We start from the raw sequence: 55,933 nt of genomic DNA, 5'->3' as shown, positions 1-55,933 counted from the left end.
AGAAGCTGGACCGGCCCGGGTCGCCCTGACGGCCGGAGCGGCCGCGGAGCTGGTTGTCGATGCGCCGGCTCTCGTGACGCTCGGTGGCCAGAACGAACAGCCCGCCGGCGGCCTTCACGGCCTCCTCGTCGCCCTTGTGCTGAGCCTCGATCTCGGTCCGGATCTCCTCCGGGTCGCGGTCCGGGTTCGCCGCGATGGCTTCCATGACCTTGAACTCGACGTTGCCGCCCAGCTTGATGTCGGTACCGCGACCGGCCATGTTCGTCGCGATGGTGATCGCGCCCAGCTTGCCGGCGTCGGCGACGATCTGTGCTTCCTGCTCGTGCTGGCGGGCGTTCAGCACGTTGTGCTTGAGCCCGGCCTGGGTGAGCATCTGGCTCAGCATCTCGGATTTCTCGATCGACGTGGTGCCGACGAGCACGGGCTGGCCGGCCTCGTGCGCCTTCTTGATCGCCTCGATCACGGCATCGTATTTCTCGCGGCCCGTGCGATAGACCTGGTCGTGGTCGTCCTGGCGGGCGACCGGCAGGTTGGTCGGCACCTCGATCACGCCGAGGCTGTAGATCTCCATGAACTCGTCGGCCTCGGTCAGCGCCGTGCCGGTCATGCCGGAGAGCTTGTCGTAGAGGCGGAAGTAGTTCTGGAAGGTGACGGAAGCCAGCGTCACGTTCTCGGGCTGGATGTTGCAGCCTTCCTTGGCCTCGATCGCCTGGTGCAGGCCATCGCTCAGCCGGCGGCCGTGCATCATGCGGCCGGTGAACTCGTCGATCAGCACCACGTCGCCGTCACGGACGATGTAATCCTTGTCACGCTGGAACAGCTTGTGCGCCTTCAGGCCCTGGTTGATGTGGTGCACGATGGTCGTGCTTTCCGGATCGTAGAGGTTCTGCCCCTCGGGCAGGATGTCGTAAACGCGCAGACGCTCCTCGAGGAACTCGTTGCCCTCGTCGGTATAGGTGACGTTCTTCGTCTTCTCGTCGAGCGTGTAGTGCTCGTCCTGCAGCTCGGGGATGATCTTGTCGATGATCCGGTAAAGCTCGGAACGGTCCTGGCTCGGGCCGGAGATGATCAGCGGCGTCCGCGCCTCGTCGATCAGGATCGAGTCCACCTCATCGACGATCGCGAAGTTGTGGTAGAGCTGGTTGATGTCCTTGAGGTTGGACTTCATGTTGTCGCGCAGGTAGTCGAAGCCCAGCTCGTTGTTCGTCGCGTAAGTCACGTCGGCCCGGTAGGCGACGCGCTTCTCTTCGTCGGGCTGCTGCGGGTAGACGACGCCGGTCGTCATGCCGAGTTGAGCAAAGACCTTGCCCATCCATTCCGCATCGCGGCGGGCGAGGTAGTCGTTCACGGTGACGACATGCACGCCCTTGCCGGTCAGCGCGTTGAGATAGGCCGGGAAGGTGGCGACCAGCGTCTTGCCCTCGCCCGTCTTCATCTCCGAGATGTTGCCCTGGTGCAGGAAGATCCCGCCCATCAGCTGCACGTCGAAGGCACGCAGGCCGAGCGCGCGCTTGGCGGCCTCGCGGCAGTTGGCGAAAGCTTCCGGCAGGAGCTTGTCGAGATCCTCGCCAGCGCGTGCGCGCTCCTGGAATTCTTGGGTCTTCTCGATCAGCTGCTCGTCGGTCAGCTTCTCGAACTCCGGCTCCAGTGCGTTGATCTGTTCGACGAGCGGTCGGGTTGCCTTGATCTTGCGGTCGTTCGGCGTTCCGAAGACCTTCTTCGCGATCGTTCCAATACCCAGCATATCTGCTCCGCTTTGACGCTTTCGTGTGAGAGCACGCCTTGCCGGCCCTTCCGCACGGCGTTACCAAGCATTCAAAGAAGAGCCGCCCGGCACTCTCGGACCATCCGGGATGTAAGGGTGCGTTCTGGGAGTGTCAACGCCGCCGTCCCGCGCGGCCGAACAGGAGCCTTTCACGATGCGCATGACCAACAAAACCTGGGCCGCCGGGCTGATTTCCCTCGCATTGTCGACGGTGCCCGCCATGGCGCAGGACGTGACGGCGGATACCGTGGTCGCGACGGTCGGTGGCAAGGACATCACGCTCGGTCACATGATCGTCGCCCGCAACGCGCTGCCGGCACAATATCAGCAGCTCGAGGCCGAAGTGCTCTTCCAGGGCGTGCTCGACCAGCTGGTGCAGCAGACCGCCCTCGCCCAGTCGCTCGGCGACGATGTCACCACCGCCACGAAGCTCTCGATCGACAACCAGACCTCGGGCCTGCTGGCCGGCGAGGCGCTCGGAAAGGCGATCCAGTCCGCCGTGACCGAGGAAGCCCTTCAGGCCGCCTATGACGCCCGCTTTGCCGATGCCGAGCCGGAGACGGAGTTCCGCGCCGCGCACATTCTCGTCGAGACCGAGGATGAGGCCAAGGCGCTCAAGGAAGAACTCGACGGCGGGGCCGACTTCGCCGCGCTGGCCCGCGACAAGTCCACCGGCCCCTCCGGCCCCAACGGCGGCGACCTTGGCTGGTTCGGCAAGGGCATGATGGTGCCCGAGTTCGAAGCCGCCGTGATCGCCCTCGAGCCGGGTCAGGTCTCCGAGCCGGTGCAGACCCAGTTCGGCTGGCACGTCGTGAAGCTCGAGGAAACCCGCCTCGCCGAAGCGCCCGCGCTGGATGAGGTGCGCCAGGAACTCGCCGCCGAGATCGAGGGCGCGACCATCGATGCGGTGGTGACCGAGGTCATGGAAGCCACCGAGGTCGTGCGTCCCGAGGTCGAGATCGACCCCTCGGCGATCAACAACCTCGACCTGGTCGCCGAGTAACCCTTCCACATCCATCAGGATCGGAATCCATCATGGCTGGTTCGCTTCCCGTCTCTCCGCTGGCGCCCGCGCGCTTTCCGGACCTTCCGGTCATTGCCGGGGTCGAGTTTTCAGCCGTTGCGGCCGGGGTGCGCTATCCCGGCCGAACCGACGTGATGCTCGCACGTCTGGCGCCAGGCAGCACGGTGGCCGGGGTCTTCACCCGTTCGGCGACGCGCTCCGCCCCGGTGCTCGACTGCCAGGCCAAACTGGCGGTCGAGAGTGCCGGCACAACCGGCGCTGCGATCCTGGTGAACTCCGGCAATTCGAACGCCTTCACCGGCTCGGCCGGCGAGGGTTCCGTGCAGGCGATCTGCGAGGCGGTCTCCGCCGCCGCGGGAGTGCCGCAGGAGCGGGTCTTCACCTCCTCCACCGGCGTGATCGGCGAGCGGCTTCCGCATGACCGGATCACCGCCAAGGTCGGAGAGCTGGTGTCCGCCCTCGCCGCCGACGGGATCGAGAAGGCCGCCCGCGCCATCATGACCACGGACACCTTCCCCAAGGGGGCGGAAGCGACGGTCGAGACCTCTGCCGGTCCGGTTCGGATCGCGGGCATCGCCAAGGGCTCGGGCATGATCGCCCCCGACATGGCGACGATGCTGGTCTACATTTTCACCGACGCGGCAGTGCCCCAGCCGGTGCTGCAATCCATGCTTTCCAGCCTGACCGACGTGACCTTCAACGCGATCACCGTGGACAGCGACACATCGACCTCGGACACCCTGCTACTGGCCGCCACCGGCCAGAGCGGCGCCGCGATCACCGAGGCCGACAGCGCCGATGGCCGCGCCTTCTCCGAGGCGCTGCATGGCGTGATGCTGGACCTCGCGAAACAGGTGGTTCGCGACGGTGAGGGAGCGTCGAAGTTCGTGGAGGTTCAGGTGACCGGCGCGGTCAACGATGGCGACGCGAAGAAGGTCGCCATGGCAATCGCCAACTCCCCGCTGATCAAGACCGCCATCGCCGGCGAGGACCCGAACTGGGGCCGCGTCGTCATGGCGGTGGGCAAGTCGGGCGCCGAGGCCGACCGGGATCGGCTTAGCATCCGTTTCGGCGATATCCTCGTGGCGGAGAACGGCTGGGTCGCCGGTTCCTACAACGAGGCAGCTGGTGCTACCTACATGAAGCAGTCCGAACTGGTGATCGGCGTGGACCTCGGGCTGGGCTCGGGCAGCTTCACCGCCTGGACCTGCGACCTGACCCACGGCTACATTTCGATCAACGCGGACTACCGGTCGTGAAGACGATCCTGGTCTCGGCCGTCGCGCTGGTCGACAGGGACGGCCGGGTTCTGCTGGCGCAACGGCCCGAGGGCAAGTCGATGGCTGGTCTCTGGGAGTTTCCCGGCGGCAAGGTCGAGCCCGGGGAGACCCCGGAAGCCGCACTGATTCGCGAACTGGAGGAGGAACTGGGGATCGACACCTGGGCCTCCTGCCTCGCACCGCTGACGTTCGCCAGCCACAGCTACGACAGCTTCCACCTGCTTATGCCATTGTTTGTATGCCGAAAATGGAATGGGACTCCGGTGTCGCGGGAGAATCAGGCCCTCAAATGGGTCCGCCCTGCACAGCTCCGTGACTACCCGATGCCGGCGGCCGACCTCCCGTTGATCCCCCATCTCCGGGATTGGCTATAGCAACCTCGGCAAATTTCCACGAGTTGCACAAAAAATCACCTAATGTTTCCATTATGTGACAAAATTAATAGTGATTTGTGAACAGCGAATGCATATCTTCAACGTGTCGCGAGTCAGGAAGGAGATTATTTCGATGCTGCGAACAATCACAGTTGGCACCCACGTTTCCGTCCAGGGCATCTATGTCCGTGATACCCAGGACGGTCGCATTGTCGTTCGGGTTGGAGAAGAAAACTTCAAAGGCACCCCCATCCGCGAGGCCAAGGCTGCCTGACGAAGGAAGATGACATATCCGTCAAAGACCACCCCGGGGGCGACGGAACAGTAAGGGCGGCCAGATCCCGGGCCGCCCTTTTTCGTGTCTGAACTCTGGGTGTAAGTGGATCAGTCCAGGGACCGTTCCACCTCCTCGCGCTCGAAGATCTCGATGACATCGCCCTGGCGAATGTCGTCGTAGTTCTCGAAGGCCATGCCGCATTCCTGGCCCGACTGGACCTCGGCCACTTCGTCCTTGAAGCGCTTGAGCGTCTTCAACGTGCCTTCGTGGATCACCACGTCGTCGCGAAGCAGGCGAACACCGGCAGAGCGGCGAGCCACACCTTCGGTGACGAGACAGCCAGCGACCTTGCCGACGTGGGAGACCTTGAAGACCTCCTTGATCGTGGCATAGCCGATAAAGGTCTCGCGCACCTCGGCCGAGAGCAGGCCGGAGGCGGCCGCCTTCACGTCGTCCACGAGGTCGTAGATCACCGAGTAGTAGCGGATCTCCACGCCCTTCTGGTTCGCCGCGGCGCGGGCCGGGGCGTTGGCACGAACGTTGAAGCCGATGACCGGAGCGCCGGAGGCTTCGGCCAGGCCGATGTCGCTTTCCGTGATGGCGCCCACGGCGGAGTGCAGAAGGCGCACCCGCACTTCCTCGTTGCCGATCTTCTCCATCGCCTGGGCGATGGCTTCGGCGGAACCCTGCACGTCCGCCTTGACCAGGATCGGCAGCTCCTTGACGTTCTCGTCTTCCTTGGCCTTGGCCAGAAGCTGCTCCAGAGAGGTCGCGGCGCCGGCGGCGGCGCGCTTCTCCTTGGCGGCCTGCTCGCGGTATTCCGCGATCTCACGGGCCTGCGCCTCGGTTTCGACGACGTTGAGCACGTCACCGGCTTCCGGCGTACCGTTCAGGCCGAGCACCTCGACCGGAACCGACGGACCGGCTTCCTTGACGCGTTCGCCCTTGTCGTTGACCAGCGCACGGACCTTGCCCCACTGCTCGCCGACGACGAAGATGTCGCCCTGTTTCAGCGTGCCGTTCTGCACGAGCACGGTGGCGACCGGACCGCGGCCCACGTCGAGCTGGGCCTCGATCACCGCACCAGCGGCGGCGCGTTCGGGGTTGGCCTTGAGCTCGAGGATCTCTGCCTGCAACGCGATGGCTTCGAGCAGCGAGTCGAGACCGAGGCCGGTCTTGGCCGAAACCTCGACGTCCTGTACCTCACCTGACATCTGCTCCACGATCACCTCGTGCTGCAGAAGCGCGGTGCGAACCTTCTGCGGATCGGCGTCCGGCTTGTCGACCTTGTTGATCGCCACGATCATCGGCACCCCGGCGGCCTTGGCGTGATTGATCGCCTCGACCGTCTGCGGCATCACGGCGTCGTCCGCCGCGACCACGAGGATCACGATATCCGTCACCTGCGCACCGCGGGCGCGCATCGAGGTGAAGGCGGCGTGGCCCGGCGTATCGAGGAAGGTCAGGAGCTGGCCGCTGTCGGCCCGCACCTGGTAGGCACCGATATGCTGGGTGATCCCGCCGGCCTCGCCGGAGACAACCTTGGCATTGCGGATCGCGTCGAGCAGCGAGGTCTTGCCGTGGTCGACGTGGCCCATGACGGTCACGACCGGCGGACGCGGCTGCAGGTCCTCGTCCTTGTCCTCGACGGTGTCGATCACCTGTTCGACGTCCGAATCCGAGACGCGCACGATCTTGTGGCCGAACTCCTCGACGATCAGTTCCGCCGTATCGGCGTCGATCGACTGGTTCTGGGTGACCATCATGCCGTTCTGCATGAGCGCCTTGACCACGTCGGCCACGCGCTCGGCCATACGGTTGGCGAGTTCGCTGACCACGATGGTCTCGGGCACCTGAACGTCGCGCACGACCTTCTCGCGCACGTCGCCGCCGCCCATCGCCTTCTGGCGGGCGCGCTCCTGCTTGCGCTTCATCGCCGCCATCGACCGCTGCCGGCCGCCTTCGCCGCCGGACAGGGCCTGGTTCAGCGTCAGCTTGCCGGACCGGCGGTTGTCATCACGGCCCTTGCCGCGGTTCTCGCGCTGGCGATCCTCGCGCTCGGTCTTGCGGGGCGTCGCGTCGGGCTTGGTGAAGCTCCGCTGGGTGGCAGAGCTGTCCTCTTCCTTGGCGGCAGTGCGCGCGGCGGCCGGCTTGTCGGCCTCGGCCTTGCGGGTCTCGCTCTCGCGCTTGGCGGCTTCCTCGGCCTCGCGCTTCTTGCGCTCGTCCTCTTCCGCCTTCGCCTTGAGGGCTTCTTCGCGCTCGCGCTCTTCGCGTTCCTTGGCCTCGGCCTCGGCACGGCGGCGCTCGCGCTCTTCCTCGCGACGCTTCTCTTCTTCTTCGCGCTCCCGGGCCTCGTCGGCCTCGCGTGCCTTGGCGGCCTGAAGCGCCTTCAGGCGGCGCTCCATCTCGGCATCGGAAATGCCGGCAGGGCGACGCGACGGATCACCGCCGGCCGCGGCGCCACCGGCGCCCTTGGCTGCACCAGGTTTCGGCACGACCACGCGCTTGCGCTTCGTCTCGACCACGACGTTCTTCGTCCGGCCGTGGCTGAAACTCTGCTTTACGGAGCCAGAGCGCGATCCGCCCTTCAGGCCCAGGGTCTTTTTGCCGTCATTGTCGCTCATGCGATACCATCGTCCTTTCCGGGGCCGGTTGCCCCGATCTTGCCGCGCAGGCCGGATAGCCGTGTGGTTTCCTCGACGAAACGAGTCGTCAACCCCCCGTTACACAGCGCCGCGTGTATTACATGGTCTCGACCAAAGGACAAACCGATTTCATCGGCCGTCAGACAGTCGAAAGTGGTGCCTTCCTCCGGTGGAAGGCGCAGTTTGCTCTTTCCGCGGGCGGAACCGTCGGATGCCTGTACCAGCACCACGGCTTCTCCCGCCTGGATCATGCCGCGGACCTTCTCGTAGCCCGCGATGGCCAGCCCGGCCTTGCGCGCCAACGACAGGATGTCGGTCACGCGCCGGGCAAGGCCCGTTTCCACCAGGTCGACCAGCCCCTCGGGCACCTGGACCTGCCGCTTCGCGCTCCGGCTGAACAGCCGTTTCTTCACGGCCAGTTCCAGAGCGGCGCGGTCGGCCGAAACCCAGATCCCGCGCCCGGGCAGCTTGCCGGCCAGGTCAGGGACGATCTCGTCCCCGGGACCGACCACGAAGCGGATCAACCCCGCTTTCGGGCCGACCTCGCCGGTGGCGATGCAGCGTCGCTCCGCCACCTCCCGAGTTGATGTCTGCCCGCCGCGCCCCAAGGCCCGCACCCAAACCGGCGCCTGAGATCAGGCGCCAGCCTCCTCGGTGTCGACGGCGTCTTCGTCTTCGGCTTCCTCGTCGGATTCCAGTTCTGCCGGATCGACCCAGCCAAGCTGGATGCGCGCCGTCATCACCATGTCCTGGGCCTCGCCCAGCGACACGTCGAACTTTTCCAGAACCCCGTCGTCCTTCACGCGCTCGCCGTTGACCGTGGTCCAGCCGCCCGCAAGTTCCCAGTCGGCGCAGGTGGCGAAATCTTCCAGCGTCTTCACGCCGTCTTCGGCCAGTGCTTCGATCATTTGGGGTGTCAGGCCCTCGAAATCAATGAGGCTCTGCTCCACACCCAGTTCTTTTGCCCGCTCGAGCGCCTTGCGGTTCATCTCGTCGATGTGATCGCGCGCCCGCGCCTGGAGCTCGGCCGCGGTATCCTCGTCGACGCCGTCGATCACCAGAAGCTCGTCCACCTCGACATAGGCGACTTCCTCGAGGTTGGTGAAGCCCTCAGCCACGAGGAGCTGGGCGAAGAACTCGTCCAGGTCCAGCGTGTCCATGAAGAGCTGCGTGCGCTCCTCGAACTCCTTCTGGCGGCGCGCCGATTCCTCTTCCTCGGTCATGATGTCGATGTCGAGGCCGGTGAGCTGGCTGGCCAGACGCACGTTCTGACCACGGCGGCCGATGGCGAGCGACAGCTGCTCGTCCGGCACCACGACCTCGATACGCTCGGCTTCCTCGTCGAGCACGACCTTGGAAACTTCGGCCGGCTGGAGCGCGTTCACGAGGAAAGTCGGGACATCCTCGTTCCACGGGATGATGTCGATCTTCTCGCCCTGGAGTTCGTTCACCACCGCCTGAACCCGGCTGCCGCGCATACCGACGCAGGCGCCGACCGGGTCGATCGAGCCGTCATAGGAGACAACGGCGATCTTGGCACGGCTGCCCGGGTCGCGGGCCACGGCCTTGATCTCGATGATGCCGTCGTAGATCTCCGGCACTTCCATCTTGAATAGCTCGGCCATGAATTCCGGCGCGGTCCGGCTGAGGAAGATCTGCGGGCCGCGGGCCTCGCGGCGCACGTCCTTGATGTAGCAGCGGATGCGATCGCCGTTGCGATAGCTCTCGCGGCCGATCTTCTCGTTGCGGCGCAGGATGCCCTCGCCACGGCCGATGTCGACGATGACGTTGCCGTATTCCTCGCGCTTGACGACACCGTTGATGATGGTGCCCGCGCGGTCCTTGAATTCCTCGTACTGGCGATCGCGTTCGGCTTCGCGGACCTTCTGCAGGATCACCTGCTTGGCCGACTGGGCGGCGATCCGGCCCATTTCCACCGGCGGAACCTCGTCACGGATCTCGTCGCCGATCTTGGGATCGGAGAGGTACTGCTTGGCCTGCTCGACCGTCAGCTCCGCCTGGTAGTTCTCCAGCTCCTCGTCCGCGACAACGGTGCGGATGCGGGTGAAGGTCGCGCGGCCGGTCTTGCGGTCGATCGACACGCGGATATCCATCTCGGTCCCGTAGCGGGACTTGGCAGCCCGGGCGAGGCTTTCTTCCATCGCCTCGATCACCAGCTCCGGGTCGATCATCTTCTCGCGCGCCACCGCCTCGGCGGTCTGCAGCAGTTCCAGCTGGTTGGCGGATGTGATGGCCATCTCTTGTGGTTCCTCTTTTACGAGTTCTCGGCGGCGTCGTCCTCGGACGCCATGAATGTCTCGACTTCGTCGTACTGGGCTTCGTCGATCTCGCCCGAATGCTTGCGCTGGTTGAGCATTTCCCGGATCAGTTCGTCGGTCAGAACGAGCTTCGCATCCGAGAGCCAGTCGAATTGCAGCCCGATCACCACCGCGCCGCCCTCCTGGTCGATCTCGATCAGCACCTCACCGTCCTCGACGCCCTGCAGCACGCCCTTGAAGCGGCGGCGGCCGTCGATCATTTCGTGGGTCTCGATCTTGGCCTCGTAGCCTTCCCAGGTCTCGAAATCCTTGAGCCGGGTCAGCGGACGGTCGATGCCGGGGCTCGATACCTCCAGCGTGTAGTTGTCCTCGATCGGATCCTCGACATCCATCACCGCGCTGACCGCGGTGGAGATATCGGCGCAATCGTCGACCTCGATGCCGCCCTCCGGCTTCTCGGCCATGATCTGCAGCGTCTTGGTCTTGCCCGACATCAACCGGATACGCACCAGCTCGTACCCCATCCCCTCGATCACGGGGGTCAGGATCTCGGCCAGCCGGCGGTCCATGTTGGTCTTTGCAATCAGGTCGGTCACGTTCGTCGGTTCCAAACACAAAAAAACGGGCGCGCGGCCCGTCGATCTTTCCCGGTGGAGCTTTCGGGTGACCCCGGCAGCGCCGCTGTTGAGAGGCCATATACGGACTCAGCGCGGATTGCGCAAGGGTTCACTTGCCACCTGCGCCGCCAACCGGTAGCTGCGCCAGCCCCGCCAAAGCCACCAGCCCGAGCCGATGGCCACCGCCGCGGCGAGAATCAGCCCCGCCCCATCCACGATCACCGTGGCGATATCGGCGATCTGGTCGGCGAAGAGAAAGCCGAGCATAGCATAGGCCGTGGCCCAGAGCGCCGCGCCCGGAATCGCCGCCAGCGTGAAGGTCCGCCAGCCGAGACCGGCGGCTCCGCTGACATAGCTCGTCCAGGGGCCGAGCGGGCTGACGATGGTGCGGCTTGCCAGGACCGCGGCCGCGCCCCATCGCGCCACCAGCGCCTCGGCCCGCTCCAGGAGCTTCGCGCGGGCGGGCCGGGTCTTCATCCGGCCGAGCAGCGGCGCCCCGCCCCAACGGGCCATGTGAAACGCCACCTGGTCGCCGATCACGTAGCCCGCGAAGGCCACCGTGATCACCTGCCACAGCACCAGGTCCCCGGCCGCTGCGAAGCCGCCCGAGGCCATCACCAGCATCGACGAGGGCAGCGGGACCGCAAGGCAGGAGACCGCAACCACGCCCCCGACAAGGAAAAGCCCGTAGAACGGAACGAGGGCGAGCAAAGTGTCGATCATTTGCCGCGCTCCTCGTGGAAGGCCGCGGCACCGGCGCGGACGCGCTCGGTCAGGGTCGGCAGGTCGACACCCTGCTGCTCGGCGATATCGGCCATGGTCAGCGGCTCGCGTTCCCGCTCCCGCGGCGGCGGGCCGATCCCGAGGATGTCGGACAGCACGCGCGGCGGCAGCCGGTAGGACATCGCCACGTAGCGCGGCCGCATCCATTCCTCGAGCGCCTGATTCTCCGGAACGTCGTCGCGCACATGCCCCAGGTGCAGCAGGAACTGCACCGCAAAGAACAGCATCACCAGAAGGGAAGCGGCGAAGATGCCGAAGGCGATGGGTTGTCGAGCCAGGAAGTATTGCAGGGCGGAGCGCATCGTCAGGGTCGGTTTCGGTCAGATCATCGACTGAAACGCAACCTGCGGCGGTTTCCGTCGCCTGTTTGTACCCCTCAACCGGAACGCCGCGCTACCCCTGACGGGCTGGCCGGCGACCTGCCGCCTAAAATCCGAGCCGTCCGGCGGTCCGGAGCACCGAATCCGTCACCCGCACGAGCTCCGAGGTGATGCCCGGCTCGGTCAACGCATGCCCGGCCATGCTCACCATGCGCAATTCCCCACGCGACCAGCGCTCGGTCAGTTTCCAGGCGGAAGCCGGCGGGCAGATCATGTCGTAGCGGCCCTGAACGACGGTGCCGGGGATGTGCGAGATCAACGGCATGTCCTCCAGGATCCGCCCGTCCCGTTCCAGCCAGCCGAGATGCCGGAAGTAGTGGTTCTCCAGCCGGGAAAAGGCGCGCGCGTAATCCGGCGGGCTGTCATGCCCGGGCCCGTCATGGCTCATCGCCGCCAGCGCGTTCTCCCAGGACGCCCAGGCGCGGGCGAACCGGGTCTGCACCGCGCGGTCCGGCCCGAACAGCCGCCGCCCGTAGGCCTCGATCACATCGTCGCGCTCGTCCTCGGGCAGGAGCCCGGTGAAACGGCGCCAGTTCTCGGGAAAGAACTTTCCCGCGCCGCCGCCGTAGAACCAGTCGAGCTCCTCCTGCATCATCAGGAAGACCCCGCGCAGCACGAGATAGGCCACCCGGTCCGGATGCGCCTGCGCATAGACCAGCCCGAGCGTCGCGCCCCAGCTTCCGCCAAAGACCACCCAGCGCTCGATCCCGAGCGCCTCGCGAATCCGTTCGATATCGGCGACGAGATGCCATGTCGTGTTGGCCTCGATGCTGGCGTGGGGCCGCGACCGGCCGCAGCCGCGCTGGTCGAACAGGATGATCCGGTATCCTTCCGGGTCGAAGAAGCGCCGCATCGCCGGGCTGCATCCGCCGCCGGGCCCGCCATGCAGCACCACCACCGGAACGCCCTCTGGATCGCCGCATTGTTCGACATAGATCTTGTGACCGTCACCAACGTCCATCATCCGCTGGTCAAACGGAGCCAGCGAAGGGTAGAGGAAGTCCTGTGCGCTTTTGTGATCTGCGACCCTGTCCATGTCAGAGCTATATAGCGGACCGAATGCCGATGCCACGCCATATGAACCGCACCCGACCAAGGAGCCGCCCATGACCCAGACCACTGTCGATCCAGGCGAAGTCGCCAAGTTCGAGGCGATGGCGGCGGAATGGTGGGATCCGACCGGCAAGTTCAAGCCGCTGCACATGCTCAACCCGACGCGGCTCGACTACATCACGAGCCAGATTGCGGCGGAGTTCGACCGCGACCTGACCGCCGAAAGGCCCTTCGCCGGCCTGCGCCTGCTGGATATCGGCTGCGGGGGCGGGCTGCTGAGCGAGCCGATGGCGCGGCTGGGTGCAACCGTGGTGGGCGCCGACGCGGCCGCGCGCAACATTCCCGTGGCGCAGATCCATGCCGAGCAATCCGGGCTCGACATCGACTACCGCTGCATCACCGCCGAGGAGATGGCCGCGGACGGCGAGCAGTTCGACGTCGTGCTGAACATGGAGGTGGTGGAACACGTGGCGGATCCGCTGGCCTACCTGACCGCCTGCCAGCAATTGCTGAAGCCGGGCGGGCTTATGATCTGCTCCACCATCAACCGCAACACCAAGAGCTTCGCCATGGCGATTGTCGGGGCGGAATGGGTGATGCGCTGGCTGCCCAAGGGCACCCACGAATGGAACAAGTTCATCACCCCCGATGAGCTCAAGGAGCTGCTCCGCAACGCCGGGCTGACGCCGGAGGACGCGACGGGCTTTGTCTTCAACCCGATCGCCTGGTCGTGGTCGCTCTCCAAGTCCGACCTGTCGGTCAACTACGTCACCGCCTCCACCAAGCCCGCATGACCGGTCAGCGGAGCGGATAGACGGCGAGTTCCGTGTGGAGCGCCGGCCCGTTCCCGAGATCGGATCGGAAAAGCGCGAAGCTCTCCGCGTCGAATCCCGGCACCGGCGCAAGGGCGCTCGCCTCAAGGTAGCGTCCCAGCCGCGCCGCCTCGTCTCTTCCGGGCGCGCGGTTGAAACGGGCGAGCGTCACATGCGGGCGATACCGTTCCCGCGGCAGCACCAGCCCCACGCCGGCAAGCCCCGTACGAACGCTGACATGGAGCGCCATGAGCGCCTCGTCGCGCCGGACGGCGGCAAACAGGATCTTGGGCTGGCGGCCGCCAAACAGGTCCATCCCCTCGAACGTAGCGGTGAATCGCGCCCCGCGCACCGCTGACAGCGCCTCGTGCACGGCAAGAAGCTCCGTCTCCGGAACCTCCCCCAGAAAGGCCAACGTCAGGTGCAGGTTGTCGTAGGGCGTCGCGCGACCGACGGGCAGGCCTTCCTGCAGCACGGCCAACGCGTCGCGCACCGTCTCTGGCAGGGGAATGGCGACGAAGCATCTCATGGGCGCAGGCTTTGCCGTCTGCCCGCCGATTGCAAGCCCGTCAGATCGCGCCGAGCCGTTCGCGCAGCTCCCTCAGCACCGGCAGCGCCTGGCGCACCCGCTCCGGGCCGATCTCGCGGATCACCTCGCCGATGATCGGCGCCAGCGCGGCGATGGCCGCATCCCGCGCCGCCCGCCCCGACGGGCTGATCGAGACGAACTTGCGCCGCGCATCGTCCCAGTCCGGGCGGATATGCACATGCCCCGCCCATTCCAGCTTGTTGAGCGTGTTGGTCATCGCGCCGCGGGTCAGGTGGAAGGATTGCGCCAGCTGCGCCGGCGTGCGCTCCTCGTTGAGCCGGGCGAGGTGATTGAGCACCGAGAACTGGCTCAGCTCCATCCCCTTCGGCAGCGCCTTGGTCAGGCGGTTGCGGGCCAGCTGGTCGATCGTGAAGATCTCGCTGAATAGCGCAACGGCGAGGCTGTCCGTCTGCTGGCTCATCTCGGACCCTCGAATTCCCGGTCGTGGCGGAGCGAAGGTATGCGACGGCGGGCGTCCTCGACCGCGGCCATGTCCAGATCCACGCAGGTGATGCCCGGCGCCTCTCCGCCATCGGCCAGAACCTCGCCCCACGGGCTCACCACCAGGCTGTGTCCATAGGTGCGGCGCTCCTTGCCGCGCTGCGCCCGGTGCACGCCGCACTGCGCCGGAGCCAGAACCCAGGCCCCGCATTCGATGGCCCGCGTACGCAAAAGCGGCTCCCAATGCGCCGCGCCGGTGACCGGAGAGAAAGCCGAAGGCACGGTCAGGATCTGTGCCCCGCCCTGGGCCAGCCGACGATAGAGATGCGGGAACCGCAGGTCATAGCAGACCGTCATGCCGATCACGGCGAAGGGCGGATGCGCGAGCACCGCCGTCTCTCCGGGGCGATAGCCGGCCGATTCGCGGTATGTCTCGGTCTCGGAGACATCCACGTCGAACATGTGGATCTTGTCGTAGCGCGCCACGATGCCGCCGGACGGCCCGATCAGGAAGGAGCGGTTGGAAAAGCGGCCCTCCGGCCCCTCCTCCGCCAGCGCCAGCGATCCGATCAGCAGCCAGACCGAATGCCGCGCGGCCGCCTCGCGCAGGCCCTCAAGCGTGATATCCTCGGCCTCGGGTTGCAACACCTCGCGCTGCCGGGTCCGGCTCGCCGAGAGGCAGTTGGTCACCTCCGGGGTCAGCACGAATTCCGCACCCTGCGCCTTCGCCTCCGTCACCATCTCAAGCGTCCGGGGCAGGTTCTGCTCCGGATCGTCGGTCACGTTGAGCTGCAACAGGGCCGTGCGCATCGTGGTGTTCCCTCAGCCTCCCTGCAGGAGCCGGTCGAGCTTGCCGGCGCGCTCCAGGGCGTAGAGCTCGTTGCAGCCGCCGACGTGGGTCGGGCCGACGAAGATCTGCGGGACGGTGTAGCCGCCCTGCGCGCGGGTCATCATCTCCTCGCGCCGCCGCGGTTCGCGCGCGACGTCGATCTCGGAATAGCTGACGCCCTTGGACTGGAGCAACCGTTTGGCCGCGTGACAGAATCCGCAGGTTGGCGTGGTGTAGATCTCGACAGGTTGCATTACTCTCTCCGGAAGCACGCCGGCGAGACTACCGATCCTTGCTGACCCGCGCCAGTGCCAGAACCCGCACTTCGCATGCACCGGCCGCAAGGGCGACTTCCGCACAGGCGGCGAGCGTCGCCCCCGATGTCAGCACATCGTCCACCAGCAGGACCCGGCGTCCGGCGATCCTGTCCACTCGGCGGGGATGGGCCGCGATCGCGCCCGACACGTTGCGAAACCGCTGGTGCCGGTCGCGCCCCTCCTGCGTCGGGGTGGCGCGGGTTCGGACCAGGAGGTCCGGGCAGCACTCCAGCCCGGTGAGCCTGCCAAGCGCGACGGAGAGCAGCGCGGATTGGTTGTAGCGGCGCCGGAACAGGCGCCACCAGTGCAACGGCACCGGCGCAACCAGGAGGTCCGGTTCCAGGATGTCCCGCCCCGCATACGCCATCCAGCCGGCCGCGACCTTCGCAAGCTCGGTCCGGTCGCCGTGTTTCAGGCCGAGAACCAGGCGCCGCCCCGTCCCGGCATAGACCAGCGCCGCCCGGCCGGCTGTCCACGGCCGGGCGATGGCGAGGCAATCGTCGCAACAGGCCGGACCGCCGCCCTCCTCGCCCGGCAGCGGAACGCCGCAGAGCTCGCAAACCAGCCCCTTGATGAAGGCCGCCCCGGCCCAGCAGGCGCCGCACAGGCCGCGCTCGGTGCCCACGACCTCGTTGCAGGACAGGCAGTGCGGAGGGTAGATGGTGCGCAGCGTTGTGCGCAACGCGCCCCGCATCGCCGACCCGACCGACCGACCGCTGACGATATCGCCCATGAAACCACCTCGCCTGACAGACCGCACGGCGCTCGACCGCGCCCGCATCCGCGCCAGCAAGGCGCCCGGCGGCATGGCGGATTTCCTGCACCGAACCCTTGCGGACGAGGTGCAGGAGAGACTGGAAGTGGTTAACAGGAGCTTTACCGACGCGGTGGTGATCTCCGGTTTCCCCGAACTCTGGGCGCGCCTGATGCCGCAGGCCCGGCAGGTTGCCGATACCGAGGTACTGGATCTCGAGGCCGGCTCCTGCGATCTGATCCTCCACGCGCTCGCGCTGCATTGGGCCGACGATCCGGTGGGGCAGCTTGCACAGGCCCGCTACGCGCTGCGCCCCGACGGGCTGTTCCTCGGCTGCCTCTTCGGCGGCGAGACCCTCTCCGAACTGCGCGCCGCCCTCGCCGAGGCCGAGGCCGCGGAGATGGGCGGGCTGTCGCCAAGGATCGCGCCGATGGGTGAGATCCGCGACGTCGGCGCGCTGATGCAGCGGGCCGGGTTCGCCCTTCCGGTGGCCGACAGCATCCCGCTCACCGTGACCTACGAGAGCGCGCTGCACCTGATGCGCGACCTCCGCGCGATGGGAGAGACCAACGCCCTGGCCGATCGCCACCGCGCCCCGGTGCCGCGCCGGCTGTTCCTGCGTGCGGCCGAGACCTATGCGGCGCGGTTCCCGGCAGACGACGGGCGGGTCAGCGCCACCTTCGAGCTGATCTTCCTCACCGGATGGGCGCCCGACGCGTCCCAGCCGCAGCCGCTGCGCCCCGGCTCCGCCTCGGCCCGGCTCGCCGACGCCCTGGGAACCAGCGAACAGAAGCTGGGCGACCGGGCCTCCCCGGAATCAGACGACCCAGATTGACCGCACCCGCATCGCCCCTATCTCGCACACGACACGACGACCCAAGCCAGGACCCGACATGACCCAGCACCTTCCCGCAGACCATCCCCCGGTGAAACCCGAGAAGATCGGCGTCCTCCTGGCAAACCTCGGCACGCCCGACGGCACCGATTACTGGTCGATGCGCCGCTACCTGAACGAGTTCCTCTCCGACCAGCGCGTAATCGACTATCCCAAGTGGAAGTGGCAGCCGCTGCTGCAGCTCATCATCCTCAGCAAGCGCCCGTTCAGCTCCGGCGCCGCCTATCGTTCGATCTGGAACGAGGAGAAGAACGAAAGCCCGCTGATGACGATTACCAAGGACCAGACCGCCGCGATCGCCGCGGCGATGGAGACCCGCTACGGCGACAAGGTGGTGGTCGATTACTGCATGCGCTACGGCAACCCCTCGACCAAGTCCAAGGTCCAGGCGCTGATCGAGCAAGGTTGCCGGAAGATCCTGTTCTTCCCGCTCTACCCGCACTACGCCGGGGCGACCTCGGCCACGGCCAATGACCAGTTCTTCCGCGCGCTGATGGAAGAGAAATGGCAGCCGGTCGCCCGGATCGTGCCGCCCTATTTCGAGGAGCCGACCTATATCGACGCCCTCGCCCAGTCGGTGGAACGGGCCTATGCGGCGATGGAGCAGAAACCCGACATCCTCGTCTGCTCCTACCACGGTGTGCCCAAACGCTACCTGATGGAGGGCGACCCCTATCACTGCCAGTGCCAGAAGACGACGCGGCTGCTGAAGGAGCGGCTCGGCTTTGCCGACGAGGCGATCACCACCACCTTCCAGAGCCAGTTCGGCCCGGAGGATTGGCTCCGCCCCTACACGGTCGATCACGTCGCCGACCTTGCCCGGGAGGGCAAGAAACGAATCGCTGTCATCGCACCGGCCTTCTCGGCCGACTGCATCGAGACGCTGGAGGAGATTAACGAGGAGATCCGGGAGAGCTTCGAGGAAGCGGGCGGCGAGAGCTTTAGCTACATCCCCTGCCTCAACGACGACGCGGCGCATATCGCGGCGCTCAGCGGCGTGATCGAGACCAACCTCAAGGGCTGGATCGACTGACCCGGCGCGCCGGCGCAGCACTCGTCAGGGGGTTGCGCCCGATGCACCTCGGAAATTCGGCGGGGCCTTCCGACACAAACGAAAAAAGGCGAATCGAAAGATTCGCCTTTTCCCATGTGTCGTGCTGCGCGCGCTATTAGCTGGCGCTGGCAGCAGCGGCGCCGATCACGATGAAGACCAGCAGCGGGAGCCACAGGCCACCGCCGGACGTGCCGGTGTCTTCTTCGATGATGACCGGCTCGATGACCGGCTCTTCATAGCCGCCAGCAAAGGTGGCGGTCGCAGCCAGCGAGAGAGCAGCAGCGAGAGCAAGCTTCTTCATGTTAACCTCCAGTTATCGCACGGACGCAATTAGTGAGGACGCCCGCGCCCCAAGTAGTACCTCGTAATCAATTCCTTACAGACAGTTCTGCATTTGGCAATTGCTGGCTGTTGCATAGCTGCCTCGCTCAGGGCGTTGTCGTCAAATAAGCAACACCTGCGCACCGGGTCGAACGAGCGAGAAAAGTTCGGCGATGTGTTCGTTGTAGAGCCCTATGCAACCGTTGGAAGAGGGTCGCCCGATCTTTCGCGTATCATGCGTGCCGTGGATCCGGTAATATTTCCAAGACAGATACAATGCATGCGTTCCAAGCGGATTATCCGGCCCTGGCGGTACAAAGTCCGGCCATTCCGGGTTGCGCTTCTTCATCGAGGGGGTCGGCGCCCAGGACGGCCCCTCCACCTTGCGGATCACGCTGGTGCGACCTCGGCGGGTCAACTCTTCGGACGCCGGAACGCTGGTGGGATAGACTAGGTAGGTCGACTGGTCTGCGGACCAGAAGTGCAACGCCCGAGAGTCGATATCCACGAGGATCGCGCCACCCGCAGTGGAGGAGAAATGGGACTGCCACTTGCGGGCGCGGAAGCTGTTGATATTGCGGCGCACCGTCGGGTCGAGGTCGCGTGACGTCTGGGCGGAGGCCGGCAAGCTGGATGCGGCGATCCCTCCGAGAGTCGCGGCCACGCTGCCGCGCAGGAAGTGGCGGCGGTTCAGTCGGTCTGCTGTCGTTCTTGTCATCTGTTCCTCGTCGGTCAGGGCGAGAGATGTCAAACCGTACGGCGCAGGCTCCTTCCGCGCAACGCTTTGCACGGCGAGGGAGAGAAACGGATGCGAACTGTTTGAACTGGACAAACGTTACCGTTAGAGGGGAGAAAATCCAAGCTTGGTACACCGATCCATGACCCGTCCCCTTGCTCTGCTCGCGCTCGTCGGTTTCGCACTTGCTGCCTGCGGTCCGTCGCCATCGTCGGTCGACGGCCCCCGGGTCTACAAGATCTCCGATCGGGACGCGGCCGACATCCAGTACCGGACGCTCGACTCGATCAACAGCCTGCGCACCGCCGCCGGCCTGACGACGGTTCAGCTCAACCCGCAGCTCAACGCGGCCGCCGCGACGCATTCGCGCGACATGTCGCTCCAGAACCGGCCATGGGATTTCGGCTCGGACGGCTCCTCGCCGATGACCCGCGTCGCCCGCACCGGCTATCCCGGCACGTTCCTGGGCGAGGTGATCGCGGAAACCTACGAGAGCGAGATCGAGACGCTTGGCGCCTGGATGGACGATCCCCGCTCCCGTCCGGTGATCATGGATCCCGAGGCACGCGACCTGGGCTTTTCCTGGTACCAGGAGAACAACGGCAAGATCTGGTGGACGCTGGTCACAGGCGGCTGATCCGGGCTTGATACGGGCGCCGGCACTCGCCGCCGCCCGTCGCCTCAAATCTCAGGCAAAGATGTCGATCGGGGTGCCGTTGCGGACCATCGCGTAGATGTTCTCCATCTCCCGGTCCTTCACCGCGATGCAACCCGCCGTCCAGTCCTTGCCGCGCGGATCGGTCTTGCGGCGGTCGCCGTGGATGAAGATGTCGCCTCCCGGATCCCGCCCGAACGAGCGCGCGTAGGCGACGTCCTGTTCGTTCGGATAGGAAATGCCCAGCGACAGGTGGAAGGAGCTGTTCGGGTTGCGCCTGTCGATCAGGTAGGTCCCCTCCGGCGTCTTGCCGTCACCGCGGAACCGCTTGGGCCCGACCGCCGTGTTGCCCAGATGGACATCGTAGTCCTCGAGCAGGGTGCGGTGATGGAAGACGTAGAGCTTGCGCCGCTCCTTCACCACCTGGAGTCGGGTCACTTCCGGACCTTCGTATCTTTTGAATTTGCTTCCGCAAGCCGACAGCGCCAGTGCCGCGCCCCCGACCAGCATCGTTCTTCTTGGAACGTTCATACCTGCATGCCTCGTTTTCGTTTTGCGCGAAATATAGCCGATCTCCGCGCCCTACGGAAGCGAGTGCAACGACACCGGAGGCTCAGGATGCGTCGAATTTCGACGTTGTCGGCGGTGCCTTCGCGGCCGGAGGCGCGCCGAGCCCGTCGAGCCGCCGGTCGATCGCCTCGAGACGGGTCAGGACCTCGTCCCTGTAGGCCCCGGTCTGGGCATTGTCCTCCTCGTGGTGGGCGTCCTGCATCGAGTTCACGATCAGGCCGACCAGCAGGTTCACCACCGCGAAGGTCGTCATCAGGATGAACGGGACGAAGAACATCCAGGCATGGGGATGCACCTCCATCACAGGGCGCACGATGCCCATGGACCAGGATTCCAGCGTCATGATCTGGAACAGCGAATAGGCCGACCGGCCGAGCGAGCCGAACCACTCCGGGAAATCGGCGCCGTAGAGCTTCGTCGCCATCACCGAGCCGATGTAGAACACCAGCGCCATCAGCAGGAAGACCGAGCCCATGCCCGGCAGCGCGGAGATGAAGCCCTCCACCACCCGGCGCAGACGCGGCATGACCGAGATCACCCGCAGAACCCGCAGAACCCGCAGCGCCCGCAGCACCGAAAGCGAATGCCCGCCGGGCACCAGCGCCACGCCGACCACGAGGAAGTCGAAAATGTTCCAGCCGCTGCGGAAGAAATTCATCCGGTAGGCGATGATCTTGGCCCCGATCTCGGCCACGAAGATCGACAGGCACAGGTAATCGAGAAACAGGATGAGCCCGCCGGCGCGGTCCATCACCGCCGGATAGGTCTCCAGCCCGAGCAGGATCGCGTTGAACACGATCACGCCGATCACGAAGTTCCGGATGCCGGGCCGTTCGAGCCAGGCCGATAGGGTAGCGCGCATGGTGGGTCCTCGGGGTCTCTCGCTGCGTCAGACGCCGATATGGCTGCGAGACAGCCGTGCTGCAACCTCGACATGCGGCGACCAGCGGAACTGGTCCACGACCTGCACCCAGTCGAGGCGGAATCCGGCCTTCACCAGCAGCGCGGCGTCGCGGGCGAAGGTGACGGAGTTGCAGGACACCGATGCGACGACCGGCACCCGCGAGGCCGCGATCTGGGTCGTCTGCGCTTCGGCGCCGGCGCGGGGCGGGTCGATCACGACGGCGTCGTACCGGTCCAGCTCGTCGGGCAGCAGCGGTCGGCGGAACAGGTCCCGCACCTCTGCCGTGACCTCGCGCAGCCCCTGCGCGTGGCGCGCGCCGGTGGTCAGCGCACCCGTGAGCGCGCCGAGCCCTTCGACCGCATGCACCTCGGCCCCCCGCGCCAGCGGCAGGGAAAAGGTGCCGCAGCCGGCAAAGAGATCCACGATGCGGCCGGCCTCGCCCACCGCCTCGGTCACGGCGCGCCGCAGCGCGGCCTCCCCGGCCTCGGTGGCCTGCAGGAAGGCGCCGGGCGGCGGCGTGACGGCGATGCCGTCAAAACGGACGGTCGGCGGCGAGTGCAGCGCGACGGTTTCATCCTCCCACGTCAGGCGCGACAGGCCGTGCTCGCCCACCAGCGCACCCAGCTCCACCCGCAGGGCCATGTCGAGCGGCTTGCCCCCGGTCACGGACACGTCCGGGCCCTCGGGGGCGACGGTCACGGTCAGGCTCAACTCGCCCTTGCGAGAGGCCCCGGCCCGAGTGATCGCCTCGAGCGCAGGGCGCGCCCGGAGCAGCGCCGGATCTACCAGCAGGCAGTCGGGCACGTCGATCACGGTGTCGGAGGCGCGGGCATGGAAGCCGACCAGAACGCCCTTCTTGGTGCGGCGCCCCGAGAACACCGCCCGCCTCCGCGAGCGCGCGGGCGACGTCTGGATCGGGCGAAACGGCGCTTCCAGCCCCTGCGCGGCAAGCGCGGCGCGGACGATTCCCTGTTTCCACTCGGCCACGAAGGCGTCGTCGGCATGTTGCACGGCGCAACCGCCGCAGCCCTTGTAATGGCGGCATGGCGGCGAGACCCGGTGCGGCGAAGGTGTGACGATCCGAGTCTCCGCAAGCCGGTCGCCCTCGGGCGTGCCGGACACAAGCTCCCCGGGAAGGCAACGCGCGGCATAGAGCGGGCCCGGCGCGATCCCGTCCCCGCGGTGCCCGAGCCGCTCGATGGTCACCTCAATCACTCTGCCGCCTCCGTGATGTTCAGGAACCCGCCCGATTGCCGCTCCCAGTAGCGGGCATAGAGCCCCTCTCTCGCCAACAGGTCCGCATGGGTGCCCTCCTCGGCGATCTTTCCGCGATCCAGCACGACGATCCGGTCCATCCGCGCGATGGTTGACAGGCGGTGAGCGATGGCGATCACCGTCTTGCCCTCCATCACCTGTTCCAGCGCCGCCTGGATCTCGGCCTCGACCTCGGAATCGAGCGCCGAGGTCGCCTCGTCCAGCACCAGCACCGGCGCATCCTTGAGGATCGCACGAGCCAGCGCGATCCGCTGCCGCTGGCCGCCGGAGAGCTTCACGCCCCGCTCGCCGAGATAGGCGGCATAGCCGGTGCGGCCGCGATGGTCGCGCAACGTGAGGATGAACTCGTGCGCCGAGGCCCTGCGGGCGGCGTCGAACACCTCCTCGTCGGTGGCGTCGGGGCGGCCGTAACGGATGTTGTCCAGCGCCGAGCGGTTGAACATCGCCGTCTCCTGCCGGACCATGGCGATCTGCTGGCGCAGCGCGGTCTGTGTCAGGTCGCGGATATCCGTGCCGTCGAGCAGGACCCGCCCCGCCTCCACGTCGTAGAGCCGCAGCAGCAGCGCGGTGACGGTCGACTTGCCTGCCCCGGAGGCGCCGACCAGCGCCACCTTCTCGCCCGCGGCGACATCGAGGTCGAACCCGTCGAGCGCCGCCACCGGTCCGCCATAGGCGAAACGCACGTCGTCGAAACGGATCGCGCCCCGGCCTTGGGTTTCGGCCGTCGCACGCGGGCGGTCGGTGATCTCGTGATCCGCCGTAAGGGTGCCGACGCCGTCCTCGACCTCGCCGATATTGGTAAAGATCGAGACCGCCGCCATGCCGAGCCGGTTGGTGATCTGGCTCAGCCGCACAGCGATCATCGCGGTCATCGCGATGTCGCCCGGCGTCGCCTCGCCGATCGTGTAAAGATAGAGCGAACCGAGGATCGCCGAGAGCGGCAAGAGCCCGCCGTTGGTGGTCAGCACCAGCCGGAACATCGCCGTCATCGAGCCGAACTCCAGCGAGCGAATCCGGAATTTTTCCAGCGCGTCCAGCGTCGCGCGATCTTCGTGGTCGTGATGGCCGAAGAGCTTCACCGTCGCGATGTTGGTCAGCGTGTCCACGACCTGTCCGGTGACCACGGTCCGCGCCCCGGCCCGCGCCGCGGCACGCTCGCGAATGCGCGGGATGAACCAGCGCAGCGTCAGCGCGTAGATGACCGACCAGACCACGAAGACCAGCAGCAGCCGCGCGTCCACCCCGGCCATCAGGAACAGCGCCGAGATGAACATCGCCAGCCCGAAGATCACGACATCGGTGATCTCTACCACCACATCCGTCAGCGCCCGTGCGGTCTGCATCGCCTTCTGGCTGATCCGACCGGCGAAGTCGTTTTCGAAATAGCGCATCGAATGGCCGAGCACGTGGCGATTGAGCCGGCTGAGCACGAGCGGAAAGAGATGCGGGCCGAGCAGGATAGAGGTCACCCCGGCATCGGCCAGCAGGATCAGCGGCCGCACCACGAGAAAGAACAGCAGCCCGCCCACGATGACGACCGAATACGGCCCCCAGAACGCCCCCGGGCCGTGGGTGGCGGCGGCATCGATTACCACGCCGGTGAACCAGGCCGCGACCATCTCCGAGATGCCCGTGAGCACGGTGATCACCAGCGCCAGCCCGATCGCCCGTTCCGCGCCCTCGAGTGCCCAGCGGGTGAAGGGCACCAGCTGGCTGGGCGGCGGCCCGTCGGCGGGCCGGTAGGCATCGATCAGGCCGGCGACGCGGGTGACGATGGGGTTCATTCTGCTGCCTGCCCTTCCGGCGAAAGCCCGATGAAGCCGCCCGATTGCCGTTTCCAGAAACTGGCGTAGAGCCCGCCCTTGGCGAGCAGATCGGAATGGCTGCCCTGCTCGACGATATGGCCTTCGTCCAGAACGAGGATCCGGTCCATCCGGGCGATGGTGGAGAGCCGGTGCGCGATGGCGATCACCGTCTTGCCTTCCATCACGCCGTAGAGCGTATCCTGAATCGCCGCCTCGACCTCGGAATCGAGCGCCGAGGTGGCCTCGTCGAGCACCAGGATCGGCGCGTCCTTCAGGATCACCCGGGCAAGCGCGATCCGCTGCCGTTGCCCGCCGGAGAGCTTCACGCCCCGTTCGCCGACCCGGGCTTCATAACCGCTGTTGCCCTCCTGGTCGGTCAGATCGGCGATGAACCCATCCGCAGCCGCCCGCTCCGCCGCGGCGATCATCTCGGCCTCGCTCGCCTCGGGGCGGCCGTAGAGGATGTTTTCCGCAATCGAGCGGTGCAGCAGCGCGGTGTCCTGCTGGACCATGCCGATCTGCCGGCGCAGGCTCTCCTGGCTGACCCTGGTCACGTCCTGCCCGTCGATCAGGATGCACCCGCTTTCCGGGTCGTAGAACCGGAGGAGCAGCTTCACCAGCGTCGACTTGCCCGCGCCCGACCGCCCGATCAGGCCGACCTTCTCGCCGGGTTCGATGGAGAGCGACAGCCTGTCGAGCCCGCCTGCCCCGCGCCCGTAATGATGGCTGACCTCCTCGAAGGCGATCCGCCCCTCCGTCAGATTCAGATCCGGCGCGCCGGGGACGTCGGTCAGGCCGATGGGCTGGGCGATGGTCTCCATCCCTTCGGCCACCACCCCGAGGTTGCGGAAGAAGGAGGAGACGGCCCACATGATCCAGCCGGTCATCGCGTTGAGGCGCAGGGTCAGCGCCGTCGCCGCCGCCACCACCCCGACCGAGGCCGTTCCCTGAACCCAGAGCGCCACACACCAGCCCACCACGCCGACGATCAGCCAGCCGTTCAGCACGTTGAGCGAGATGTCCATCACCGTGTAGATCCGCATCTCCTTGCGAAAGGTGATCCGCGTGTTCTCGATGGCCTCGCGGGCATAGTCGAGCTCCCGGTCGTGATGGGCGAACATCTTGACCGAATGGATGTTGGAATAGCTGTCCACCACCCGCCCGGTCACTTCGCTGCGCGCGTCGGAAGCGGCCTTGGACGCCGGGCCGACACGGGTGATCGTCCAGTGCAGCAGCAGGCCATAAAGCCCGAACCACAGCAGCAGCGGGACCACCAGCCGCGCATCGGCCTCCGCCAGCAAGACCGCCGCCCCGACCAGGTAGGCCAGCGCAAAGGTCATCGCGTCGAAGATCTGGAACATCGCCTCGTTGGCGGCCGGCGGGGTCTGCATGATCCGGTTGGCGATGCGCCCGGCGAAATCGTCCTCGAACCAGCTCACGGACTGCCGCAATACGTGCCGATGCGCCCGCCAGCGGATCAGCGTGCCGAAGTTCGGCATCAGCCCGTTGTTGAGCACCAGCACGTCGAGCGCCTGGAACAGCGGGCGCAGCACCAGGATGAACAGCGCGATCCCGATCAGCTCCCAGCCGTACTCCTGCCAGACCTGTTCCGGCTCGCCGGTCGAGAGGATGTCGACCACGCGACCCATGTAATGGATCAGCCCGACCTCGACCGTCGCCACCACGATGGAGAGCACCGCGGCCACCACGAACCACCGCTTGAACGGCTGCGAATAGGCCCAGAGAAAGGGCCACAGCCGCTGCGGCGGTGTGTCGGTATCCTCATACGGCGTATAAGGATCGACCAGGTTTTCGAAGTATCGGAACACGGGGTGCCAGACTTGCCTGGGAATGCGGGCGTAGGGTTAGCCCGTTCCTGTTACAGGAAAACCATGGCCGCCGAAAGCGCCAGTGCCGCCGCCATCGAAGTGTTGAACGGCCGCCAGGCATGCTGCGTGGTCAACAGGATCACATTGCGGCCCGGCGAGAACCGCCCGGCAAGGACGAGACCCTGGCGCGGATCGAACGGCGGGTCAGTCGAGGAACAGCAGCACCACGCAGCCCGCGATCACCGCGGCCATCACGATGTTGAACCGGCGCAGGCGGTGCTCGGTGTTGACCCAGCGGGTGATCCCCTTGCCGAGCGCGGCCCAGGAAGTGGCGCTGCCCAGCCCCACCACGACAAAGACCGCGCCGACGATCAGCGCCGTCACCAGCGGGGCGGTTGGGTCGACGAACTGGCTGGTGGTGGCGACCGCGAAGGCCCAGGCCTTGGGATTGACCCACTGGAAGGCCGCCGCCTCGACAAAGGTGAAGGGCCGCGGCTCCTTGCCGGGAGAGGAAATCCCGCCCGAGGTGGCGATCTTCCACGCCAGCCAGAGCAGGATCGCCGCCCCGAGCCAGCGCAGCGATTCCCGCAGCAAGGCCGAGGTCTGGAACAGACCGCCGAGGAAGAACCCCACCAGAAACACCATGAAGGCAAAGCCGAGCCCGATGCCCAGCACATGCGGCCAGGTCCGTCGCATCCCGAAGGTGGCCCCAGAATTCGCGACAAGGGCGTTGTTGGGGCCCGGCGTCCAGGCGGCAACTATGGCGAGGGCGAGCAATGCGCCGAAATTCTCTGGTGTCATGGGGTCTTTCCGTCGTGTGGGCCGTATCTGCCATGCCCGAGGCCGTCAGGCCAGCAGATCCTCTCGTCCGAGACGGAAGCCGGAGTCGATCCAGCGCCGCTCCCGGGCCTTCATCTCGTCGCCCAGAGTGCGGCCGTGGAACCGGGGCATCAGGTCGCGCGCCGTGATCGGGAATTCCGCCGCCGCGCCCGCTGCAGCGTCCTCCAAAGCCATCTCTGGCACCGTCACGCCCAGCAAGGCCGAGTGCAGCAACACGGCCGCCGCCCCATCCCGCGCTCCAAGCCGATAGCCGAGTTCGCCGGCCCGCTGTCCGCTCCGTGCGGCGGCGCCGATTGCCTCCAGACGCCGCGCATCCGCCTTGCTCAGGCGCAGGCGATTGGCCACGTCCTCGCCGCCGAGCGCCGCCAGCCGCAACACGGGATCGGGGCGCTGCCCGGTCTGCAACTCGAGATGCACGAGGATCGGCAGGGCCGTCACGTCGCTGCCTGGCAGGATCGCGCCGAGCACACCGGTCGTCTGCATCACCGAGACAGCCTGGCTCGGGTCGGGCGCCGACAGCAGCTTGGTCATCTCCGCCCCGATCCGCTCGGCCGAGATCCGCGCCAACCCGTCGACATGGGCGGCGCAGGCCGCCAGCGATTCCGGGTCGATCCCCTGTTCGGGATCGGCATACCAGGCCGAGAAGCGGAAGAAACGCAGGATGCGGAGGTAATCCTCCTTCACCCGCTCCGTGGCTCGCCCCACAAACCGCAACCGCCGCGCCCGCAGGTCCGGCATCCCGTCCAAAGGATCGACGATCTCGCCATGGCGGTCGCAATAGATCGCGTTCATGGTGAAGTCGCGCCGGCGCGCGTCCTCGATCACGGTGTCGGCGAAATGCACCACGGCGCGTCGGCCGTCGGTTTCGATGTCGTGGCGGAAGGTGGTGATCTCGAAGGGCTCGCCATCGGCCAGAACGGTGACCGTTCCATGCTCGATCCCGGTCGGGATGACCTTGAGCCCGGCATCCTCCATCACCGCCACGACCCGCTCGGGACGGGCGTCCGTGGAGAGGTCGTGATCGGAGACCGGATGATCCAGCAGCGTGTTGCGCACGCAGCCTCCGACATAGAGCGCCCTGTGACCCGCCGCCTCCAGCAGGGCGCAGACATGCTGCACCTCCGGACGGTCGAGCCAGGGCGCCGAGATGCGCATCAGCCCGGCATCCTGTCGGCCAACGCGCGCAGGATGCGCGCGGTCGCGCCCCAGATGTAATAGGGACCGTGCGGCACGGTGAAGAAATGACGCCATTCACCGCGCCACCGGCGTCGCTCCACCGAGAACCGGGCCGGTGTCGTCACAAGCTCCAGCGGCACCGAGAATACCTCCTGGACTTCGCCCGGCTCGGCCACCGGCTCGAACCTGTCATGCAGCAGGCCGATCACCGGCGTCACGTCGAAGCCCGTCACCGTCTCGTGGCGCGGCAAGGCGCCGAGGACCTCGACGTTCTGCGGCCCGAGCCCGATTTCCTCCTGCGCCTCCCTAAGGGCCGCGGCCGTGGCATCGGCATCGCCCGCGTCGACCTTGCCGCCGGGAAAGGCCACCTGACCCGGATGATGCTTGAGCCGCGACGACCGCTTGGTCAGGTAGAGCCGCGCCCCGCGCGGCTCCAGCGACACCGGCACCAGCACCGCGGCCTCCCGCAGCTTCCGCCCCTCCGGCAAGTGAACGTCCGGGTTCAGGTCATAGTCCGACGACGGCCGGCCGGTTTCGCCGATCGCTTCGATCAGCCGGGAACGGAGATCCTCACGCGTCGTCACCCGGCGCCTCCTCGGCTTCGAAGCCGAGCGTCCTGGGATCGAAGACGTAATGCGCCCCGCAGAACTGGCAGTCCGCGGTCACGGTCCCTTCCTCGGTCGTCATGTGAGCGATGTCCTTGGCCGAGTAGATCGACAGGGACTGCCGCACCCGGTCCGGCGAGCAGGTGCAGCCAAATTCCACCGGCTGTGCATCGAACACCCGCGGCCCTTCCTCGTGGAACAGCCGGACCAGCAGCTCGGTCGGCTGAACTCGCGGGCCGACAAGCTCGAGATCCTCGACCGTGTCGAGCAGCACGTTCGCGCGCTCCCAGTTCTCGCCCTCCTCGCCATCGAGAAGGTCGTCGGCCTTCAGGAGTTGCTGTTCCGCAGCCTCGGGCTGGGCGGCCGCCGAAGGTGACGCCTTGGGCATCGACTGCAGCATCACCCCGCCGCCACGCCAACCCGAATGGTTGGCGTAGGTCGAATGGCCGAAGCCCAGCGCGAACCGGGTCGGCAGCTGTTCGGACTGCGCGAAATAGGTCTCCGCGCACTGCGACAGGCTCCCCCCGGCAATCGGCGTGATGCCCTGGTAGGGGGTCGTGCCCTTGCCCTGGTCGATCAGGATGGCGAAGTAGCCCTTGCCGATAAGGTCGAACGGACGGCCTTCGAGCGGCCGCTCCTTGTCATAGCTGGCATAGGCGCGGATCTGCGCCGGCCGGCCCTCGGCGGTGGGGCCGTAGTAATCGGTCGCGATCAGCCGGGCCGGGCCGTCGCCACGTACCTGGAGCGACAGCTTCCAGCGCAGCTTGATGGTCTGCCCGATCAGCGCCGTCAGGAGCGCCATTTCGGCGACCAGCGCCTCGATGGCCGGCGGATAATCGTGTTGCTCGAGAACGCGGTCGAGGACGCCATCGAGGCGGGCGATCCGGCCACGAATGTCGGAGCGGTCAAGTTGGAAGGGCAGGACGGTGTCGTCCCACGCGATTCTGGATCCGAGAGTCATGGGGTTTCCTTGCACGCCTTGGACTGGCATATCGCAGCCATGTAGGCGCGGCAATGCGCGGTGAAAAGGGGCGTGGCATGATCCGGCGTGTCGGGGAACGGGTTCAGACCCAGCGGAAGTACACTCTGCGGCCCGGTGCCTATGCCATTCTGGAGCGAAGCGGGCTGGTGTTGCTGACCCATCAATCCGCGCCGATCCCGGAGCTCCAGCTGCCCGGCGGCGGGATCGATCCGGGCGAGCAGCCGGTCGCCGCACTTCACCGGGAGGTCTACGAGGAGACCGGCTGGACCATGCGGATTTCCCGGCGGCTCGGCGCGTTTCGGCGCTTCACCTACATGCCGGAATACGACATCTGGGCGGAGAAACTCTGCACCGTCTACCTGTGCCGTCCCGGTCGCCGCATCGGCCCACCGACCGAACCGGCGCATCTGCCGGTCTGGCTTCCCGCCGACGAGGCCGCTGACGCGCTCGGGAACGCCGGCGACCGGCATTTCCTGCGCAGCCTTCTCTGAGCGACGATCGCTGACCTCCCTTTAGTCGACGTTCCGTTTCGGATGATCGAACTCGAAGAGAACCGCGGAGATGTCGTCCGTGAACTCGCTGTCGCCGGAATGCCGGGACAGCTCCCAGGTCATCGCTTCCATCAGATCGGGCCCGCGCCGCTCCCCATGAGCCGTCAGAAGCTCCGCCAGACCTGAATCGTCGAGCATTCCGCCGCCCGGGTCCTCGCATTCGGTCACCCCGTCGGAAAAGATCAGCAACCTGTCCCCCGGCGCGAGCCGCGCCGTGACCGGCAGGTAATCCGCGTCCGGGATCAGGCCCACCGGGAGCCCACCGCTCCCGATGAACTCCACCCGCCCGTCCGCGCGCTGGATTGCCGGGTGCGGGTGTCCGGCCTGGACCAGCCGTACATCGCCGCTGATCAGGTCGATATCGGCGAAGACGAGAGTGAAGTAGGTCTCCGTATCCATCTCGGTCAGGGTGAGCCGGTTGAGTTCCGCTGCGACCTCTTCCGGCGGATGCGCGTCGTAGATGCCAAACTCGCCCTCGTAGAGCGCGATGTTCTGCTCCGGAGAGCTGCCCGAGAGATATCCCGCGAGCCGTGCGGTCATCAGCGCCGAGGCGACGCCGTGGCCGGACACGTCGATCGCAAAGGCCGCGATCCGGTGAGCATTGATCGGAAAGAAGCCGACGAGATCGCCGCCCACATGCCCGCTCGGACGCAACAGGAGCGAGATCTGCGAGCCGCCAAAGTCGCGGAACCGCTCCTTCACGAGGGATTGCTGGAGCTTCCGCGCCTCCACCAGGTCGCTGTCGAGCGAGTCGTAGAGCGTCCGCAGCTCCTCCAGCGTGCTGCTCAGGAGCCGGTTCTTGTCCACCAGTTCCTCTTCCATCCGCAGGACCCGTTCGCCGGCATTGAGCCGCGCCCGGAGCTCGTCGCCGCTGACCGGCTTGGTCAGGAAATCGTCCGCGCCGGCGTCAAGCCCGTGCGCCACCTCCCCCGCCTCCGATTTCGAGGTCAGAAGGATGAAGTAGCCGTAGCTTTCCCGGTTCATGGCGCGGAACTGCCGGCAGAATTCCGGGCCGTTCATCTCCGGCATCACCCAGTCGCTGATCACGATGTCCGGCGCGTTCGAACGGCAGCGCTCCAGCGCCTCCGGCCCCGATGCCGCCTCCTCCACAACGTAACCCCAGCGCCCGAGCGACGCCGAGAGGATTCGCCGCTGCAACCGGCTGTCATCGACGATCAGCACCCGGCGTGGCTGCGCCACCGGGGTTACGGTCGTGGCGTCCGAGGTGTGTCCGGCTAGGTGCAAGGTCAGGCCCGATCTCAGGGTTCGCTTGGCCCATGGCTGACACATTGCGATTAATGAGCGATGAATCCGGGAACGTCCGTGCCCGCCGGACCGGATCTTTCGCTTCAAGCCTTTCTTAATCCGCCGACCGTAACCTCGGGGCATCCCCGGATTCGAACGGTGCGAAAGGATTCAAGATGATCGACTGGAAGCGGGTCAGCGACCTGAGGTCCGAAATCGGCGCCGCAGAGTTCGATGAAGTCGTGGAGCTGTTCCTCGACGAGGTGGAGACGCTGCTCGCGCGGCTGAAGGACGAGCCGAAACCGGAGCTCTTCGAGGAGGATCTCCATTTCCTGAAGGGCTGCGCCGTCAACCTGGGCTTCTCCGACCTCGCCCGCCTGTGCCTGCAAGGAGAGACAAAGGCTCATCGTGGCGAGGCCGACACGGTCGACCTCGAGCCGATCTTCTCCTGCTTCGATGCCTCGCGCGTGGTCTTCTTCGACGGGGTCGCCGCCGGCCTGGCTGCGTGAAGGCGCGGAGTGCGCTCAGGCCTCGCTAGATAACGAACTGCGCCAGGATCTCGTCACTGGTGATGTCGGTATAGACAAAGCCCTGCGCGTCGAGCCGGGAGAACAGCGCGGTGAAGTTCGCGGCGTCGGTCGTCTCGATCCCGAGGAGGACGGAACCGAAGTTGCGCGCGGACTTCTTCATGTATTCGAACCGCGCAATGTCGTCCTCCGGGCCGAGCAGGTCGAGGAAATCCCGCAGCGCTCCGGGTCGCTGCGGCAGACGCAGGATTATGTATTTCTTGACGCCAGAATAGCGTTGCGCCCGTTCCTTTACCTCCGGCAGACGCTCGAAATCGAAGTTGCCGCCCGAGGTCACGCAGACGATCCGGCGACCGCGGATCTGGTTGGCGAGGTCGGGCAGCACATCGAGCGACAACGCGCCGGCGGGCTCCAGAACGATGCCCTCGACGTTCAGCATCTCGAGGATCGTGGTGCAGATCCGGTCCTCCGGCGCCCGCAGCACATCGGCCGGCGCGACATGGGTCAGGGCCTCGAACGGGCGGTTGCCGATCCGCGCCACCGCCGCGCCATCGACGAAACTGTTCACTTGCGGCAGCGTCACCGGCTGGCCGGCAGACACGGCCGCGGTCAGGCTGGCGCCGCCTTCGGGCTCGACATAGCGCAGCCCGACCATCGGCGCCGTCTCGCTCAGAAAGCGCGTCACGCCCGCGGCCAGCCCGCCGCCGCCCACGGGCAGGATCACCATGTCGGGCGGGTCGATCTCGTCAAGCACCTCGACCATCACCGAGGCCTGCCCCTCGATCACGTCCGCATCATCGAAAGGCGCAAGGAAATGGCCACCCTGCTCGGCGCACCAGCGTTGGGCCTCGGCGAGCGTGTCGTCGAAATAGTCGCCGACCAGCCGGATCTCGATGGCGTCTCCACCGAAGACGCGGGTTTTCTGAATCTTCTGCTGCGGCGTGGTCACCGGCATGAACACGACGCCCCGGACGCCGAAGTGGCGGCAGACATAAGCCACGCCCTGCGCATGGTTGCCCGCGCTCGCACAGACGAACAGCCCCTGCTCGGGCCGCTCCGCCAGCACCTTGCGCATCGCGTTGAACGCGCCACGCAGCTTGTAGGAACGCACCGGCGCAAGATCCTCGCGCTTGAGATAGATCTCGGCTCCGAAGCGCGCCGACAGGTGGTCGTTGCGCTGAAGCGGGGTCGGCGGGAACAGCGCGCGCAGCTCTGCGGTGGCGGCGCGGGCTTTTTCGGCAAAGCTGGTCATGTCGCGCGCGTTAGCAAGTTTGGAGCACCTCCGCCACGGGAATCCTCCTTGTAGCGCGGCCATTTCCTGTCTAAACGGCAGCGTCGTGCGACCAAAGACGGAGCGAGAGATGGCCCAGCCGAAGAAAGTGGTTCTTGCCTATTCCGGGGGGCTCGACACCTCGATCATCCTCAAGTGGCTTCAGGTCCAGTATGGGTGCGAAGTTGTCACCTTCACCGCCGACCTCGGACAGGGCGAAGAGCTCGAGCCGGCGCGGAAGAAAGCCGAGATGCTCGGGATCAAGCCCGAGAACATCTTCATCGAAGATCTGCGCGAGGAATTCGTGCGCGACTTCGTCTTCCCGATGTTCCGCGCCAACGCGCAGTACGAGGGTCTGTACCTGCTCGGCACCTCGATCGCGCGTCCGCTGATTTCCAAGCGCCTGGTCGAAATCGCCGCCGAAACCGGGGCCGACGCCGTGTCCCACGGCGCGACCGGCAAGGGCAACGACCAGGTCCGGTTCGAGCTGAGCGCCTATGCGCTGAACCCCGAGATCAAGGTGATCGCACCCTGGCGCGAGTGGGATATCGGCAGCCGGACCAAGCTGCTCGAGTTCGCCGAGGCCCACCAGATCCCGATCGCCAAGGACAAGCGCGGCGAGGCCCCCTTCTCGGTCGACGCGAACCTTCTGCACACCTCCTCCGAGGGCAAGGTGCTCGAGGATCCGGCGCAGGAAGCCCCTGATTACGTGTACCAGCGCACGGTCCATCCGGAGGATGCGCCCGACGAACCCGAGTACATCGAGATCGAGTTCGAGAAGGGCGATGCCGTCGGCATCAACGGCGAGCGGCTGAGCCCGGCCACGATCCTGACTCAGCTCAACGAATACGGCCGCAAGCATGGCATCGGCCGGCTCGACCTGGTCGAGGGGCGTTTCGTCGGCATGAAGTCCCGCGGCATCTACGAGACGCCGGGCGGTACGATCCTGCTCGACGCGCACCGCGGCATCGAGTCGATTACGATGGACCGCATGGCGATCCACCTGAAGGACGAGCTGATGCCGCGCTATGCGGAACTGATCTACAACGGCTTCTGGTACAGCCCCGAGCGGGAAATGCTCCAGGCCCTGATCGACAAGAGCCAGGAATACGTCACCGGCACGGTCCGGATGAAGCTCTACAAGGGTCTCGCCCGCACCGTGGCGCGCTGGTCCGAGTATTCGCTCTATTCCGAGAAGCAGGTGACCTTCGAAGAAGACATGGGCGCCTACGACCAGACCGACGCGCAGGGTTTCATCGCCCTGAACGGCCTGCGCCTACGCCTGCTGGCCGACCGGAAGCGCAAGCACGGCTGATAGGCTTCGCAGCGGCATCCGGCCATCCCGGGTGCCGCTGCAACGCAGCATAACACTTGCCGCGGTCCGGGCCGGCTCTCTACCTCTCTTCTGGAATTCCCAGGGAGGAAAAACATGGCCCTCGAACCCATCGCCGAGATCATCCGAGCCGGCCTCGACCGCAGCGACTTCACCGACAGTCTGAAATTCGATTGTGGCGAGGACGGCGTGATCTCGCTGGCCGATGGCAAGGTCTCCATGGAGGATTCCCCGGCCGCCTGCACCCTGACCATGAGCGCCGAAAACCTCGACAAGCTGGTCCGGGGCAAGCTCAATCCGATGACTGCGGTGATGATGGGCAAGATCCGGGTCGGCGGCGACCCGGCCGTCGCGATGCGCCTCGGCAAGCTGCTCAAGGGCTGACCCCCCGGGTCAGGCCGGCTTGAGCGCCTGTTCGGCGAGGGTCTCGTAATGCGGCATCGCCGCTGTCATCACCCCGCGCAGGTGCTCCGGCACGTCGGGCAAGGGGCCTTCGCGCCCGGCAAAGCCGGTGCTCTTCCAGACGGCTTCGTACCAATGCGGCGCCCAGACGCCATCGCAGGGCTGCCCACCCGTCGGCCAACTCAGCATGGCCGGATCGAACGGCAGGTCGATCGCAGCGCAGAGCGCCCGCAACATCGCTTCCGGGTTCTCGCGGATATCGTGGCTGTCGATCACCACGCCGCCGACCTGGGCGAACAGCTCGGCCTGCTGCCAGAAGCCGATATCGTCCAGCGTCGGGTTCTCCCGCTTGGCCCCGTAACTTGCGATCACTCGCGCCGGGTGCCGGATCAGGAACACGTTCACGACATCCGCCATCCAGTCCCGCGGGACCTCGGGCAGCATGTGCTGCGTCATGTGCTTCTGGTAGAAATGCGGCTTGCCGTCCGGGATCGGTCCCATCAGCCGTTCGATCACCTTCTCCGGATCCTGCGGTTGCGCGGCGAGGATCTCCTCCCGCATCGGATGCTCGAGACCCGTCGACGCAAGGTAGGCGGCATAGAGAGGCTCGTCGATCGCGGCGCAATCGGACCGCTGGGCGAAGGCATACATCATGGCCGTGGAAAGGTTCCGCGGCCCGGACCACATTGCAATTCTCAAGCGTCGCACTCCTGCGCCATCGGTGCCGGAGAGTGCGCCATGTCGCGCGCGACCGCAGAGTGGGTCGAAGTCCGGGCATCTGAACTGTCTATTGCGGCGACACTAGGTGTCGGGTGCGCCAAAGGGAAGCTTGAAACCTCCGTCACCTGTGCGTGATTCACGGCCCGGTGAGTTGCGGGTGATGAAACGCCCGGAGCAATATGCCTACGCGTCAAAGGAGACCGTTATGCAGACCGTTCTGGACCAGGTGAAACCCGTCATTCTCGCCGCAGCGATCGCGCTCGGGCTGTCCGTCCACTGCACCCAGGCCGGAGCCGCCGAGCAGCAGACGGCCCTTTTCGCCGGCGGGTGCTTCTGGTGCGTCGAGGCCGATTTCGAGGGCGTCGACGGCGTGACCGAGGTTGTCTCCGGCTTTGCCGGAGGCATGGTCGAGGATCCGACCTACAAGCAGGTCGTCAACGGCGGCACCGGTCATTACGAAGCCGTCGAGATCACCTACGACCCCTCGCGCGTCACCTATGCCGAGCTGGTCGACCTGTTCCTGCGATCCGTCGACCCGACCGATGCCGGCGGCCAGTTCTGCGACCGGGGCGAAAGCTACCGCACCGCGATCTTCGCCGCGCCCGACCAGGCCGGGGTCGCCAATGCCGCCATCGCCGCCGCGCAGGCCGAGCTCGGACAGCAGATCGTGACCCCGGTTCTGCCGGCCAGCGCCTTCTACCCGGCCGACGACTACCATCAGGATTACTACAAGAAGCAGGACCTGATCCTGACCCGCTTCGGCCCGCGCTCCAAGGAAAAGGCCTACAAGCTCTATCGCGCCGCCTGCGGGCGCGACGAACGGGTGCGCGAGCTTTGGGGCAATGCCGCGCCTTTCGTCGGCGGCTGAGCGCAACAGAACCGAGCGTCGGAACGCCCGCCGCGCGCCCCGCGCGCGGCCACGCCCAACGGGTGAGGCCGCATCTTCGATGCGGTCGCGACCGGCGGGAGCCCCCCGACCCTTGCGGATCACTCGGCCCCGGGCGTCTCCGCGAGGAAGCTGCGAACCTCCTTGAGGCTGGGGATCGCGTCGGCCGTTCCCTCCCGGGTCACCTTGAGTGCTGCCGCCGCCACCGCGAGTTCGAGGCATTCCGCCACCGGCAGTCCGGCATCGCGTCCGGCGCAGAAATAGCCGACGAAGGTGTCTCCCGCCCCCGTCGTGTCCACCGCCACCACCTTGGGCGCGGGGACCGTCAGGGTCTCGCCGGTCTTCAGATCATGCCACGATGCCCCGCGGGGCCCGTGGGTCACCAGCAATTCCGGGACGGGCAGCGCGGTGATCGGTACATCGAGCGCCGCGGCGACCTGCTCGGCCTCCACCTCGTTCACGGCCAGAAGGTCCACATGCGGCAACACCGCCTGCACCGCGGTCACGTCGAACGGCGCCGCGGAGTAGATCACCCGCATGCCCCGGGCCCGCGCCCGCTTCGCCGCCTCCACCTGCCCGTTGGTCTCGTTCTGCATCACCAGCATGTCGCCAGCCTGCGCCCGGGCCAGCGCCGCCTTGATGTCGCTGGCCTCGATCATCCGGTTGGTGCCGGGGCAGATGACGATCCGGTTCTCGCCATCGGGCGTGACGAAAATCAGCGCGTGACCGGTCGGAGCGGCGATCTGGATCGCCACGTGGGTCACGTCCACCCCGGCCGATTTCATCTGTTCCGCCGCCCAGACACCCTCGCCGCCGATCGCACCGATGTGGTGCACCTCGGCCCCGGCGCGGGCCAGCGCCACCGACTGATTCGCGCCCTTGCCGCCGAGCCCGCTGACGCAATTGGCCGCCGGAATGGTCTCTCCGTTCACCGGGAACCGCGGCACCTTGTAGAACCAGTCCGCGTGGATCGAGCCGAGATTGTAGACAGCCATGGCGTCACCCGATCTTGCAGGCGGCAATCGCGGCCATGTGCAGGATGTCGTTCACCGTCGCCCCGGTATGGCAGATCTGGATCTGCGCACCGACACCGGCGAGGATCGGTCCGATGATCGTCGCCCCCGACATCTCCTGCAGCAGCTTCACCGAAATCGACGCCGAATGCCGCGCCGGCACCACGAGGATATTTGCGGGTCCGGACAGCCTGCAGAAAGGATAGGCCGCCATCTGTTCCCGGTTGAGCGCCACGTCCACGGTCATCTCGCCGTCGTATTCGAAATCGACGCCGCGCCGGTCCAGCACCTGCGAGGCGACGTGCATCTTGTGCGCCCGTTCCGACATCGGGTAGCCGAAGGTCGAGAAGCTGGCGAAGGCCACCCGCGGCTCCAGCCCGAGCCCGCGCGCGACCCGCGCCGCCGCGATCGCGATGTCGCCCAAGTCCTCCTCGTCCGGCCATTCATGGACCAGCGTGTCGGCGACCAGCACCACCCGGCCCTTGTGCAGGAGCGCGGTCACGCCCACCGCCCCGTCCTCGGCCGAGGCCGGGAACACCCGGTTCATCTGGTGCAGCACATGCGCCGCTTTCCGCGTCACGCCGGTGATCAGCCCGTCGCCATGCCCATGCGCCAGCATCAGCGCCGAGAAGACGTGCCGGTCGCGCGCCGCCATCCGGTAGATATCCGAACGGTCGAAGCCCTTGCGCTGCAAGCGCTTGTAAAGAAACGCCGTATAGGCATCGAGGTGCCGCGTATTGGCGGCGTTGACCACGGTGAGCTCGCGATAGGCATCGCCGAGCCCCACCGCCTCGAGCTTCTCCTTCACGTCGTTCTCCCGCCCGACGACCAGCGCCTTGCCGAAGCCCTGCCGCTGGTAGGCAACCGCCGCGCGCAGCACGCTGGTGTCGTCGCCCTCGGCAAAGATCATCCGCGCCTGCGCCGCCTTGGCCCGGGCGGAGATCGACGACAGGATAGAGGCGGTCGGGTCCATCCGTTCCCGCAGGCGTTGCTCGTAGGCGTCCATGTCCACGATGGGCCGGCGCGCCACGCCGGTGTCCATCCCGGCCCGCGCCACCGCGGGCGGAATCCGGTGGATCAGCCGCGGATCGAAGGGCGTGGGGATGATATAGTCCCGCCCGAAACTCAGCTTGCGGCCATAGGCCATCGCCACCTCGTCCGGCACATCCTCCCGCGCCAGCTCGGCCAGCGCCTGGGCGCAGGCGATCTTCATGTCGTCATTGATGGCCCGCGCCTGGATATCCAGCGCTCCGCGAAACAGATATGGGAAACCAAGGACATTGTTGACCTGATTGGGATAATCGGAGCGCCCCGTCGCGACGATGGCATCGCCTCGCACCTCCTTGGCCTCTTCCGGCGTGATCTCCGGGTCGGGGTTCGCCATGGCAAAGATCACGGGGTCGTCCGCCATCGCGGCCACCATCTCCGGCGTCACCGCCCCCTTGACCGACACGCCGAGGAACACGTCGGCCCCCACCATCGCCTCGTCCAAGGTTCGGGCCTTGGTCTTCGCCGCATGGGCCGACTTCCATTGGTTCATCCCCTCGGTGCGGCCCTGGTAGATCACACCCTTGGTGTCGCAGACGATGCAATTGTCATGCCTGGCGCCCATCGCCTTGATCAGTTCGATACAGGCGATCCCCGCGGCGCCGGCGCCGTTCAGCACGATCCGGCATTCCTCGAGCTTCTTGCCGGTCAAATGCAGCGCATTGATCAGCCCCGCCGCACAGATCACCGCCGTGCCGTGCTGATCGTCGTGAAACACCGGGATATCCATCAACTCCTTGAGCCGCTGCTCGATGATGAAACACTCCGGCGCCTTGATGTCCTCGAGGTTGATCCCGCCGAACGCCGGCCCCATGAGCCGCACCGCGTTGATGAACTCCTCCGGATCCTCGGTGTCGAGCTCGATGTCGATCGAGTTCACGTCGGCGAACCGCTTGAACAGGACCGCCTTGCCCTCCATCACCGGCTTCGACGCCAGCGCCCCGAGATTGCCGAGCCCGAGGATGGCCGTGCCGTTCGAGATCACGGCCACGGTGTTTCCCTTGGTCGTGTAGTCGTAGGCCGTCGCCGGGTTCTCCGCGATGGTCTCGACAGGCACCGCAACGCCGGGCGAATAGGCCAGGCTGAGGTCCCGCTGCGTGGTCATCGGCTTGGTGGCCACCACCTCGAATTTCCCGGGCTGCGGTTCGAGGTGATACTGCAGCGCCTCGTCGGGCGTGATCTTGTTCTTTGCCATGGCTCGGCCCTCCCCGGGTATTATCTCCTTCCCGGTCTAAACCGCCTTGCAAGCGAAATCGAAACCGCTGATTGCCGCGCCCCCGCTCCCTGCCCGCAAACCGCGCAACCGGCCTTCAACGCGCCGCCCGCCTCGCCTATGGTGGCGCGCAAAGCGAGCAGGGGGATAACGTGACCGTCACACCGATGATGGCGCAATATCTGGAGATCAAGGCCGCGCACGCCGATGCGCTGCTGTTCTACCGGATGGGCGATTTCTACGAGATGTTCTTTGACGACGCCGTGGCGGCCGCCGAGGCGCTCGACATTGCGCTCACCAAGCGCGGCAAGCACGACGGGGCCGACATCCCGATGTGCGGCGTGCCGGTCCATGCCGCGGAGGGCTACCTGCTGACGCTGATCCGCAAGGGCTTCCGCGTCGCCGTCTGCGAACAGATGGAAGACCCGGCCGAGGCCCGCAAGCGCGGCTCGAAATCCGTGGTCCGGCGTGACGTGGTGCGACTCGTCACCCCCGGGACCCTGACCGAGGACAGCCTGCTCGAAGCCCGGCGCAACAATTTCCTCTGTGCCTTCGCGCGGGTGCGCGACACGGCGGCGCTGGCGGCGGTCGATATCTCAACCGGCGAGCTTCGGGTCGGCCCCTGCCCGCTGGTCCGGCTCGCCCCCGAACTCGCCCGCCTCGCGCCGCGCGAGGTGCTGGTGGCCGAAGCCGAGGAATCCGACCTCTCGGAACTGGTGGAGGAAGCCGGCGCCGCGCTTACCCCGCTCGCCCGCACGGCCTTTGACAGCGCCAATGCCGAGAAACGCCTGCACGACATCTTCGGTGTCGCCGCCCTGGAAGGGTTCGGGAGTTTCTCCCGCGCCGAGCTTGGCGCGCTCGGGGCCATGGTCTCCTACCTGGAACTCACGCAGAAGGGCAAACTGCCGCTGCTGCGCCCGCCGCAGCGCGATGCCGGCGGCGCGGCGATGCAGATCGACGCCGCCACACGCCGCAACCTCGAGCTCACCGCCAGCCTGTCCGGCGGTCGCGAGGGCTCACTTCTGGCGGCAATCGACCGCACGGTCACGGCGGGCGGCGGGCGGCTGCTGGCCACCCGCATCTCCAGCCCGTCCTGCGATACCGCCCGCATTCTCGAGCGGCTCGACACAGTGCAGGCCTTTGTCGAGGACACCGGCCGCTGCGAGGGCCTGCGCGCTGCGCTGCGCAAGGCCCCGGACATGGACCGCGCCCTTTCCCGCCTGTCGCTCGAGCGCGGCGGGCCACGCGATCTCGCTGCCATCCGCGCCGGCCTCACCCAGGCCGAGGAAATCGCCCGCCAGCTCGCCGCCACCGACGGCCCGCTGCCCTTGTCTGCCGCCGCGGATCGGTTGACCGGGCACGACGCCCTGATCGAACGGCTGGATGACGCGCTGGTCGCCGAGCCGCCCCTCCTCGCCCGCGACGGCGGCTTCATCGCCACCGGGTTCGATCCGGAACTCGACGACGCCCGCACCCTCCGCAACGAGGGCCGCGGCGTCATTGCCTCGCTCCAGGCCCAGTATGCCGAGCAGACCGGCATCACTTCGCTCAAGGTGAAGCACAATAACGTCCTCGGGTATTTCGTCGAAACCACCGCGACCCATGCCTCCCGGATGCTCGCGGCCCCGCTGAGCGAGACCTTCATCCACCGCCAGACCACGGCCAATGCCGTGCGTTTCACCACGGTCGAGCTGTCGGACCTGGAGGCACGCATCCTGAACGCGGGCAACCACGCGCTCGAGATCGAGAAGCGGCATTTCGAAACCCTGCGGACGGAAATTCTCGCCGCGGCCGCAGCCATCGGCGACGCCGCCCGCGCATTGGCGGAGATCGACGTTGCGACCAGCCTGGCCGACCTCGCCCGCAACGAGGACTGGTGCCGGCCCATCGTCGACGACAGCCGCGACTTCATCGTAGAGGAAGGCCGTCACCCGGTGGTCGAACGCTCGCTGAAGCGCAGCGGGCAAAGCTTCGTGGCCAACGGGTGCACCCTCTCGGCGGAGGGCGATGCCGCCCATGTCCGCCTGCTGACCGGCCCCAACATGGCGGGTAAGTCGACCTACCTCCGCCAGAACGCCCTGATTGCGCTGCTGGCGCAGGCCGGGAGCTATGTGCCTGCCCGCAAAGCGAAAATCGGCCGCGTATCGAGCCTGTTCAGCCGCGTCGGCGCGTCGGACGACCTCGCGCGCGGCCGCTCGACCTTCATGGTGGAGATGGTGGAGACGGCGACGATCCTGAACCAGGCCGACGCCCGCAGCCTCGTGATCCTCGACGAGATCGGCCGCGGCACCGCCACCTACGACGGCCTGTCGATTGCCTGGGCCACGCTGGAGCACCTGCACGGTGTCAACCGCTGCCGGGCGCTATTTGCCACGCATTATCATGAGCTTACCACGCTCGCCGCCAAACTGGACGGAGTCGAGAACGCGACCGTGGCGGTCAAGGAATGGGAAGGCGAGGTGATCTTTCTGCATGAGGTCCGCGACGGGGCGGCGGATCGCTCCTACGGGGTGCAGGTCGCGCGGCTCGCCGGCTTGCCGACCTCGGTTGTGGAGCGCGCGCGCGTCGTGCTCGACCAGCTCGAAAAGGGTGATCGGGAAGGTGGCCGTCGGCAGTTGGCGCTGATCGACGACCTGCCGCTCTTTTCGGCCGTTCCCGCCGCCGAACCGGCCCGGCCGGAAGCGCCCGCGGCGCTGACCGAGCGGCTGGCGGAGGTGCTGCCGGACGATCTCAGCCCGCGCGACGCGCTGGCTCTGGTCTACGAACTCAAGGCGCTCGCCTCGGCAAGAGACTAGCGCCCCGAATTCTTCTGTCCGTAAATATCCCCGCCGGAGGCACGCCGCCCCGGCGGCGTACTCTTACGATGCAGGGGTCGAGGAAACGCCGACCTGTGCCGGGCGCAGCAGCCGTTCGTGGAGCAGGAAGCCCTCGGCCATCACCTGGATGATGTCGCCTGCCTTGGTGCCGGGCACCGGCGCCTCGAACATCGCCTGGTGGACCTGCGGATCGAACTTCTCGCCGACCTCCGGCTTCACCCGGTGGATGCCATGCTTCTCGAACACGTTCAGCAGCTCGCGCATCGTCAGCTCCACGCCCTCGATCAGAGCGGCCGCCGCGGCCTTCTGCTCTTCGGTCGCAGCTTCGAGTGCGCGGTTAAGGTTGTCGTAGACAGGCAGCATGTCGCGGGCGAGCTTGGAGCCGCCGTATTGCTCCGCCTCGCGCCGGTCGCGCTCGCCGCGCTTGCGGGAATTCTCGGCATCGGCCAGGGCGCGCATGAACCGGTCGCGGAAATCGTCGCGTTCCGCCCGCAGCGTCTCCAGCTCGCTATCCTCGGTCAGCGGATCGGACATGAAGTCTTCCGCGCCTTCGGCCAGTTCGTCGAGGGAAATATCGTCCAGCCCGGGTTCGTGTTGCTCGTCTTTCTTCGCTTCCGCCATCGTAACTCTCTAGCTCCGGTCCGAGATCATCCTGCCCACCAGCTGCGCGGTGTAATCCACGATGGGCACGATGCGTCCGTAATTCAGTCGCGTGGGGCCGATCACGCCAACCGCACCCACGATCTTTCGATCCGCGTTCATATAGGGAGAAACCACCAGAGAGGAACCCGAAAGTGAGAAAAGCTTGTTCTCCGAGCCGATAAAAATCCGCACACCCTCACCCTCGTCGGTGAGCTCGAGAAACTCGGCGATATCCCGCTTGCGCTCCAGGTCGTCGAACAGGGTCCGGATCCGCTCGAGGTCCGCCGCCTCCGCGCCCGCCTCCAGCAGGTTGGCCCGACCGCGCACGATCAGGCGCTCGGTGGATTCTCCCTCATCGGCCCAGATCGCCATGCCGCTCTCGACCAGATCGCGAGCGAGGGTGTCGATCTCCTGCCGGCGCGTCTTGATCTCGCGCTCGATGGCGCGGCGCAGTTCGGTCACCGTCCTGCCATCCGCCAAGGCGTTGAGAAAGTTCGCGGCCTCCCGCATCGACGAGGGCGTCTGGCCAGGCGGCGGTGTGAAGATCCGGTTCTCCACCTGCCCGTCGGCAAAGACGAGCACCACAAGCGCCCGGTCCGGCGCCAGCTGGACGAACTCGACGTGACGGATCGGCGCCTCGTGTTTGGGTGCCAGAACGAGGCTCGCGAATTGCGTCGCGCCGGACAGTGCGGACCCGACGCGGCTCATCAGGTCACCGATGTCGCTGTCCTTGCCGCCAAGCGTGGCGTCGATCCGCTCGCGGTCCTCGCTGTCCAGGTCCCGAACTTCCAGCAGACCGTCAACGAACATCCGCAGTCCTTGCTGCGTCGGAATCCGTCCGGCCGAGACGTGCGGCGAGTCCAGAAGCCCGAGGTATTCCAGGTCCTGCATCACATTTCGAATCGTGGCCGCCGAGACCTTTTCGGACATCGTCCGCGTGAGCGTGCGCGAGCCGACCGGGTCCCCGGTTGTCAGATAGCCTTCGACCACCCGGCGGAATACTTCCCGCGAGCGGTTGTTCATCTGCTCCAGAATGCGTGCGCTCTCGTTCATTCCTCCAAACCTGCAAAGCATGGTCAGGGCCAAGTCAGGATTTAGGTACGGAACCCCGTCGGGGTCAATCGGGGTTGCATCACGCTGCCTTGAAAGCCAAGAGAGGGGCAACCTTTTCCTGGGAGAAATACCATGCGCCCTTCCGGCCGCAAAACCGACGAAATGCGCCCGATCGTGATCGAAACCGGTGTCACCCGCCACGCCGAAGGCTCCTGCCTCATCAAGTGTGGCGACACGCAGGTCCTGTGCACCGCCAGCCTTGACGAGCGCGTGCCGCCCTTTCTCAAGAACACCGGCCTCGGCTGGGTGACCGCCGAATACGGCATGCTGCCCCGCGCCACCCACACCCGGATGAACCGGGAAGCCAAGCGAGGCCAGTCCGGCCGGACGCAGGAGATCCAGCGCCTGATCGGCCGCGCGCTGCGCGCCGGCGTCGACCGGGTGGCGCTCGGCGAGCGGCAGATCGTGATCGACTGCGACGTGATCCAGGCCGACGGCGGCACCCGCTGCGCCTCGATCACCGGTGGCTGGGTTGCGCTGCGCCTTGCTGTCAACAAGCTGATGAAAGCTGGCGACGTGATCAGCGACCCGATCACCGACCACGTGGCGGCCGTATCCTGCGGGATCTATGGCGGACAGCCGGTGGTGGACCTCGATTATCCCGAGGACAGCGAGGCCGGCACGGATTCGAACTTCGTGATGACCGGCTCCGGCCGGCTGATCGAGATCCAGGCTTCCGCGGAGGGCGCTACCTTCGGTCGCGACGATCTCGACACGCTGATGAACCTCGCCGAGGGCGGCATCGCCGAGCTGGTCGCGGCGCAAAAGGCAGCGGTCGGGGGCTGAACCATGCGGAAGTTCGACGGCAAGGAACTGGTCATTGCCTCGCATAACAAGGGCAAGGTGAAGGAGATCCGCGATCTCCTCGCCCCCTTTGGCGTCTCCGTCACATCGGCCGCCGAGCTCGGTCTTCCCGAGCCCGAGGAAACCGAGGACTCCTTCGTCGGCAATGCCCGCATCAAGGCCCATGCCGCCGCCAAGGCCAGCGGCCTGCCCGCCCTGTCGGACGACAGCGGCCTCAGCGTCGAGGCGCTCGATGGCGCTCCCGGCGTCTACACCGCCGACTGGGCCGAAACGCCGGAAGGCCGCGACTTCGCAATGGCGATGGGCAAGGTCTGGGAAGCCTGCGAACAGCGCGCTGCGCCGGAACCGCGGATCGCACGGTTCCACTGCCTGCTCTGCCTCGCCTGGCCCGACGGGCATGACGAGGTGTTCGACGGGTTCGTCCAGGGTCGGCTGGTCTGGCCAATGCGTGGCGCGCACGGCTTCGGTTTCGACCCGATGTTCCAGCCCGACGGCGAGTCCGAGACCTTCGGCGAGATGAACCCGGCCAAGAAGCACGGGATGAGCCACCGGGCCGACGCCTTCGCCAAGCTGGTCGCGGGCTGCTTCGAGCGGTGAGCGCGTCCGGCGAAGACTGGCAGGCCGCCGGGTTCGGGCTCTATGTCCACTGGCCGTTCTGCCAGTCGAAATGCCCCTATTGCGATTTCAATTCCCATGTCGCCGAGCACATCGACCAGAAGCGATGGGCCGATGCACTGTCTCGCGAAGTGGAGCGCGCCGGCGCGCTGACCGGGCGGCGCAAGCTCGACACCGTGTTCTTCGGCGGCGGCACGCCGAGCCTGATGGCGCCGGAGACGGTGGCGCAGGTGCTGGATACCGTCCGCGCCACCTGGCCGCTCGCCAACGACTGGGAAGTGACGCTCGAGGCCAACCCCACCTCGGTCGAGGCGGGCCGCTTCGCCGCCTACCGGCAGGCGGGGGTGAACCGAATCTCGCTCGGCGTCCAGTCCTTGAACGATGAGGACCTCCGGCGCCTCGGTCGGCTCCACTCCGCGGCAGAGGCGAGTACCGCCTTCGATATCGCGCGGCGGGAATTCGACCGTGTGTCCTTCGACCTGATCTATGCCCGGCAGGACCAATCGCTCGACGCCTGGCGCGAGGAGTTGGACCGGGCGCTCGAAATGGCGATCGACCACCTGTCGCTCTACCAGTTGACGATCGAGCCCGGCACCGCCTTTGGCGCACGCGCCGCGCGGGGCGGTTTGCGCGGCTTGCCGGACGAGGATCTGTCGGCGGACATGTACGACCTGACGGTCGAACGATGCGCCGAGGCGGGCCTCGAACTCTATGAAGTGTCGAACTTCGCCCGGTCTGGCGCAATCTGCAAACACAACATGTTGTATTGGAGTGCCGGTGACTACGCAGGTGTTGGGGCTGGAGCGCATGGGCGCCTGACCTTGAAAGGACAGAGGCACGCCACGGTCTGCCCATCGGCACCCGGCGCCTGGCTCAAGAAGGCCGAACAGGAGGCTGACGCCTTCGAGGAGTTCGCTCCCCTGTCTGGACAGGAGGCCGCGGAGGAATATCTTTTGATGGGGCTGCGGGTGACACAGGGCATTTCCATGTCTCGCCTGCTTGCGATGGGCGCGGACACCGAGCTTCCAGACCGGGTGGACAGGATGGTGGAAGCCGGCATGTTGGCGTTTGAGGGCGACACCCTGCGCACGACGCACCAGGGGCGCGCCCTGCTGAACGCGGTGTTGCGCGAATTGCTTGCGGGGTAAGCGAATGCGGGTTCTCTGGGGTGCTGCCGGCGCAGTGGCGCTTGGCCTGGGAGCCATCGGAGTTGTGCTCCCGCTCGTGCCGACCGTGCCCTTCGTCCTGCTCGCGGCCTTTTGCTTTTCCCGCTCATCTGACCGGCTGCATGACTGGCTGGTCGAACACAAGGTCTTCGGCCCACCGATCCGCGACTGGCGAGAAAGCGGCGCGATCTCGAGGCGCGGCAAGCGCTATGCCTCTGTGTCGATCGGCGCCGTCTTTGCGGTGTCTCTGGTGATCGGACTGCGCCCTGCCCTGCTTGCCATCCAGGCCGCGGTGCTCAGCGCTGTCCTCCTCTTTATATGGACTCGTCCAACGGGCTCTCGCTGAGCACGCGGCAGAGCGCGTCGAGCTGGTCGAGCGTCCGGTACTGGATCACCAACTTGCCGGACCCGTCGATGTCCATGTGATCAATGGTGACCTTCATCCGAAGGTTCGCCGAAAGATCCTGCTCCAGCGCGCGCGTGTCCGCGTCCTTCTCCGCACGGCCGGCGGAAGCGCGCGGCGCCGCACCCGGCTTCTCCGGCGCATTCGCCCGCTTGACCAGCGCCTCGGTCTCCCGGACCGAAAGCCCTTGGGCCACCACCTGTCGGGCAAGCTCGGCCGGATTGTCCGTGGTGATCAGCGCCCGCGCGTGACCCGCAGAAAGCTTGCCCTCCCGCAGCAGCGCCTGAACCTCCGTCGGCAATTGCAGCAGGCGCATGACGTTGGCGATGTGGCTCCGGCTCTTTCCGAGCGCCTGGGCCAGTTGCTCCTGCGTGTGGCCGAACCGGTCAATAAGCTGGCGATACCCAAGCGCCTCTTCCACCGCGTTCAGATCGGCGCGCTGGATGTTCTCGATGATCGCGATCTCGAGAACTTCGGTGTCGGTCAGGTCCCGCTGGATGACCGGAACCTCGTGCAGCTGCGCCATCTGAGCGGCGCGCCAGCGGCGTTCACCGGCGACGATCTCGAAACGATCCGGATTGCGAGGGCTCGGACGGACGATCAGCGGCTGCAGGACGCCCTTGGTGCGGATCGAATCCGAAAGTTCCTGCAGCGCGGTCTGGGAGAAATCCTTCCGCGGCTGGTCCGGGTTGGCTTCCAGCTTCTCGATCGGCAGGCGCCGCTCGTAGGGCTGCGGTCCACCCGTCGGCGCGGCGTTTGCCGGCTCGATGGCCACGTCTGCCATGAGAGCGGAAAGACCTCTGCCCAGCCCGCGGGTTTTCTGACTCTTCTTTTCCATGGTTGCCTTTCTAGACGGTGACACCGACGCCGCGCGCAAGCATTTCCTGCGCAAGGGCACGATACGCAGCGCTGCCTTTTGACGCGGTGTCGTATTCGAGGACTGTCTGGGAGAAGCTCGGCGCTTCGGAGATCCGCACGTTCCGGGGCACCCGCGTCTGGAACACGAGATCTCCCAACGCGTCGCGCGCATCCTCCTCGACCTGCTGCGAGAGGTTATTGCGGACGTCGTACATGGTCAGCACCACGCCTTCGATGCGCAGACCGGGGTTGGCGGTCTGTCGGACTTCTCGAAGCGTGAGCATCAGCTGCGACAGGCCCTCCAGCGCGAAGAACTCGCTCTGCAACGGCACCAGCACGGAATGCGCCGCAACCATCGCGTTGACCGTCAGGAGGTTGAGTGACGGCGGGCAATCGATCAACACGTGATCGTAGCCATATGTGGTAACCGCAGGTTGGCGCAACGCATCATGCAGTAGGAAACTGCGACGCTCATTCGCGACGAGCTCGATATCCGCCGAGCTGAGATCGGTGGTGGCCGGCGCGATCCAGAGGTTCTCGAAGTTGGTTGGGCGCACGACGTCCCCAAGCGGCACCTCGTCCAGCAGCAGGTCGTAGGTGGATTTCTCCCGATCCGCGACGTCGATGCCCAACCCGGTGGATGCGTTCCCCTGGGGATCGAGATCGATCACAAGAACCTTGCGGCCGTCTTCTGCGAGCGCAGCGCCGAGGTTGATGGCCGTGGTCGTCTTGCCGACACCGCCCTTCTGGTTGGCGACCGCAATGATCTTTGGCCCTGGGGCCCGGTTCGACTCAGACACGCTCGATTTCTCCAAGTACGAGGATGGCGGTATTCGGGTCCGTTATACTCGGCCTTCGCTCCAGCTTGAAGCGCCACGAGTCTGATGCTGACGCGACTTCCTCTTCAGCCCGCACTCCCTTTGGAAACAGACAGTGTCCGCCGGGAGCGAGATGAGGATAGGCATAGGTGAGAAGATCCGAAAGCGATGCGACAGCGCGTGCGGAAATCACGTCGGCGGCTTGAGGTCTCATGTCCTCGAGCCTCCTGGCAACCACTTCGGCGGTCACGCCTGTTTCCCTTAGAACCGTCGTCAGAAAGGCCGATTTTCGCTTGTCGCTTTCGACCAGAGTGAATGAAATCTCGGGAGTAAACTCCGCGGCGATGATCGCACAGACCAGCCCCGGGAACCCGCCGCCTGTCCCAAAATCCAGCCACTTCCGGGCAGAGGTCGGTGCGGCGGCGAAGACTTCGGCGGAATCCAGGATGTGCCGCGTCCATGCGTTCTCTATCGTACCGGGTGATACGAGGTTGATTGCCCGATTCCACTTGGTCAGGAGGGTTTGGTGGGTCTCGAGCCGCTCCCGTGTTTCACGTGAAACATCCCGACCCAGGACTGAAGATAGCGCATCGCCAGGTTCAAGCACGCTGACGTTCCGCTCGCCGAAGATGCGCCAGGACCAGCGTCAGCGCCGCGGGGGTCATTCCGTCGATCCGACCAGCTTGCGCGAGGGTGTCCGGGCGGACCCGTTCCAGCTTCAGCCGCAGCTCATTCGACAGGCCCTTCAGGACGGCATAGTCGAAATCTGCCGGGATCTCCCAGGATTCATCCTTCTTCAGCGCCGCCACATCACGAGACTGGCGATCGATGTAGTTTGCGTAGAGAGCATCCCGCCCGATCTGCTCCAAGACGTCCGGAGAAATCCCCGAGATCTCCGGTGCGGTTCTCGAGAATGCATCGACATCCGCGCCCGGCAGCGCCAGGGCCTGCAACGCGGTGCGTCGGGGCCCGTCCTCGTTCACCCGAACGCCCAGAGATTGAAGGGTGCGAGAGGTGAACTCGACCCCAGAGAGGATTTCCCGCGCTTCGGAGATCTGTTCCATCTTCTCTTCGAAACTCTGACGCCGCCGTTCCGAAACCATGCCAAGTTCGATACCCAGAGGCGTCAGCCGCTGATCCGCGTTGTCTGCCCGCAGCGACAAACGAAACTCGGCCCGGGACGTAAACATCCGGTACGGTTCCGAAACACCTTGGGTGATCAGGTCATCCACCATCACGCCGATGTAGCTTTGATCTCGACGGAAATGCACCGGCTCGTGTCCAAGAACGAACCGCGCCGCATTCAGACCCGCAACCAATCCTTGCGCCGCTGCCTCTTCGTATCCTGTGGTCCCATTGATCTGCCCGGCCAGGAACAGCCCTTCGTGGCCGCGCAACCTGAGCCCGGCATCGAGGCTGCGAGGATCGACGTAATCGTACTCGATAGCGTAGCCCGGCTGAAGAATCTGCGTGTTTTCCAGACCGGCGATCGAATGCACGTAGTCGTGCTGCACGTCCTCGGGAAGCGACGTGGAGATGCCGTTGGGGTAGACCGTGAAATCATCCAGACCCTCGGGCTCGAGGAAGATCTGGTGTGAGGTCTTCTCGGCGAACCGAACGATCTTGTCCTCGATCGAAGGGCAATATCTGGGGCCTACCCCTGCAATATGCCCACCATACATGGCAGACCGGCTCAGGTTCTCCCGGATGATCTCATGGGTTCGTTCGTTGGTATGTGTGATCCCGCAGGAGATCTGCCGAACCACTGGGCCCGTCGACAGGAAGGAAAACATCGACGGGTCATCGTCCCCGGGCTGGCTGTCGAGACGATCCCAATCGATCGTCCGCCCATCCAACCGCGGCGGCGTTCCCGTTTTCAGACGTCCGAATTCGACGCCAAGGTCCCGGATCTGATCCGCCAGTTTGTGGGACGGCTTGTCCCCCATCCGGCCGCCGGGCCGCGATACGTCACCGATATGGATGACACCATTGAGGAACGTTCCGGTGGTCAGAACCACGGCGCCCGCCCTGAGCACGGTCCCGTCCCCAAGTTCAAGTCCAGTCACACGCGCACCGTCGGTCTGAAGGGCGCACGCCTCACCCGTGACGAGGATGAGATTCCCGGTGGCTGCGATCTCGCGCTGCATGGCCGCCTTGTAGAGCTTACGATCCGCTTGTGTGCGGGGTCCTTGAACGGCCGGCCCTTTCTTGCGATTCAGCAGCCGGAACTGAATCCCGGCCTGGTCCGCCACGCGGCCCATCAGACCGTCAAGCGCATCGATTTCACGAACCAGATGCCCCTTCCCCAGCCCACCGATGGCCGGGTTGCAGGACATGACACCAAGATCATCGGCCTTCAGAGTGACCAGAGCCGTACGCGCACCGGTGCGGGCGGAGGCGGATGCCGCATCACATCCTGCATGTCCGCCGCCGACAACGATCACATCAAAGTCGTGTTTCACGTGAAACATCCTCACTTCCCGATGCAGAACGAACTGAAGATCTCTCCCAGCACGTCCTCAACTCCAATCCGCCCAACCAGGCTGTCGAGCGCTCGAATCGCCACCCGAAGATTCTCCGCCACCAGTTCCGCGGAATCACCGCCGGAATATAGCCACTCCTGCGCCAGCTCCAAAGCCTCCGACGACACCTTCAATGCTTCGGCATGACGCAACCGCGTCGCCGTCCCGGCACCGGACACCCGGTCTGCCAGAACGTCGGACACCAGGGACAGGAGTTCGGACACTCCCTCCCCGGTTTCGCCAGACACCGGAAGGCCGGAACCGACGACGCCAAGGTCACATTTCGCAGCGACCCGCACATCCTCTTCGCGCAGTTCCACTCCAAGGTCGTCCTCGCCAAGGATGATCCGAAGGTCCGCCGCTTCCGCCCTCTTTCGCGCCCGGTCGATCCCAAGGGATTCGATCTCGTCCTCGGTCTCGCGCATACCCGCCGTATCGAGGAAGGTCACGGGCATCCCGCCCACGTCCATTCGGACCTCGATCACATCCCGCGTCGTCCCCGCGATTTCCGAGGTGATCGCAGCATCCCGGCCAGAAAGCCGGTTGAGCAGCGTCGACTTCCCGGCATTCGGCGGTCCGACAATCGCGACTTCGAAGCCATGACGAATCTGTTCGGCCGCACCGACACCGGCGATCTCGGTCCGGAAACTCGTCACCAGATCCGCCAGGATCTCGTGCACCTCCGGAGATACGTCCTCGGGCACTTCCTCATCGGCAAAGTCGATCGTCGCTTCGAGAAGGGCCGCCGCGCGGAGCAGCGACGCGCGCCAATCCTCGGCCTTCCGGCTCAGTGCGCCGGTGAAACCTTGCAGGGCCTGCTGCCGCTGAGCCTCGGTTTCCGCGTCGATGAGATCCGCGAGACCCTCGACCTGCGCCAGGTCCAACCGCTCGTTTTCCAAAGCTCGCCGGGTGAACTCCCCGGCCTCGGCTGCGCGCAGGCCGTCCATGCCGGAAAGCGCTGCAAGGAGCCGGGAAACAACCGCCGGGCTTCCGTGAGTCTGGAACTCGACGCTGGCCTCACCGGTAAAGCTGGCGCCCGCTTCGAATACCAGCACCAGCGCTTCATCGATCAGCTCCCCTGCATCGCGCAAAGGACGGATCGCCGCGCGGCGGGGTCCAGGAAGCGACCCGCACAGACGACGGCACGCCGCCCAGGCCTCGGAACCGGACACGCGAACCACTGCTACCCCGGCACGGCCGGGCGCCGTTGCCAGGGCGTAGATCGTGTCCATCGGTATCCTCGTGATCAGGCGCCGGTCAGGTGTTCATCGAGTCGAAGAACTCGGCGTTGGTCTTCGTCTGCTTGAGCTTGGAAATCAGGAACTCGATCGCATCCGTCGTACCCATCGGGTTCAGGATCCGGCGCAGCACGAAGGTCTTCTGGAGGTCACCCTTGTCGACCAGCAGGTCTTCCTTCCGGGTGCCGGACTTCAGGATGTCCATCGCCGGGAAGACGCGCTTGTCCGCGACCTTGCGGTCCAGCACGATCTCGGAGTTACCGGTGCCCTTGAATTCTTCGAAGATGACTTCGTCCATCCGGCTGCCGGTGTCGATCAGCGCGGTGGCGATGATGGTCAGCGATCCGCCTTCCTCGATGTTCCGGGCCGCACCGAAGAACCGCTTCGGCCGCTGCAGCGCGTTGGCGTCCACACCACCGGTCAGCACCTTACCCGACGAAGGCACCACGGTGTTGAAGGCTCTACCAAGTCTTGTGATTGAGTCGAGAAGGATCACAACATCTCGTTTGTGCTCGACCAAGCGCTTGGCTTTCTCGATCACCATCTCCGAGACGGCCACGTGCCGCGTCGCCGGTTCATCGAAGGTCGAGGAGATCACCTCGCCCTTCACGCTCCGCTGCATGTCGGTCACCTCTTCCGGGCGCTCGTCGATCAGCAGGACGATCAGGTAGCACTCCGGGTGGTTCTTCTCGATCGAGTTGGCGATGTTCTGCAGCAGCACCGTCTTGCCGGTCCGCGGCGGGGCCACGATCAGGCTCCGCTGGCCTTTCCCGATCGGAGCGACCAGGTCGATGATGCGGGCCGAGCGATCCTTGATCGTCGGGTCGTCGACTTCCATTTTCAGCCGCTCGTCAGGATAGAGCGGCGTCAGGTTGTCGAAGTTGATCTTGTGGCGCGCCTTCTCCGGCTCCTCGAAGTTGATCTGCGTCACCTTCGTCATGCAGAAGTAGCGCTCGTTCTCGCGCGGCGCCTGGATCACGCCATCGACCGTGTCACCGGTCCGCAGGGAGTACTGCCGGATCATGTCGGGCGAGACATAGATGTCGTCCGGGCCAGGCAGGTAGTTGGCCTCCGGCGAGCGCAGGAAGCCGAAGCCGTCCTGCATCACCTCGAGCACACCATCGCCCGAGATCTCCCAGCCATCCTCCGCGCGCTCCTTGAGGATCGCGAACATCATGTCGCCCTTGCGCATCGTCGATGCGTTGTCGATGTCCAGCTCTTCCGCCATCGCGAGAAGATCGGCCGGAGTCTGGGCCTTGAGTTCGGACAGTGTCAGGGAGTCTTCGGCCATGAATGCGCTTTCCTGGCCGTGCACCGGCCGTTGCAACTTGAGAGATAGGAGAGACCTGGCAGGACAGCCATTGGCGCGGCATCTAAGCGCTCAGGGCCGCCATGTCAATCTCTTCGCCCCTTTCCCTGCTGGCCTGCGGCCTCAGAAGCGCAGGATCACTGCAAAGACGATCACGATCATCAGCACCGTCGGAAGCTCGTTCATGATCCGGTAGGTACGCCCCGAGAGGCGGAACTCGCCCGCCACGAAGTCCTTGCAACGCGCTGCAAGCCACATGTGGAACCAGGTCATGGCGATCACGCAGCCGCCCTTGGCATAGGGCCAGAAGGCCGTCCAGTCGACGATCCCGGGCGTCAGGACCAGCATCAGGCCGAAGAGCCAGGTCGCGATCATGGAAGGGTTCATGATCAGCTTCAGAAGCTTCCGCTCCATCATCTGGAACACGCCGTCCATTTGCGTTCCTGGCGTCGTCTGCTCGGTGTGATGCACGTAGAGCCTCGGCAGGTAGAAGAGACCCGCCATCCAGGCAATCATCGAGATCACATGCAGAGACTTGGTCCAGAGATAGATATTGCTCAGCCAGTCCGCGATCATCGCGTCTCTCCCCTCGGATGGTCTCCGCTCTCTTAAATAGAAAAGAAAGAAAGAAAGAAAGATGTGGTAGTTGTAGGGGCTGTGGAGATGTGGATTATCGAGATGTCCACAGTCCGATCCACCGGGGGAAAGCTGTCGGAAAGGCTTTTCGTTGTCACCGCAACGTCTGATTTTTTACCATGTTTCAATACCTTCTTTGAAATTCGCCATGAGCATGAACCTGTGGATGAAATCCGAATGCTGGTGGATGGGTGTTGCTGTCCGCCGCTCTGAGTATCGAGTTTTCCGCCGGGGATGACTCTCGAGCGGGATCGGGGCAAACGGCCCGAAATCCACCATCTGGCAATTCTGTCCCAATCGGGTCACAACGCATCCACCCCTTTCAAGAGATCTGTCCACAGGGAAACCCACATGAGTTCGCCTCCGGTGCCCACCCTGCTCCTCGCCTCCCGCTCCGAGGTCCGCGCCCAGTTGCTCCGCAACGCTGGCGTTCCGTTCGAGATCCGCGCCGCCTCCGTCGACGAGGACGCGCTGCGCGCCGGCATGGAAGCCGACGGTCTTTCGCCGCGCGACATGGCCGACCACCTGGCCGAGTCCAAGGCCAACCGGATTGCCCTGCGCCAGCCCGACCGGCTCGTGCTCGGCTGCGACCAGATCCTGGAGTTCCGCGGCCGCGCGCTCGCCAAGCCGGAAAGCGAGGCGGAGGCCCGGGCGCAGCTCGCCGAGATGTCCGGCCAGCTTCACCACCTCTATTCCGCCGCCGTTCTGTTTTACGAAGGCCGCCCGGTCTGGCGGCATATCGGCCACGTCCGGATGACGATGCGCGCGCTCTCGCCCGGCTATATCGACGCGTATGTCGCGCGAAACTGGGAGACGATTCGCCATTGCGTCGGTGGCTACCAGCTTGAAGCCGAGGGCGTTCGCCTCTTTGCGTCGGTCGAGGGCGATTTCTTCTCGGTTCTCGGGCTTCCTTTGCTGCC

Annotated in this window: 57 protein-coding genes (2 of these 57 running past the window's edge); 19 read left to right on the top strand and 38 right to left on the bottom strand. The window is 66.0% G+C overall.

The genetic code is table 11. The features are described 5' to 3' along the window. A protein-coding gene (secA, locus tag CHB86_RS19150) for a preprotein translocase subunit SecA (protein WP_089234705.1) crosses the window boundary here: on the bottom strand, positions 1-1,744 show its 5' portion. Its footprint begins 971 nt before the window's first position; only the first 1,744 of its 2,715 coding nucleotides appear in the window; its start codon is at positions 1,742-1,744; its stop codon lies beyond the left edge, outside the window. Positions 1,745-1,925: 181 nt separating this feature from the next. Here secA and CHB86_RS19145 point away from each other — a divergent pair, with 181 nt between their 5' ends. The 4 genes from CHB86_RS19145 to CHB86_RS19130 all read left to right on the top strand — a co-directional run bounded on the left by CHB86_RS19145 (position 1,926) and on the right by CHB86_RS19130 (position 4,717). Beyond that, positions 1,926-2,768 (top strand): foldase protein PrsA, encoded by an 843-nt coding sequence (locus tag CHB86_RS19145; protein ID WP_342747480.1) that lies wholly within the window; start codon positions 1,926-1,928, stop codon positions 2,766-2,768. A gap of 32 nt (positions 2,769-2,800) precedes the next feature. Continuing rightward, entirely contained in the window at positions 2,801-4,048 is a 1,248-nt protein-coding gene (gene argJ / locus CHB86_RS19140; protein ID WP_089234703.1) for a bifunctional glutamate N-acetyltransferase/amino-acid acetyltransferase ArgJ, read from the top strand. After that, the gene (locus CHB86_RS19135) at positions 4,045-4,443 is read left to right on the top strand and encodes a (deoxy)nucleoside triphosphate pyrophosphohydrolase (protein ID WP_089234702.1); all 399 of its coding nucleotides are present in this window, start codon (positions 4,045-4,047) and stop codon (positions 4,441-4,443) included. Before argJ ends, CHB86_RS19135 begins: the two co-directional genes overlap by 4 nt. Positions 4,444-4,531: 88 nt before the next feature. Continuing rightward, positions 4,532-4,717: a hypothetical protein gene (locus CHB86_RS19130; RefSeq protein ID WP_141134932.1), complete on the top strand. Its 186-nt coding sequence runs from the start codon at positions 4,532-4,534 to the stop codon at positions 4,715-4,717. A gap of 110 nt (positions 4,718-4,827) precedes the next feature. On the opposite strand, the gene infB is transcribed toward CHB86_RS19130, so the two are convergent. From infB to pip, 7 genes are all read right to left on the bottom strand, one after another. Next, on the bottom strand, positions 4,828-7,344 hold the full coding sequence (gene infB / locus CHB86_RS19125) for a translation initiation factor IF-2 (RefSeq protein WP_089234701.1): 2,517 nt from the start codon (positions 7,342-7,344) through the stop codon (positions 4,828-4,830). Then, complete coding sequence (locus CHB86_RS19120) at positions 7,341-7,973, bottom strand: RNA-binding protein (RefSeq protein ID WP_089234755.1); 633 nt, start codon at positions 7,971-7,973, stop codon at positions 7,341-7,343. Before CHB86_RS19120 ends, infB begins: the two co-directional genes overlap by 4 nt. Positions 7,974-8,000: 27 nt before the next feature. Next, positions 8,001-9,623 (bottom strand): transcription termination factor NusA, encoded by a 1,623-nt coding sequence (gene nusA / locus CHB86_RS19115; protein ID WP_089234700.1) that lies wholly within the window; start codon positions 9,621-9,623, stop codon positions 8,001-8,003. Between the two features lie 17 nt (positions 9,624-9,640). After that, complete coding sequence (gene rimP / locus CHB86_RS19110) at positions 9,641-10,240, bottom strand: ribosome maturation factor RimP (protein WP_089234754.1); 600 nt, start codon at positions 10,238-10,240, stop codon at positions 9,641-9,643. 108 nt (positions 10,241-10,348) lie between these two features. Further along, positions 10,349-10,984, bottom strand: coding sequence for a DedA family protein (locus tag CHB86_RS19105; RefSeq protein ID WP_176442936.1), 636 nt, complete (start codon positions 10,982-10,984; stop codon positions 10,349-10,351). Then, positions 10,981-11,346 carry a hypothetical protein gene (locus CHB86_RS24745; RefSeq protein ID WP_176442935.1) on the bottom strand — a complete coding sequence of 122 codons (366 nt, stop codon included), beginning with the start codon at positions 11,344-11,346 and terminating at the stop codon, positions 10,981-10,983. Before CHB86_RS24745 ends, CHB86_RS19105 begins: the two co-directional genes overlap by 4 nt. A gap of 124 nt (positions 11,347-11,470) precedes the next feature. Then, positions 11,471-12,460, bottom strand: a complete 990-nt coding sequence (gene pip, locus CHB86_RS19100) for a prolyl aminopeptidase (protein ID WP_089234698.1) — start codon at positions 12,458-12,460, stop codon at positions 11,471-11,473. 70 nt (positions 12,461-12,530) lie between these two features. Here pip and ubiG point away from each other — a divergent pair, with 70 nt between their 5' ends. Continuing rightward, entirely contained in the window at positions 12,531-13,271 is a 741-nt protein-coding gene (ubiG, locus tag CHB86_RS19095; protein ID WP_089234697.1) for a bifunctional 2-polyprenyl-6-hydroxyphenol methylase/3-demethylubiquinol 3-O-methyltransferase UbiG, read from the top strand. Positions 13,272-13,275: 4 nt separating this feature from the next. Here ubiG and thpR read toward each other — a convergent pair whose 3' ends face one another. Genes thpR through CHB86_RS19070 form a run of 5 tightly spaced genes read right to left on the bottom strand, consistent with a single transcriptional unit; the run spans position 13,276 to position 16,198 of the window. Further along, positions 13,276-13,818, bottom strand: a complete 543-nt coding sequence (gene thpR, locus CHB86_RS19090; RefSeq protein ID WP_089234696.1) for an RNA 2',3'-cyclic phosphodiesterase — start codon at positions 13,816-13,818, stop codon at positions 13,276-13,278. A 40-nt stretch (positions 13,819-13,858) separates the two neighbouring features. Continuing rightward, positions 13,859-14,299: a MarR family winged helix-turn-helix transcriptional regulator gene (locus CHB86_RS19085; RefSeq protein WP_089234695.1), complete on the bottom strand. Its 441-nt coding sequence runs from the start codon at positions 14,297-14,299 to the stop codon at positions 13,859-13,861. Then, positions 14,296-15,129 carry a carbon-nitrogen hydrolase family protein gene (locus CHB86_RS19080; protein ID WP_089234694.1) on the bottom strand — a complete coding sequence of 278 codons (834 nt, stop codon included), beginning with the start codon at positions 15,127-15,129 and terminating at the stop codon, positions 14,296-14,298. The genes CHB86_RS19085 and CHB86_RS19080 overlap by 4 nt, the downstream gene beginning before the upstream one ends. Before the next feature lie 12 nt (positions 15,130-15,141). Further along, entirely contained in the window at positions 15,142-15,402 is a 261-nt protein-coding gene (gene grxC, locus CHB86_RS19075) for a glutaredoxin 3 (protein WP_089234693.1), read from the bottom strand. Between the two features lie 28 nt (positions 15,403-15,430). Continuing rightward, positions 15,431-16,198, bottom strand: a complete 768-nt coding sequence (locus tag CHB86_RS19070) for a ComF family protein (protein WP_245838169.1) — start codon at positions 16,196-16,198, stop codon at positions 15,431-15,433. Between CHB86_RS19070 and CHB86_RS19065 the strand changes: the two genes are divergently transcribed. After that, positions 16,197-17,054, top strand: a complete 858-nt coding sequence (locus CHB86_RS19065) for a methyltransferase domain-containing protein (RefSeq protein WP_089234692.1) — start codon at positions 16,197-16,199, stop codon at positions 17,052-17,054. The two genes, CHB86_RS19070 and CHB86_RS19065, sit on opposite strands and share 2 nt — an antisense overlap. A gap of 58 nt (positions 17,055-17,112) precedes the next feature. Next, on the top strand, positions 17,113-18,147 hold the full coding sequence (hemH, locus tag CHB86_RS19060; RefSeq protein WP_089234691.1) for a ferrochelatase: 1,035 nt from the start codon (positions 17,113-17,115) through the stop codon (positions 18,145-18,147). A 136-nt stretch (positions 18,148-18,283) separates the two neighbouring features. Here the strand turns inward: hemH and CHB86_RS19055 are convergent, their stop codons facing one another. Continuing rightward, positions 18,284-18,469: a hypothetical protein gene (locus CHB86_RS19055; protein ID WP_089234690.1), complete on the bottom strand. Its 186-nt coding sequence runs from the start codon at positions 18,467-18,469 to the stop codon at positions 18,284-18,286. 141 nt (positions 18,470-18,610) lie between these two features. Then, positions 18,611-19,207: a L,D-transpeptidase gene (locus CHB86_RS19050; protein WP_089234752.1), complete on the bottom strand. Its 597-nt coding sequence runs from the start codon at positions 19,205-19,207 to the stop codon at positions 18,611-18,613. A 160-nt stretch (positions 19,208-19,367) separates the two neighbouring features. On the opposite strand from CHB86_RS19050, the gene dalA reads away from it, so the two are divergent. Next, positions 19,368-19,862 carry a divisome-associated lipoprotein DalA gene (gene dalA / locus CHB86_RS19045; RefSeq protein ID WP_089234689.1) on the top strand — a complete coding sequence of 165 codons (495 nt, stop codon included), beginning with the start codon at positions 19,368-19,370 and terminating at the stop codon, positions 19,860-19,862. A gap of 51 nt (positions 19,863-19,913) precedes the next feature. Here the strand turns inward: dalA and CHB86_RS19040 are convergent, their stop codons facing one another. The 9 genes from CHB86_RS19040 to hslO all read right to left on the bottom strand — a co-directional run bounded on the left by CHB86_RS19040 (position 19,914) and on the right by hslO (position 29,845). Further along, positions 19,914-20,318, bottom strand: coding sequence for a L,D-transpeptidase family protein (locus CHB86_RS19040; RefSeq protein ID WP_342747479.1), 405 nt, complete (start codon positions 20,316-20,318; stop codon positions 19,914-19,916). Positions 20,319-20,493: 175 nt separating this feature from the next. Beyond that, positions 20,494-21,312, bottom strand: a complete 819-nt coding sequence (locus CHB86_RS19035; RefSeq protein ID WP_089234687.1) for an ion transporter — start codon at positions 21,310-21,312, stop codon at positions 20,494-20,496. 27 nt (positions 21,313-21,339) lie between these two features. Then, the gene (locus tag CHB86_RS19030) at positions 21,340-22,569 is read right to left on the bottom strand and encodes a class I SAM-dependent RNA methyltransferase (protein WP_425445432.1); all 1,230 of its coding nucleotides are present in this window, start codon (positions 22,567-22,569) and stop codon (positions 21,340-21,342) included. Continuing rightward, positions 22,566-24,413 carry an ABC transporter ATP-binding protein gene (locus CHB86_RS19025; protein ID WP_089234686.1) on the bottom strand — a complete coding sequence of 616 codons (1,848 nt, stop codon included), beginning with the start codon at positions 24,411-24,413 and terminating at the stop codon, positions 22,566-22,568. The genes CHB86_RS19030 and CHB86_RS19025 overlap by 4 nt, the downstream gene beginning before the upstream one ends. Next, complete coding sequence (locus tag CHB86_RS19020) at positions 24,410-26,263, bottom strand: ABC transporter ATP-binding protein (RefSeq protein WP_089234685.1); 1,854 nt, start codon at positions 26,261-26,263, stop codon at positions 24,410-24,412. Before CHB86_RS19020 ends, CHB86_RS19025 begins: the two co-directional genes overlap by 4 nt. Before the next feature lie 204 nt (positions 26,264-26,467). Then, positions 26,468-27,064 (bottom strand): LysE family translocator, encoded by a 597-nt coding sequence (locus CHB86_RS19015; RefSeq protein WP_089234684.1) that lies wholly within the window; start codon positions 27,062-27,064, stop codon positions 26,468-26,470. 45 nt (positions 27,065-27,109) lie between these two features. Beyond that, positions 27,110-28,258, bottom strand: a complete 1,149-nt coding sequence (locus CHB86_RS19010) for a CCA tRNA nucleotidyltransferase (protein ID WP_089234683.1) — start codon at positions 28,256-28,258, stop codon at positions 27,110-27,112. Next, entirely contained in the window at positions 28,258-28,863 is a 606-nt protein-coding gene (locus CHB86_RS19005) for a CoA pyrophosphatase (protein ID WP_089234682.1), read from the bottom strand. Before CHB86_RS19005 ends, CHB86_RS19010 begins: the two co-directional genes overlap by 1 nt. Next, the gene (hslO, locus tag CHB86_RS19000; RefSeq protein WP_089234681.1) at positions 28,850-29,845 is read right to left on the bottom strand and encodes an Hsp33 family molecular chaperone HslO; all 996 of its coding nucleotides are present in this window, start codon (positions 29,843-29,845) and stop codon (positions 28,850-28,852) included. The genes CHB86_RS19005 and hslO overlap by 14 nt, the downstream gene beginning before the upstream one ends. 77 nt (positions 29,846-29,922) lie before the next feature. Here hslO and CHB86_RS18995 point away from each other — a divergent pair, with 77 nt between their 5' ends. Continuing rightward, positions 29,923-30,357, top strand: coding sequence for an NUDIX hydrolase (locus CHB86_RS18995; protein ID WP_089234680.1), 435 nt, complete (start codon positions 29,923-29,925; stop codon positions 30,355-30,357). 21 nt (positions 30,358-30,378) lie between these two features. Here CHB86_RS18995 and CHB86_RS18990 read toward each other — a convergent pair whose 3' ends face one another. Continuing rightward, positions 30,379-31,662, bottom strand: coding sequence for a PP2C family protein-serine/threonine phosphatase (locus CHB86_RS18990; protein WP_245838167.1), 1,284 nt, complete (start codon positions 31,660-31,662; stop codon positions 30,379-30,381). A 176-nt stretch (positions 31,663-31,838) separates the two neighbouring features. On the opposite strand from CHB86_RS18990, the gene CHB86_RS18985 reads away from it, so the two are divergent. Continuing rightward, complete coding sequence (locus tag CHB86_RS18985) at positions 31,839-32,171, top strand: Hpt domain-containing protein (RefSeq protein WP_089234678.1); 333 nt, start codon at positions 31,839-31,841, stop codon at positions 32,169-32,171. A gap of 25 nt (positions 32,172-32,196) precedes the next feature. On the opposite strand, the gene ilvA is transcribed toward CHB86_RS18985, so the two are convergent. Next, the gene (gene ilvA / locus CHB86_RS18980) at positions 32,197-33,441 is read right to left on the bottom strand and encodes a threonine ammonia-lyase IlvA (protein ID WP_089234677.1); all 1,245 of its coding nucleotides are present in this window, start codon (positions 33,439-33,441) and stop codon (positions 32,197-32,199) included. 109 nt (positions 33,442-33,550) lie between these two features. Between ilvA and CHB86_RS18975 the strand changes: the two genes are divergently transcribed. Together CHB86_RS18975 and CHB86_RS18970 are read left to right on the top strand one after the other, a co-directional pair. After that, positions 33,551-34,774, top strand: coding sequence for an argininosuccinate synthase (locus CHB86_RS18975; RefSeq protein ID WP_089234676.1), 1,224 nt, complete (start codon positions 33,551-33,553; stop codon positions 34,772-34,774). Positions 34,775-34,888: 114 nt separating this feature from the next. Beyond that, entirely contained in the window at positions 34,889-35,176 is a 288-nt protein-coding gene (locus CHB86_RS18970) for an SCP2 sterol-binding domain-containing protein (RefSeq protein WP_089234675.1), read from the top strand. A 9-nt stretch (positions 35,177-35,185) separates the two neighbouring features. On the opposite strand, the gene CHB86_RS18965 is transcribed toward CHB86_RS18970, so the two are convergent. Then, positions 35,186-35,893 carry a sulfotransferase-like domain-containing protein gene (locus CHB86_RS18965; RefSeq protein ID WP_089234674.1) on the bottom strand — a complete coding sequence of 236 codons (708 nt, stop codon included), beginning with the start codon at positions 35,891-35,893 and terminating at the stop codon, positions 35,186-35,188. Between the two features lie 226 nt (positions 35,894-36,119). Here CHB86_RS18965 and msrA point away from each other — a divergent pair, with 226 nt between their 5' ends. Then, positions 36,120-36,782, top strand: a complete 663-nt coding sequence (msrA, locus tag CHB86_RS18960) for a peptide-methionine (S)-S-oxide reductase MsrA (protein ID WP_089234673.1) — start codon at positions 36,120-36,122, stop codon at positions 36,780-36,782. A gap of 119 nt (positions 36,783-36,901) precedes the next feature. On the opposite strand, the gene CHB86_RS18955 is transcribed toward msrA, so the two are convergent. Continuing rightward, the gene (locus CHB86_RS18955; RefSeq protein ID WP_089234672.1) at positions 36,902-37,795 is read right to left on the bottom strand and encodes a ribokinase; all 894 of its coding nucleotides are present in this window, start codon (positions 37,793-37,795) and stop codon (positions 36,902-36,904) included. 4 nt (positions 37,796-37,799) lie between these two features. Continuing rightward, positions 37,800-40,055 (bottom strand): NADP-dependent malic enzyme, encoded by a 2,256-nt coding sequence (locus CHB86_RS18950; RefSeq protein WP_089234671.1) that lies wholly within the window; start codon positions 40,053-40,055, stop codon positions 37,800-37,802. Positions 40,056-40,240: 185 nt separating this feature from the next. On the opposite strand from CHB86_RS18950, the gene mutS reads away from it, so the two are divergent. Further along, positions 40,241-42,868 (top strand): DNA mismatch repair protein MutS, encoded by a 2,628-nt coding sequence (gene mutS, locus CHB86_RS18945; protein WP_089234670.1) that lies wholly within the window; start codon positions 40,241-40,243, stop codon positions 42,866-42,868. A 63-nt stretch (positions 42,869-42,931) separates the two neighbouring features. Here the strand turns inward: mutS and CHB86_RS18940 are convergent, their stop codons facing one another. Both CHB86_RS18940 and hrcA read right to left on the bottom strand, forming a co-directional pair. Then, a complete protein-coding gene (locus CHB86_RS18940) occupies positions 42,932-43,510 on the bottom strand; it encodes a nucleotide exchange factor GrpE (RefSeq protein ID WP_089234669.1) in 579 nt (192 codons plus the stop codon). 9 nt (positions 43,511-43,519) lie between these two features. Then, positions 43,520-44,584 (bottom strand): heat-inducible transcriptional repressor HrcA, encoded by a 1,065-nt coding sequence (gene hrcA, locus CHB86_RS18935; protein WP_089234668.1) that lies wholly within the window; start codon positions 44,582-44,584, stop codon positions 43,520-43,522. A 132-nt stretch (positions 44,585-44,716) separates the two neighbouring features. Here hrcA and rph point away from each other — a divergent pair, with 132 nt between their 5' ends. The 4 genes from rph to CHB86_RS18915 are packed head-to-tail and all read left to right on the top strand — an operon-like array spanning position 44,717 to position 47,575. Then, positions 44,717-45,430, top strand: a complete 714-nt coding sequence (rph, locus tag CHB86_RS18930) for a ribonuclease PH (RefSeq protein ID WP_089234667.1) — start codon at positions 44,717-44,719, stop codon at positions 45,428-45,430. A 3-nt stretch (positions 45,431-45,433) separates the two neighbouring features. Beyond that, the gene (gene rdgB / locus CHB86_RS18925; protein ID WP_089234666.1) at positions 45,434-46,045 is read left to right on the top strand and encodes an RdgB/HAM1 family non-canonical purine NTP pyrophosphatase; all 612 of its coding nucleotides are present in this window, start codon (positions 45,434-45,436) and stop codon (positions 46,043-46,045) included. Next, complete coding sequence (gene hemW / locus CHB86_RS18920; protein WP_089234665.1) at positions 46,042-47,211, top strand: radical SAM family heme chaperone HemW; 1,170 nt, start codon at positions 46,042-46,044, stop codon at positions 47,209-47,211. Before rdgB ends, hemW begins: the two co-directional genes overlap by 4 nt. Positions 47,212-47,215: 4 nt before the next feature. Then, positions 47,216-47,575, top strand: a complete 360-nt coding sequence (locus CHB86_RS18915) for a YbaN family protein (protein WP_089234664.1) — start codon at positions 47,216-47,218, stop codon at positions 47,573-47,575. On the opposite strand, the gene CHB86_RS18910 is transcribed toward CHB86_RS18915, so the two are convergent. From CHB86_RS18910 to CHB86_RS18880, 7 genes are all read right to left on the bottom strand, one after another. Then, positions 47,544-48,470, bottom strand: a complete 927-nt coding sequence (locus CHB86_RS18910; RefSeq protein ID WP_089234663.1) for a ParB/RepB/Spo0J family partition protein — start codon at positions 48,468-48,470, stop codon at positions 47,544-47,546. The genes CHB86_RS18915 and CHB86_RS18910 overlap by 32 nt on opposite strands. A gap of 10 nt (positions 48,471-48,480) precedes the next feature. After that, entirely contained in the window at positions 48,481-49,290 is an 810-nt protein-coding gene (locus CHB86_RS18905; protein ID WP_089234662.1) for a ParA family protein, read from the bottom strand. Beyond that, complete coding sequence (rsmG, locus tag CHB86_RS18900; protein WP_089234661.1) at positions 49,283-49,915, bottom strand: 16S rRNA (guanine(527)-N(7))-methyltransferase RsmG; 633 nt, start codon at positions 49,913-49,915, stop codon at positions 49,283-49,285. Before rsmG ends, CHB86_RS18905 begins: the two co-directional genes overlap by 8 nt. Then, a complete protein-coding gene (gene mnmG, locus CHB86_RS18895; protein ID WP_089234660.1) occupies positions 49,908-51,779 on the bottom strand; it encodes a tRNA uridine-5-carboxymethylaminomethyl(34) synthesis enzyme MnmG in 1,872 nt (623 codons plus the stop codon). The genes rsmG and mnmG overlap by 8 nt, the downstream gene beginning before the upstream one ends. A 2-nt stretch (positions 51,780-51,781) precedes the next feature. Further along, positions 51,782-53,062: a tRNA uridine-5-carboxymethylaminomethyl(34) synthesis GTPase MnmE gene (mnmE, locus tag CHB86_RS18890; RefSeq protein ID WP_089234659.1), complete on the bottom strand. Its 1,281-nt coding sequence runs from the start codon at positions 53,060-53,062 to the stop codon at positions 51,782-51,784. A gap of 25 nt (positions 53,063-53,087) precedes the next feature. After that, positions 53,088-54,359 carry a transcription termination factor Rho gene (rho, locus tag CHB86_RS18885; protein ID WP_089234658.1) on the bottom strand — a complete coding sequence of 424 codons (1,272 nt, stop codon included), beginning with the start codon at positions 54,357-54,359 and terminating at the stop codon, positions 53,088-53,090. A 141-nt stretch (positions 54,360-54,500) separates the two neighbouring features. Next, positions 54,501-54,953 carry a CopD family protein gene (locus CHB86_RS18880; protein ID WP_089234657.1) on the bottom strand — a complete coding sequence of 151 codons (453 nt, stop codon included), beginning with the start codon at positions 54,951-54,953 and terminating at the stop codon, positions 54,501-54,503. A 411-nt stretch (positions 54,954-55,364) separates the two neighbouring features. Between CHB86_RS18880 and CHB86_RS18875 the strand changes: the two genes are divergently transcribed. After that, a protein-coding gene (locus CHB86_RS18875; RefSeq protein ID WP_089234656.1) for a Maf family protein crosses the window boundary here: on the top strand, positions 55,365-55,933 show its 5' portion. Its footprint extends 43 nt past the window's final position; the window shows 569 of its 612 coding nt (coding positions 1-569); it begins with the start codon at positions 55,365-55,367; the stop codon falls past the right edge of the window.

The organism is Tropicimonas sediminicola (assembly GCF_900188335.1).
In the GTDB taxonomy this organism is placed as follows: Bacteria; Pseudomonadota; Alphaproteobacteria; order Rhodobacterales; family Rhodobacteraceae; genus Tropicimonas; species Tropicimonas sediminicola.
The sequence above is the reverse complement of the archived record's forward strand: the minus strand, read 5'-3'. Positions and strand labels throughout refer to the sequence as shown.

Coding starts and splice junctions, on each gene's coding strand:
- CHB86_RS19145 (WP_342747480.1), top strand. CDS start 1,926: ATGACCAACAAAACCTGGGCCGCCGGGCTGATTTCCCTCGCATTGTCG.
- argJ (WP_089234703.1), top strand. CDS start 2,801: ATGGCTGGTTCGCTTCCCGTCTCTCCGCTGGCGCCCGCGCGCTTTCCG.
- CHB86_RS19130 (WP_141134932.1), top strand. CDS start 4,532: ATGCATATCTTCAACGTGTCGCGAGTCAGGAAGGAGATTATTTCGATG.
- infB (WP_089234701.1), bottom strand. CDS start 7,344: ATGAGCGACAATGACGGCAAAAAGACCCTGGGCCTGAAGGGCGGATCG.
- nusA (WP_089234700.1), bottom strand. CDS start 9,623: ATGGCCATCACATCCGCCAACCAGCTGGAACTGCTGCAGACCGCCGAG.
- CHB86_RS19105 (WP_176442936.1), bottom strand. CDS start 10,984: ATGATCGACACTTTGCTCGCCCTCGTTCCGTTCTACGGGCTTTTCCTT.
- CHB86_RS24745 (WP_176442935.1), bottom strand. CDS start 11,346: ATGCGCTCCGCCCTGCAATACTTCCTGGCTCGACAACCCATCGCCTTC.
- pip (WP_089234698.1), bottom strand. CDS start 12,460: ATGGACAGGGTCGCAGATCACAAAAGCGCACAGGACTTCCTCTACCCT.
- ubiG (WP_089234697.1), top strand. CDS start 12,531: ATGACCCAGACCACTGTCGATCCAGGCGAAGTCGCCAAGTTCGAGGCG.
- thpR (WP_089234696.1), bottom strand. CDS start 13,818: ATGAGATGCTTCGTCGCCATTCCCCTGCCAGAGACGGTGCGCGACGCG.
- CHB86_RS19085 (WP_089234695.1), bottom strand. CDS start 14,299: ATGAGCCAGCAGACGGACAGCCTCGCCGTTGCGCTATTCAGCGAGATC.
- CHB86_RS19080 (WP_089234694.1), bottom strand. CDS start 15,129: ATGCGCACGGCCCTGTTGCAGCTCAACGTGACCGACGATCCGGAGCAG.
- grxC (WP_089234693.1), bottom strand. CDS start 15,402: ATGCAACCTGTCGAGATCTACACCACGCCAACCTGCGGATTCTGTCAC.
- CHB86_RS19065 (WP_089234692.1), top strand. CDS start 16,197: ATGAAACCACCTCGCCTGACAGACCGCACGGCGCTCGACCGCGCCCGC.
- CHB86_RS19070 (WP_245838169.1), bottom strand. CDS start 16,198: ATGGGCGATATCGTCAGCGGTCGGTCGGTCGGGTCGGCGATGCGGGGC.
- hemH (WP_089234691.1), top strand. CDS start 17,113: ATGACCCAGCACCTTCCCGCAGACCATCCCCCGGTGAAACCCGAGAAG.
- CHB86_RS19055 (WP_089234690.1), bottom strand. CDS start 18,469: ATGAAGAAGCTTGCTCTCGCTGCTGCTCTCTCGCTGGCTGCGACCGCC.
- CHB86_RS19050 (WP_089234752.1), bottom strand. CDS start 19,207: ATGACAAGAACGACAGCAGACCGACTGAACCGCCGCCACTTCCTGCGC.
- dalA (WP_089234689.1), top strand. CDS start 19,368: ATGACCCGTCCCCTTGCTCTGCTCGCGCTCGTCGGTTTCGCACTTGCT.
- CHB86_RS19035 (WP_089234687.1), bottom strand. CDS start 21,312: ATGCGCGCTACCCTATCGGCCTGGCTCGAACGGCCCGGCATCCGGAAC.
- CHB86_RS19025 (WP_089234686.1), bottom strand. CDS start 24,413: ATGAACCCCATCGTCACCCGCGTCGCCGGCCTGATCGATGCCTACCGG.
- CHB86_RS19015 (WP_089234684.1), bottom strand. CDS start 27,064: ATGACACCAGAGAATTTCGGCGCATTGCTCGCCCTCGCCATAGTTGCC.
- CHB86_RS19010 (WP_089234683.1), bottom strand. CDS start 28,258: ATGCGCATCTCGGCGCCCTGGCTCGACCGTCCGGAGGTGCAGCATGTC.
- hslO (WP_089234681.1), bottom strand. CDS start 29,845: ATGACTCTCGGATCCAGAATCGCGTGGGACGACACCGTCCTGCCCTTC.
- CHB86_RS18995 (WP_089234680.1), top strand. CDS start 29,923: ATGATCCGGCGTGTCGGGGAACGGGTTCAGACCCAGCGGAAGTACACT.
- CHB86_RS18985 (WP_089234678.1), top strand. CDS start 31,839: ATGATCGACTGGAAGCGGGTCAGCGACCTGAGGTCCGAAATCGGCGCC.
- ilvA (WP_089234677.1), bottom strand. CDS start 33,441: ATGACCAGCTTTGCCGAAAAAGCCCGCGCCGCCACCGCAGAGCTGCGC.
- CHB86_RS18975 (WP_089234676.1), top strand. CDS start 33,551: ATGGCCCAGCCGAAGAAAGTGGTTCTTGCCTATTCCGGGGGGCTCGAC.
- CHB86_RS18970 (WP_089234675.1), top strand. CDS start 34,889: ATGGCCCTCGAACCCATCGCCGAGATCATCCGAGCCGGCCTCGACCGC.
- msrA (WP_089234673.1), top strand. CDS start 36,120: ATGCAGACCGTTCTGGACCAGGTGAAACCCGTCATTCTCGCCGCAGCG.
- CHB86_RS18955 (WP_089234672.1), bottom strand. CDS start 37,795: ATGGCTGTCTACAATCTCGGCTCGATCCACGCGGACTGGTTCTACAAG.
- CHB86_RS18950 (WP_089234671.1), bottom strand. CDS start 40,055: ATGGCAAAGAACAAGATCACGCCCGACGAGGCGCTGCAGTATCACCTC.
- mutS (WP_089234670.1), top strand. CDS start 40,241: ATGATGGCGCAATATCTGGAGATCAAGGCCGCGCACGCCGATGCGCTG.
- CHB86_RS18940 (WP_089234669.1), bottom strand. CDS start 43,510: ATGGCGGAAGCGAAGAAAGACGAGCAACACGAACCCGGGCTGGACGAT.
- hrcA (WP_089234668.1), bottom strand. CDS start 44,584: ATGAACGAGAGCGCACGCATTCTGGAGCAGATGAACAACCGCTCGCGG.
- rph (WP_089234667.1), top strand. CDS start 44,717: ATGCGCCCTTCCGGCCGCAAAACCGACGAAATGCGCCCGATCGTGATC.
- rdgB (WP_089234666.1), top strand. CDS start 45,434: ATGCGGAAGTTCGACGGCAAGGAACTGGTCATTGCCTCGCATAACAAG.
- CHB86_RS18915 (WP_089234664.1), top strand. CDS start 47,216: ATGCGGGTTCTCTGGGGTGCTGCCGGCGCAGTGGCGCTTGGCCTGGGA.
- CHB86_RS18910 (WP_089234663.1), bottom strand. CDS start 48,470: ATGGAAAAGAAGAGTCAGAAAACCCGCGGGCTGGGCAGAGGTCTTTCC.
- mnmG (WP_089234660.1), bottom strand. CDS start 51,779: ATGTTTCACGTGAAACACGACTTTGATGTGATCGTTGTCGGCGGCGGA.
- mnmE (WP_089234659.1), bottom strand. CDS start 53,062: ATGGACACGATCTACGCCCTGGCAACGGCGCCCGGCCGTGCCGGGGTA.
- rho (WP_089234658.1), bottom strand. CDS start 54,359: ATGGCCGAAGACTCCCTGACACTGTCCGAACTCAAGGCCCAGACTCCG.
- CHB86_RS18880 (WP_089234657.1), bottom strand. CDS start 54,953: ATGATCGCGGACTGGCTGAGCAATATCTATCTCTGGACCAAGTCTCTG.